The 56,013-nt window shown below is 62.7% G+C and carries 57 protein-coding genes (1 of these 57 cut by a window edge); 29 read left to right on the top strand and 28 right to left on the bottom strand.

The features are described 5' to 3' along the window. On the top strand, positions 1-831 hold the 3' portion of the coding sequence (locus J3456_RS14875; RefSeq protein WP_349580909.1) for a 2-hydroxyacid dehydrogenase. It extends 132 nt beyond the left edge of the window; only the last 831 of its 963 coding nucleotides appear in the window; the start codon falls outside the window, past its left edge; it ends in the stop codon at positions 829-831. 39 nt (positions 832-870) lie between these two features. Here J3456_RS14875 and J3456_RS14870 read toward each other — a convergent pair whose 3' ends face one another. Genes J3456_RS14870 through J3456_RS14850 form a run of 5 tightly spaced genes read right to left on the bottom strand, consistent with a single transcriptional unit; the run spans position 871 to position 4,158 of the window. Then, positions 871-1,185: an NIPSNAP family protein gene (locus J3456_RS14870; protein ID WP_349580908.1), complete on the bottom strand. Its 315-nt coding sequence runs from the start codon at positions 1,183-1,185 to the stop codon at positions 871-873. Positions 1,186-1,212: 27 nt separating this feature from the next. Next, a complete protein-coding gene (locus J3456_RS14865) occupies positions 1,213-1,929 on the bottom strand; it encodes a FadR/GntR family transcriptional regulator (protein WP_349580907.1) in 717 nt (238 codons plus the stop codon). Between the two features lie 3 nt (positions 1,930-1,932). Then, on the bottom strand, positions 1,933-2,634 hold the full coding sequence (larB, locus tag J3456_RS14860; RefSeq protein ID WP_349580906.1) for a nickel pincer cofactor biosynthesis protein LarB: 702 nt from the start codon (positions 2,632-2,634) through the stop codon (positions 1,933-1,935). After that, on the bottom strand, positions 2,621-3,406 hold the full coding sequence (gene larE, locus J3456_RS14855) for an ATP-dependent sacrificial sulfur transferase LarE (protein WP_349580905.1): 786 nt from the start codon (positions 3,404-3,406) through the stop codon (positions 2,621-2,623). Before larE ends, larB begins: the two co-directional genes overlap by 14 nt. After that, complete coding sequence (locus J3456_RS14850) at positions 3,403-4,158, bottom strand: FadR/GntR family transcriptional regulator (RefSeq protein ID WP_349580904.1); 756 nt, start codon at positions 4,156-4,158, stop codon at positions 3,403-3,405. Before J3456_RS14850 ends, larE begins: the two co-directional genes overlap by 4 nt. A 254-nt stretch (positions 4,159-4,412) precedes the next feature. Here J3456_RS14850 and J3456_RS14845 point away from each other — a divergent pair, with 254 nt between their 5' ends. The 4 genes from J3456_RS14845 (at position 4,413) to J3456_RS14830 (ending at position 10,578) form a co-directional block, all read left to right on the top strand. Continuing rightward, positions 4,413-5,372 carry a TAXI family TRAP transporter solute-binding subunit gene (locus J3456_RS14845; protein WP_349580903.1) on the top strand — a complete coding sequence of 320 codons (960 nt, stop codon included), beginning with the start codon at positions 4,413-4,415 and terminating at the stop codon, positions 5,370-5,372. 132 nt (positions 5,373-5,504) lie between these two features. Beyond that, a complete protein-coding gene (locus J3456_RS14840; protein WP_259950477.1) occupies positions 5,505-7,379 on the top strand; it encodes a TRAP transporter permease in 1,875 nt (624 codons plus the stop codon). Positions 7,380-7,410: 31 nt separating this feature from the next. Then, on the top strand, positions 7,411-9,117 hold the full coding sequence (locus J3456_RS14835; protein WP_349580902.1) for a thiamine pyrophosphate-binding protein: 1,707 nt from the start codon (positions 7,411-7,413) through the stop codon (positions 9,115-9,117). Positions 9,118-9,129: 12 nt separating this feature from the next. After that, positions 9,130-10,578, top strand: coding sequence for an FAD-binding oxidoreductase (locus tag J3456_RS14830; RefSeq protein ID WP_349580900.1), 1,449 nt, complete (start codon positions 9,130-9,132; stop codon positions 10,576-10,578). 4 nt (positions 10,579-10,582) lie between these two features. Here J3456_RS14830 and J3456_RS14825 read toward each other — a convergent pair whose 3' ends face one another. Further along, positions 10,583-11,329, bottom strand: a complete 747-nt coding sequence (locus J3456_RS14825; RefSeq protein WP_349580899.1) for an SDR family oxidoreductase — start codon at positions 11,327-11,329, stop codon at positions 10,583-10,585. Positions 11,330-11,498: 169 nt separating this feature from the next. Between J3456_RS14825 and J3456_RS14820 the strand changes: the two genes are divergently transcribed. From J3456_RS14820 to ureG, 10 genes are all read left to right on the top strand, one after another. After that, the gene (locus J3456_RS14820) at positions 11,499-12,110 is read left to right on the top strand and encodes a TetR/AcrR family transcriptional regulator (RefSeq protein ID WP_349580898.1); all 612 of its coding nucleotides are present in this window, start codon (positions 11,499-11,501) and stop codon (positions 12,108-12,110) included. 11 nt (positions 12,111-12,121) lie between these two features. Continuing rightward, a complete protein-coding gene (locus J3456_RS14815; RefSeq protein WP_349580897.1) occupies positions 12,122-13,102 on the top strand; it encodes a zinc-binding dehydrogenase in 981 nt (326 codons plus the stop codon). Positions 13,103-13,351: 249 nt separating this feature from the next. Beyond that, a complete protein-coding gene (locus tag J3456_RS14810; protein WP_349580896.1) occupies positions 13,352-14,149 on the top strand; it encodes an urease accessory protein UreD in 798 nt (265 codons plus the stop codon). Position 14,150: 1 nt separating this feature from the next. Next, positions 14,151-14,453 (top strand): urease subunit gamma, encoded by a 303-nt coding sequence (locus J3456_RS14805; RefSeq protein WP_067263701.1) that lies wholly within the window; start codon positions 14,151-14,153, stop codon positions 14,451-14,453. Positions 14,454-14,462: 9 nt separating this feature from the next. Further along, complete coding sequence (locus tag J3456_RS14800) at positions 14,463-14,660, top strand: hypothetical protein (RefSeq protein WP_349580895.1); 198 nt, start codon at positions 14,463-14,465, stop codon at positions 14,658-14,660. Beyond that, a complete protein-coding gene (locus tag J3456_RS14795; RefSeq protein WP_349580894.1) occupies positions 14,657-14,962 on the top strand; it encodes an urease subunit beta in 306 nt (101 codons plus the stop codon). The genes J3456_RS14800 and J3456_RS14795 overlap by 4 nt, the downstream gene beginning before the upstream one ends. Further along, on the top strand, positions 14,962-16,698 hold the full coding sequence (ureC, locus tag J3456_RS14790) for an urease subunit alpha (RefSeq protein WP_349580893.1): 1,737 nt from the start codon (positions 14,962-14,964) through the stop codon (positions 16,696-16,698). Before J3456_RS14795 ends, ureC begins: the two co-directional genes overlap by 1 nt. A gap of 10 nt (positions 16,699-16,708) precedes the next feature. Further along, the gene (gene ureE, locus J3456_RS14785) at positions 16,709-17,275 is read left to right on the top strand and encodes an urease accessory protein UreE (protein ID WP_349580891.1); all 567 of its coding nucleotides are present in this window, start codon (positions 16,709-16,711) and stop codon (positions 17,273-17,275) included. Then, on the top strand, positions 17,268-17,915 hold the full coding sequence (locus J3456_RS14780; protein ID WP_349580927.1) for an urease accessory protein UreF: 648 nt from the start codon (positions 17,268-17,270) through the stop codon (positions 17,913-17,915). Before ureE ends, J3456_RS14780 begins: the two co-directional genes overlap by 8 nt. Next, on the top strand, positions 17,912-18,556 hold the full coding sequence (gene ureG / locus J3456_RS14775; protein WP_349580890.1) for an urease accessory protein UreG: 645 nt from the start codon (positions 17,912-17,914) through the stop codon (positions 18,554-18,556). Before J3456_RS14780 ends, ureG begins: the two co-directional genes overlap by 4 nt. Before the next feature lie 107 nt (positions 18,557-18,663). On the opposite strand, the gene J3456_RS14770 is transcribed toward ureG, so the two are convergent. Next, complete coding sequence (locus J3456_RS14770) at positions 18,664-19,839, bottom strand: nucleotide sugar dehydrogenase (protein WP_349580889.1); 1,176 nt, start codon at positions 19,837-19,839, stop codon at positions 18,664-18,666. Positions 19,840-20,073: 234 nt separating this feature from the next. Here J3456_RS14770 and J3456_RS14765 point away from each other — a divergent pair, with 234 nt between their 5' ends. Then, positions 20,074-21,408 (top strand): DUF2793 domain-containing protein, encoded by a 1,335-nt coding sequence (locus J3456_RS14765; protein ID WP_349580887.1) that lies wholly within the window; start codon positions 20,074-20,076, stop codon positions 21,406-21,408. A 48-nt stretch (positions 21,409-21,456) separates the two neighbouring features. On the opposite strand, the gene J3456_RS14760 is transcribed toward J3456_RS14765, so the two are convergent. The 4 genes from J3456_RS14760 to J3456_RS14745 all read right to left on the bottom strand — a co-directional run bounded on the left by J3456_RS14760 (position 21,457) and on the right by J3456_RS14745 (position 25,310). Continuing rightward, complete coding sequence (locus J3456_RS14760) at positions 21,457-22,419, bottom strand: threonine ammonia-lyase (RefSeq protein ID WP_349580886.1); 963 nt, start codon at positions 22,417-22,419, stop codon at positions 21,457-21,459. Positions 22,420-22,507: 88 nt separating this feature from the next. Next, positions 22,508-23,653: an aminotransferase gene (locus J3456_RS14755; protein WP_349580885.1), complete on the bottom strand. Its 1,146-nt coding sequence runs from the start codon at positions 23,651-23,653 to the stop codon at positions 22,508-22,510. Positions 23,654-23,669: 16 nt separating this feature from the next. Further along, positions 23,670-24,743: a serine hydrolase domain-containing protein gene (locus J3456_RS14750; protein WP_349580884.1), complete on the bottom strand. Its 1,074-nt coding sequence runs from the start codon at positions 24,741-24,743 to the stop codon at positions 23,670-23,672. A gap of 87 nt (positions 24,744-24,830) precedes the next feature. After that, a complete protein-coding gene (locus tag J3456_RS14745; protein ID WP_349580883.1) occupies positions 24,831-25,310 on the bottom strand; it encodes an Lrp/AsnC family transcriptional regulator in 480 nt (159 codons plus the stop codon). A 95-nt stretch (positions 25,311-25,405) separates the two neighbouring features. On the opposite strand from J3456_RS14745, the gene J3456_RS14740 reads away from it, so the two are divergent. The 5 genes from J3456_RS14740 to J3456_RS14720 all read left to right on the top strand — a co-directional run bounded on the left by J3456_RS14740 (position 25,406) and on the right by J3456_RS14720 (position 32,137). After that, positions 25,406-26,608: a methionine gamma-lyase gene (locus J3456_RS14740; protein WP_349580882.1), complete on the top strand. Its 1,203-nt coding sequence runs from the start codon at positions 25,406-25,408 to the stop codon at positions 26,606-26,608. Positions 26,609-26,686: 78 nt separating this feature from the next. Next, positions 26,687-29,071, top strand: a complete 2,385-nt coding sequence (locus J3456_RS14735; RefSeq protein ID WP_349580881.1) for a thiamine pyrophosphate-binding protein — start codon at positions 26,687-26,689, stop codon at positions 29,069-29,071. Positions 29,072-29,103: 32 nt separating this feature from the next. Next, positions 29,104-30,024: an isoaspartyl peptidase/L-asparaginase family protein gene (locus J3456_RS14730; RefSeq protein ID WP_349580880.1), complete on the top strand. Its 921-nt coding sequence runs from the start codon at positions 29,104-29,106 to the stop codon at positions 30,022-30,024. Between the two features lie 143 nt (positions 30,025-30,167). Continuing rightward, entirely contained in the window at positions 30,168-30,746 is a 579-nt protein-coding gene (locus J3456_RS14725; RefSeq protein WP_067622577.1) for a TRAP transporter small permease subunit, read from the top strand. Further along, positions 30,746-32,137, top strand: coding sequence for a TRAP transporter large permease (locus tag J3456_RS14720; RefSeq protein WP_067622574.1), 1,392 nt, complete (start codon positions 30,746-30,748; stop codon positions 32,135-32,137). Before J3456_RS14725 ends, J3456_RS14720 begins: the two co-directional genes overlap by 1 nt. 286 nt (positions 32,138-32,423) lie before the next feature. Here J3456_RS14720 and J3456_RS14715 read toward each other — a convergent pair whose 3' ends face one another. After that, entirely contained in the window at positions 32,424-33,518 is a 1,095-nt protein-coding gene (locus J3456_RS14715) for a TRAP transporter substrate-binding protein (RefSeq protein ID WP_067622572.1), read from the bottom strand. Positions 33,519-33,760: 242 nt separating this feature from the next. On the opposite strand from J3456_RS14715, the gene J3456_RS14710 reads away from it, so the two are divergent. From J3456_RS14710 to dctP, 3 genes are read left to right on the top strand one after another with little or no spacing between them, the layout of a single operon-like run. Then, positions 33,761-34,261 (top strand): TRAP transporter small permease subunit, encoded by a 501-nt coding sequence (locus J3456_RS14710; RefSeq protein WP_067936149.1) that lies wholly within the window; start codon positions 33,761-33,763, stop codon positions 34,259-34,261. Positions 34,262-34,277: 16 nt separating this feature from the next. Then, the gene (locus J3456_RS14705) at positions 34,278-35,573 is read left to right on the top strand and encodes a TRAP transporter large permease (RefSeq protein ID WP_502989511.1); all 1,296 of its coding nucleotides are present in this window, start codon (positions 34,278-34,280) and stop codon (positions 35,571-35,573) included. Between the two features lie 21 nt (positions 35,574-35,594). Further along, a complete protein-coding gene (dctP, locus tag J3456_RS14700; protein WP_349580878.1) occupies positions 35,595-36,683 on the top strand; it encodes a TRAP transporter substrate-binding protein DctP in 1,089 nt (362 codons plus the stop codon). Between the two features lie 105 nt (positions 36,684-36,788). Here dctP and parA read toward each other — a convergent pair whose 3' ends face one another. From parA to J3456_RS14635, 13 genes are all read right to left on the bottom strand, one after another. Continuing rightward, complete coding sequence (gene parA / locus J3456_RS14695; RefSeq protein ID WP_132445442.1) at positions 36,789-37,427, bottom strand: ParA family partition ATPase; 639 nt, start codon at positions 37,425-37,427, stop codon at positions 36,789-36,791. Positions 37,428-37,520: 93 nt separating this feature from the next. Further along, positions 37,521-38,255 carry an amino acid ABC transporter ATP-binding protein gene (locus J3456_RS14690; protein WP_349580877.1) on the bottom strand — a complete coding sequence of 245 codons (735 nt, stop codon included), beginning with the start codon at positions 38,253-38,255 and terminating at the stop codon, positions 37,521-37,523. Continuing rightward, a complete protein-coding gene (locus J3456_RS14685; protein WP_349580876.1) occupies positions 38,252-38,926 on the bottom strand; it encodes an amino acid ABC transporter permease in 675 nt (224 codons plus the stop codon). The genes J3456_RS14690 and J3456_RS14685 overlap by 4 nt, the downstream gene beginning before the upstream one ends. Before the next feature lie 3 nt (positions 38,927-38,929). Beyond that, a complete protein-coding gene (locus J3456_RS14680) occupies positions 38,930-39,688 on the bottom strand; it encodes an amino acid ABC transporter substrate-binding protein (RefSeq protein WP_349580875.1) in 759 nt (252 codons plus the stop codon). Between the two features lie 244 nt (positions 39,689-39,932). Next, positions 39,933-41,288: a sigma-54-dependent transcriptional regulator gene (locus tag J3456_RS14675; protein WP_349580874.1), complete on the bottom strand. Its 1,356-nt coding sequence runs from the start codon at positions 41,286-41,288 to the stop codon at positions 39,933-39,935. Positions 41,289-41,305: 17 nt separating this feature from the next. Beyond that, the gene (locus tag J3456_RS14670; RefSeq protein WP_259950196.1) at positions 41,306-41,431 is read right to left on the bottom strand and encodes a hypothetical protein; all 126 of its coding nucleotides are present in this window, start codon (positions 41,429-41,431) and stop codon (positions 41,306-41,308) included. 31 nt (positions 41,432-41,462) lie between these two features. Then, complete coding sequence (locus tag J3456_RS14665; protein ID WP_349580873.1) at positions 41,463-42,662, bottom strand: formate dehydrogenase subunit gamma; 1,200 nt, start codon at positions 42,660-42,662, stop codon at positions 41,463-41,465. A 66-nt stretch (positions 42,663-42,728) separates the two neighbouring features. After that, the gene (fdh3B, locus tag J3456_RS14660; RefSeq protein WP_067266580.1) at positions 42,729-43,322 is read right to left on the bottom strand and encodes a formate dehydrogenase FDH3 subunit beta; all 594 of its coding nucleotides are present in this window, start codon (positions 43,320-43,322) and stop codon (positions 42,729-42,731) included. 12 nt (positions 43,323-43,334) lie between these two features. After that, positions 43,335-46,322 carry a formate dehydrogenase subunit alpha gene (locus J3456_RS14655; protein WP_349580872.1) on the bottom strand — a complete coding sequence of 996 codons (2,988 nt, stop codon included), beginning with the start codon at positions 46,320-46,322 and terminating at the stop codon, positions 43,335-43,337. Positions 46,323-46,424: 102 nt separating this feature from the next. Continuing rightward, positions 46,425-46,637 carry a twin-arginine translocation pathway signal protein gene (locus J3456_RS14650; protein ID WP_067935401.1) on the bottom strand — a complete coding sequence of 71 codons (213 nt, stop codon included), beginning with the start codon at positions 46,635-46,637 and terminating at the stop codon, positions 46,425-46,427. A gap of 65 nt (positions 46,638-46,702) precedes the next feature. Next, entirely contained in the window at positions 46,703-47,311 is a 609-nt protein-coding gene (locus J3456_RS14645) for a TorD/DmsD family molecular chaperone (protein WP_349580871.1), read from the bottom strand. Further along, complete coding sequence (locus J3456_RS14640) at positions 47,308-47,949, bottom strand: DUF3306 domain-containing protein (RefSeq protein WP_349580870.1); 642 nt, start codon at positions 47,947-47,949, stop codon at positions 47,308-47,310. Before J3456_RS14640 ends, J3456_RS14645 begins: the two co-directional genes overlap by 4 nt. Next, on the bottom strand, positions 47,946-48,485 hold the full coding sequence (locus J3456_RS14635; RefSeq protein WP_067941244.1) for a DUF3305 domain-containing protein: 540 nt from the start codon (positions 48,483-48,485) through the stop codon (positions 47,946-47,948). The genes J3456_RS14640 and J3456_RS14635 overlap by 4 nt, the downstream gene beginning before the upstream one ends. Positions 48,486-48,866: 381 nt before the next feature. Between J3456_RS14635 and J3456_RS14630 the strand changes: the two genes are divergently transcribed. From J3456_RS14630 to J3456_RS14610, 5 genes are read left to right on the top strand one after another with little or no spacing between them, the layout of a single operon-like run. Beyond that, positions 48,867-50,831, top strand: a complete 1,965-nt coding sequence (locus J3456_RS14630; RefSeq protein WP_349580869.1) for a 4Fe-4S binding protein — start codon at positions 48,867-48,869, stop codon at positions 50,829-50,831. A gap of 26 nt (positions 50,832-50,857) precedes the next feature. Beyond that, complete coding sequence (locus J3456_RS14625; protein ID WP_067628701.1) at positions 50,858-51,061, top strand: DUF6494 family protein; 204 nt, start codon at positions 50,858-50,860, stop codon at positions 51,059-51,061. 5 nt (positions 51,062-51,066) lie between these two features. Next, positions 51,067-52,137 carry an iron-sulfur cluster carrier protein ApbC gene (gene apbC, locus J3456_RS14620; RefSeq protein WP_349580868.1) on the top strand — a complete coding sequence of 357 codons (1,071 nt, stop codon included), beginning with the start codon at positions 51,067-51,069 and terminating at the stop codon, positions 52,135-52,137. Then, positions 52,134-52,850 (top strand): biotin/lipoate--protein ligase family protein, encoded by a 717-nt coding sequence (locus tag J3456_RS14615; RefSeq protein ID WP_349580867.1) that lies wholly within the window; start codon positions 52,134-52,136, stop codon positions 52,848-52,850. Before apbC ends, J3456_RS14615 begins: the two co-directional genes overlap by 4 nt. Further along, positions 52,847-53,332 carry a DUF6505 family protein gene (locus J3456_RS14610; protein WP_067628709.1) on the top strand — a complete coding sequence of 162 codons (486 nt, stop codon included), beginning with the start codon at positions 52,847-52,849 and terminating at the stop codon, positions 53,330-53,332. Before J3456_RS14615 ends, J3456_RS14610 begins: the two co-directional genes overlap by 4 nt. A 42-nt stretch (positions 53,333-53,374) precedes the next feature. Here J3456_RS14610 and J3456_RS14605 read toward each other — a convergent pair whose 3' ends face one another. Genes J3456_RS14605 through J3456_RS14595 form a run of 3 tightly spaced genes read right to left on the bottom strand, consistent with a single transcriptional unit; the run spans position 53,375 to position 55,598 of the window. Beyond that, a complete protein-coding gene (locus tag J3456_RS14605; protein WP_349580866.1) occupies positions 53,375-54,187 on the bottom strand; it encodes an ABC transporter substrate-binding protein in 813 nt (270 codons plus the stop codon). Then, the gene (locus J3456_RS14600; RefSeq protein WP_349580926.1) at positions 54,184-54,894 is read right to left on the bottom strand and encodes an ATP-binding cassette domain-containing protein; all 711 of its coding nucleotides are present in this window, start codon (positions 54,892-54,894) and stop codon (positions 54,184-54,186) included. Before J3456_RS14600 ends, J3456_RS14605 begins: the two co-directional genes overlap by 4 nt. Further along, positions 54,894-55,598 carry an ABC transporter permease gene (locus tag J3456_RS14595; protein ID WP_349580865.1) on the bottom strand — a complete coding sequence of 235 codons (705 nt, stop codon included), beginning with the start codon at positions 55,596-55,598 and terminating at the stop codon, positions 54,894-54,896. The genes J3456_RS14600 and J3456_RS14595 overlap by 1 nt, the downstream gene beginning before the upstream one ends. Positions 55,599-56,013 lie beyond the last annotated feature (415 nt).

Genomic DNA, 56,013 nt, shown 5'->3' with positions numbered 1-56,013 from the left:
AAGACGGTGAAGGGGGCGGCCTATATCGTTCCCCGCGGACGCGGCCTTCCGGCCTCGGTGCTGCGCGGAGCCGATAGTGTGCGTCTCGTGCATCAATGGGGCACCGGGTATGACAAGATCCCGGTGGATGTGGCCAAGGAAATGGGCGTGACCGTGGCGCGCAGCCCCGGCGTTAACGCCCCCACCATTGCGGATCTCACCATTGGCATGATGATCGCCGCCCTGCGCCGCATACCGCTGCACTATAACAACACCCGCGCGGGCAAGTGGATCGTGCCAGAGATCGTCCCCGGCGCGCGGGACCTCAGCAGCCAAAAGGTCGGGCTGATCGGCTTTGGCGCCATCGGTCAGCTTGTCGCGAAACGGTTGACGGGCTTTGACTGTGAGGTGCTCTACTACCGCCGCTCAGGGGAGGCCGAGGGCACCAGCGCGCGCTATGCCGAGCGGGACGAGATCCTTGAGACCTGCGATATCGTCAGCCTGCACATGCCGCTGACCGATGCGTCACACCACACCATCGGCGCGGCGGAACTGGCGCGGATGAAATCTGACGCCCTGCTGGTCAACACCGGGCGCGGCGGGCTGATCGATGAGGCAGCACTGATCGACACGCTCACCCACACACGCATCGCGGGAGCGGCCTTGGATGTCTTCACCGAAGAGCCTGTCGAGCCGGACAACCCACTTCTGCGCCTCGATAACGTCCTGCCCCTGCCCCATATCGGCGGCCACAGCGAGGATAACCTCAGACGCATGGTCGGCCATTGGGCCAGAAACATCCGCGCTTTTCACGAAGGGCGCGGGATCGATGAAAGCTGCCTTGTGACCTGAACAACGCCCCGGTCTGACCTGTCAGGCCGGGGCCGCCGCTTAACCTTCGAGCTGGACGGGCATCAGGATTTTATTGGTTTGGCGGACCAGATATCCCGCCTCGGCGCTTTTCTTGAGGTAAGTCTGCCACTCAGGGTCCGCCGCCATCTGCGCGCGGCGCGCCGCCCGGTCGGCGGCATCCTGATAGGCCCAGATATGCACGAAGGAGTTCACATCCCCCGTCTCGACCTGCGCATAGATCACTGGCGTGCCGAGGATGCGTTTCTGCGCGGGAAAGCCGAACTCCGCATAGAGGGCGAGGTGTTTCTTGATCGTGCCGGGGCGGCAGAAATAGGTGCGGTGGTCGTAGATCATAAAGGGGCCTTTCGGGGGGGGGTGGCTTCACGCGATACCGGCGTGGTCGGTGATCCGTGCCCGCGCCTGCAACAGGTGATAGGCCATCGACACGCCCGCGGCTTCGCTGTCGCCCGCGCGGATCGCTTCGAGGATTTGACGGTGCTCATTGATCACCACGTCGACCCGCGCTTGAGAGCCTTGGCGGGTCAATTTTTGCGCCACGTCGATCCCCTGTTCGATCGACTCGCGCGCGCAGTCGAGCATCTGGAGAAAGACTTCATTGCCCGAGGCCGCCGCGATGGCGCGGTGGAATTGGTAATCGGCATCGAAGGACGGGTCGCGCGCCTGCATCGACGCCTCGAGCGTCTGCAGCGCGGCCTCGATCCGGGCGACATCCTTGGGGCTGGCCCGTTGGGCGGCCATATGCGCGGTGGCTTTTTCAATCGTGATCCGCGCCTCCATCGCGCGCATCAGCCCGGCAACTGACCCCGCCGTGGCGTATTCGATCAGCTTTTCCGAAGGCCGCCGCCGCACGAAGGTGCCCACGCCGCGCCGCGCCTCGACGAGCCCATCCTCCTGCAACTTGCGCAGCGCCTCGCGCACCACGGGGCGGGACACACCGAATGCCGTGGCGATCTGGTTTTCCGAAGGCAGCTTTTCGCCCTGCACCAGTTTGTTTGACACGATCTGCTCCAGCACCTGCCCGTAAAGCTGGTCTGCCAGTGTCTGGCGTTTCTTGATCTTCAGTTTCGGTGCTGTCACCGGCTACCCTCCCGCCGCGGCGCGGCGCATCATATTGGCCAGCCGCAAGGCCGAAGTCGCAGCCCCATAGCCGTTGTCGATGTTCACCACCGTGACCCCCGGCGCACAGCTGGCAAGTATCGAATCGAGCGCGACCCTCCCGCCGCGGGCCACACCATAGCCCACGGAGGTCGGCACACCAATCACCACCCCCGGCACCAGTCCGGCCACGACCGACGGCAGGGCCGCGTCCATCCCGGCGAAAACAATTACCACATCCATTTCGCGCAACAGGTCTTCCCGCGCGAGTAGACGCCACAGCCCGGCCACGCCCACATCCGACACTTCGGTCGCGTCCATGCCGCCATAGGCCAGCGTGCGCCGCGCTTCGGCCATGGGCGCGTAATCAGAGGTGCCCGCGCTGACGAGGGCGATGCGCGGGGCGCTGGCCAAAGGCCCGATCTCTCCTAAAATGGCGGTGCGCGAGGCGGTGCAGTAATCGACCAATTGGGCCAATTCCGCAGGCAGGGCGACGAACTGCTCTGCCGTCAGCCGGGTCAGCAACAGCCTGCGGCCCTCCGCCGCCGCGTCGCCGATGATCACGGCGATCTGTGGCACCGACTTATGCTCGCAAAGCACGGCCTCTTCGATGCCGATGCGCCCGCCGCGGCCCCGGTCAAAGGTCACGTCTGGATGCCCGTCAGGGCCTTTCTCATTGATGGACAAATGCACTTCCTCTTGAATAGGCCCGCAGATCGACTGCGCGCCCGTCATCCGTGGCCCGCCGGATCTGCGTCAAAATCGCCGCGCGCTTTTGGGCGGAAAGACCTTCATAGAGAGGCGGATCAAGCTCCACCACCCAGCCCCCGCGCAAGCGCCGGCAGCGCAGGGTGATATTGCCCAACTCCGCGCGCAGTAACGTCTCGACCCGATCGATCACCGCCAAGTCCGCAGGCTCCACCCGCAGGCCGGTCTCGATCCGGCTGGCCAAACAGGGGGCCGCGGGCAGTTCGGCCAGTTCCCCCAGCCCAAGCGCCCGCGCCAAGGCGCGCACATCGGCCTTTGTCATCTGCGCATCGACGAACGGGTGCAGCACGCCATGCTCCGCCGCGGCCTGCAAACCGGGGCGGTAGTCTGACAGATCGTCGGTATTGGTGCCTGCCGCCACCAACGGCCCCATCCGCGCCAATGTGCCATAGAGATTCGATTTGCAAAAATAGCAGCGGTTCACCGGGTTGGCGCGGTAGGACGGATCGGCGAATTCGCCCGCATCCACCAGTTTCAGTGGCAGGCCCCAAGCGGCTGCAAAGTCTTTCACCCGCGCCGTCGCCGCCGAAGGGACCGCGGCCGAAACCGCGTGGCAAAGCGTAACCCCCTCCGCCCCCCGCACCTTGGCCGCAGCGGCAGAGAGGGTGAGGCTATCGATCCCCCCGCTAAGCGCGATGGTCAACGATGCGGGCCGCGCGAGGGCGGCGTGGAGCGCGGCAGGAACCGTCACTCGCCCAATCCATCCTCTGTCTTGAGCTGCGCCAAGAGACGCCCGCTCGACATTTGCAGGTGGTCGCGCATCCGCTGGCGGGCGCTTTCGGCGTCCCCTTGGGCGATGGAGGCCGCAATGTCATAGTGCTCCTGAATGGCGTCCCGGCTTTCGCCGCCGCGTTTCAATGCTTGCAAACGCCCGGCCAGCATCGTCTCGCGCAGGCTGGCGACGAGGTAGTTGAATAGGCTGAGATAATAGCTGTTGCCGGTCGCCTCACAAACCGCGCGGTGAAAGGCGAGGTCGGCGCTGACCCCACTCGCAACCGCGGGGCCGCCGATTTTGTTGCTTTGGTCATAGGCGGCGGCGGCGCGCTGGATCTCCGCGCAGGCTTCGGGCGTTGCACGGGCGGCGGCGATGGCGGCGGCTTCGATCTCAAGCCCCATGCGCAACTCTAGGATCTGCTCAAGCTTGCGCTGGCTTTCCATATCACGCTCAGGGATCGCGAAGCCCTGCCGGGGCCGATCACTGGCCACAAATGCCCCACGGCCTTGGCGGCTGGAAAGCATGCCTTCCGCCTTGAGCCGCGAGACAGCCTCCCGGATCACCGTGCGGCTGACATCGAAATCGCTAGCCAATGTGGTCTCCGACGGCAGCACATCGCCCACGCCCCAGATGCCGTTCACGACATTATGGCGCAGGACTTCCGTCACTTGATCGCTGAGCGTCGCACCATCGACGAGGGGCGCAGTCGCCTGAAGATTTCCAGTCATGATAACAACATCCTTTCGCCGATTGGAGCACCTGTATGACAAGCTGTCAATAATCAGTAACTAGGGCCATTCGCTGCATTACAACCAGAATACAACATTACAAGTAAGAGGGAATCCCCGTAAATTTGTATTTTTAATTGACAGGCTGACGATTCCCCCGCAGTCTGCGGACCTACGGCAAGAGGATGTCAGGGGGGAGCCCGGAACCCATCCAGTTACTGCCGATACACAGTTAAAACTCGGGAGGAGTTTCTATGTCACCAATGTTGAAATCACTGCGCCGCACAGCCGCGGCCACCATCCTTTTCACCGTCGCAGGCGTCGCCGCACATGCGCAGAGCTTTGTCATGGCCACCGGCCAGCAGGGCGGGTCGTGGTATCCCGTGGGCGGCGCGATCAAGGCGATTGTTGAGCGTGAGAACCCCGATATGGACATCACCGTCACGCCGGGCGCGGGCGTGTCCAACGTGGTCGGCGTGGACGCGGGCCGCTTTGGCATCGCATTCGCCAACTCGATCTCAACCGTGGACAGCCTGTCGGGCAAAGAGCCATTCCGCAAGGCGACCACCAATGTCTGCAACCTTGGCATTCTCTATCCGCAGTATTTCCAGATCGTCGCGCTTGAGGATTCCGGCATCAAGACCATCGCCGACATGAAGGGCAAACGCCTGACCACGCAACAGCTTGGCAACACTGGCGAATTCCTGACGCGCGAGCTTTTGTCGACCGCTGACATGACGTTCGATGATCTCGATAGCGTCGCCAACACCTCCTATTCCGACTCTGCCTCGCAGATGAAAGACGGTCAGGCTGATTTCTTCACCCTTGGCTCATCGCTGCCGACAGGTTCGGTCATGGATCTGGCGTCCTCGCGCAAAATCCGTCTGGTCGACGTGGACGAAGAGACCTTTGCCTATTTCAAAGACAAGAACGCCGCCTTCCAGCGTCGCGAAGTCAAAGCGGGCGCCTATCCCGGTTTCGATGAGACCGTGCATGCGATCAGCTACGACACCCATATGGTCGCGCCCTGCGACTATGACGGTGAGATCATCAAATCGGTGCTCGGCGCGATTGCCGACAACAACGACAGCTTTGCCGCGATCAGCAAATCCATGGCCAACCTGACGGTTGAGGAAATGGCCACCGACATCGGCGTGCCCTTCCACCCCGCCGCGAAAGAGTTCTACGCCGAGCGTGGCGTCTCGGGGATGTAATTCCCCTCTGACGAGAAACGGGTCGGCCGGGGCCATGCGCTCCGCCCGACCTACACCCCTAAAGGCCCTGCCCCGCGCATCCCGCGCGATGCCGCATAAGGGCCGCCTTCCACTCTAGACGCGAGAACCCCCATGCAACTGTCGATCTTTCTGGACAAGATGCCCCTGATTACCCGTATAGCAAGGCTGATCCTGATCGGCATGGCTGCTTGGCATCTCTATGTCGCCTTCGTCGGCCCGCCCAACCCCTATATCATGCGCGGCGTTCACGTCGCTTTGGCGCTTTTGCTGATCTTCCTGACCGTCAACCGCAAGGGGCTGCGCAATGATGTGCCGCGCTGGTATGACGTGGTGCTCGGGCTGATCGCCTCGGGCGCGGCGCTCTATCCCTCATTCAACCTTAATTACATCACGCAGCGGTTTCTCTACGTCGATCCGCTGATGCCGATGGATATCGTGGTGGGGATCACGCTTGTGGTTCTGCTGTTGGAAGCCACGCGCCGGATGCTCGGGCCGATGCTGCCGATTACCGCCCTGCTGTTTCTCGGCTACGGTCTGGCTTTCACCTCGACCCTGCCTTCGGTGATCCTTGAGCAGTTGTTCATGACACCCGAAGGCATCTTCGGCATCCCGATCGCGGTCTCGGCGACCTATATGGTGCTCTTCATCCTCTTTGGCTCGTTGGTTGAGCGGATGGGCGTCGGCCAGCTTTTTATGGATTTCGCGGTGGCGCTTACGGGGCGTCAGGTCGGCGGCCCGGCCAAGGTGGCCTGTGTGACCTCCGGCCTCTTCGGCTCGGTCTCTGGCTCTGCCGTGGCCAATGTGATGACGACCGGCACCTTCTCTATTCCGCTGATGAAACGCATGGGATTCAAACCCGCCTTCGCGGGCGCGGTTGAGGCCGTGGCGTCGACGGGCGGACAGATCATGCCCCCCGTGATGGGGGCTGCGGCCTTTGTCATGGCGGAATACCTTGGCGTAGGCTACCTGACGGTCGCGAAATATGCGCTCGCCCCCGCGGTTCTGTTCTATGTCGCGCTCTTCGCCGCGGTCCATTTTGAGGCCAAGCGCAAGGGCATCGGCTCGGTCCCGAAAGAGGATCAAGTGCCGCTGAAAATCGTGCTGCTTGAACGCGGCCACCTGTTCTTGCCGTTGGCGATTATCGTGGGCGTGCTGATGATGGGTTACTCGGCCCCCTATGCAGCACTTTGCGGTATCATCTCGGTCGTGCCGGTCGCGGCGCTGCGCAAGACGACACGGCATTACGTCACCATCGACAACATCCTCGAAGCGCTTGAAGGCGGCGCGCGCAACGTGCTGGCGATTGCCGCGGCCTGTGCCTGTGCGGGCATCGTCGTCGGCGTGATCGACATTACCGGCCTTGGCCTGACCTTCTCGAACTTCGTGATCGAAGCGGCCCAAGACACGCTGGTCATCGCGCTGTTCCTGTCGATGATCGCGGGCATCATCCTTGGTATGGGGATGCCGACAACACCTGCCTATATCGTGCAGGTCGCCTTGCTGGTTCCGGCGCTGGTGAAACTGGGCGTACAGGTCGAAGCGGCGCATCTCTTTGTGTTCTACTTCGCTATCCTGTCTGCCATCACCCCCCCCGTCGCCATGGCGGTCTATGCGGCCAACACCCTGTCGCACGCCAAGATCGTCGAGGCGAGTTGGGCTGCGGTGAAACTCGGTGCCACCGGCTTTATTGTGCCCTTCATGTTCGTTTATGAACCGGCGATCCTGATGCAGGGTTCGGTCACCCAGATCACGTTGGTCCTGTTGCAGGCCACCATTGGCGTCATCCTGCTGGCCGCCGCCTTGCAGCGCTACTACTTCGGCAGACTGTCCAATGTGCTGTCGGTGGTGCTGTTCGGGGCGTCGCTGCTGCTGATCTACCCCGATCTGCGGCTCACCGCCTCGGGGTTGGTCATCGCGGGCGTTATCCTGGCCTTCCAAAAGGCCAGGAACCCCAACCCGAAAAGCCAAGCGGCCACACATACTTAGATCTTAGAACGAACGAAACGGAGCCTTCTCCATGCTGCAAAAAACTTCCCTCAAGGCGCGGACCGGCGGACAGGTCCTTGTGGATCAACTGCTGATCCACGGTGCCGACACCGCCTATTGCGTGCCCGGCGAAAGCTATCTTGAGGTGCTGGATGCGCTGCATGACGTGCAGGACCGTTTCACCCTCATCAACGCGCGGCACGAAGCCGGGGCCGCCAATATGGCCGAAACCTATGGCAAGCTGACCGGCAAGCCCGGCATCTGCATGGTCACCCGCGGCCCCGGCGCCTGCCACGCGGCCATCGGCGTTCATATCGCGCAACAAGACAGCACGCCGATGATCCTGCTGGTGGGTCAAATCGCCCGCGACACCACCGACCGCGAGGCGTTTCAAGAAGTCGACTACCGCGCCATGTTCGGCCCCATTGCCAAATGGGCCACCCAGATCGACGACCCGGCGCGGGTGCCGGAATATATGGCCCGCGCCTTTCGCGTGGCGACCTCGGGCCGTCCCGGCCCGGTGGTGATCTCCCTGCCCGAGGACATGCTGACCGAGGTGGTTTCCGTCGCCGATGCCCGGCCCTATACGGCGACCCATGCTGGGCTGTCGCCTGACAATCTCGACATGCTCAAGACCGAGATCGCGCAGGCCGAACGGCCCCTGCTGCTGCTCGGCGGCTCTGGCTGGTCGGATGAGAGTGCGGCGGCCATCACCTGCTTTGCCGAGGCCAACAAGATCCCCGTCACCACCTCTTTCCGGCGGCAAGACATCGTCAACAACCTCTCGCCCGTCTATGCAGGCGATTTCGGCACCTCTACCGCGCCCAGCCTCTATACGCATCAACGCGATGCGGATCTGCTCGTGGTGATCGGCGCACGATTGGGAGAGATGACGACCAAGACCTACACCACCATGCAATCGCCCAACCCCGAGACGCGGCTGGTGCATCTCTACCCCGACGCGGATGAGATCGGGCGCGTCTATTCGCCAGATTTGGGCATCGCCGCAGCACCCGTTTCCGTCGCTGCCGCATTGGACGGTGTCGATCTGGGCCGCGCTGAGGCATGGGACGCATGGTGCGACAAGCTGCACGCCGATTACCTCACCGATACCGAAGCGCCCAATAGCGGCGACTGGGACCTCGACATGGGGGTCGCACTTGCGCAACTGCGCGATGAGCTGCCCGATGATGTGGTGGTCACGCTCGACGCGGGCAACCACACCGGCTGGGCGCAGCGCTTTTTGCGCTTTGGCCGTCCGGGGCGGATTGTCGGGTCGACCTGTGGTGCAATGGGCTATTCCGTGCCCGCCGCCGTCGCGGCCTCGATCGCCGAGCCGGAGCGGCTGACGCTCTCCTTCGTCGGCGATGGTGGCTTTATGATGAGCGGCAATGAGTTGGCCACCGCCGCACAATATGGCGGGCGGCCCATCGTGCTGCTGTTCAACAACGGCATCTACGGGACCATCCGCATGCACCAAGAACGCGACCACCCTGAGCGGATCTCGGGCACTACGCTGCAGAACCAAGATTTCGTCAAAATGGCCGAGGGGCTCGGCGCCCATGCCGAACGTGTCACCAAGACCGAGGATTTCGCCGCCGCCTTCACCCGCGCCCGCGAGAGTGGCCGCCCGGCCCTGATCGAACTTGTAACCGACCCCGAGCAAATCTCGACCCGCACCACGATCAGCAAGCTGCGCGCGGCGGCCCAGAAAAAAGTCGACGCCGACCAGCGCTAAAGGATGACCCAGATGACCACTCTGACCGCGCCGCGCCGCGCGCCCGAAACGGACGGGCAAGACCATGGCGCTCTGCTCGATGATCTGCGCCAAGCCATCGGTGCCGCCCATGTCGTGACAGACGCCAGGGATTTTGACGCGCGGCTGATCGAAGATCGCGGGCTTCGGCGCGGCACGGCGCTGGCCCTCATCCGCCCCGGCTCCACCGAGGAGGTCGCCGCCTGCATGCGTCTGTGCCATGCCGCACAGGTGCCGGTGACCCCGCAGGGCGGCAACACCGGTCTGGCTGGGGGCGGCGTGCCGGACGGCGGGATCATTCTCACGACAGATCGGCTGAACCGCATTCGCGGGGTCGATCCGACCAACGCCACCATGACGGTTGAGGCGGGCTGCATCCTCGCCAATATCCAAGCGGAGGCGGATGAGGTCGATGCGCTCTTCCCGCTGTCGCTCGCCTCAGAAGGGTCCTGCCAGATCGGCGGCAATCTTTCGACCAACGCGGGCGGCACGGCGGTGCTGCGCTATGGCAACACCCGCGATCTGGTGCTCGGGATCGAAGCGGTATTGCCCGATGGCCGTGTGCTGAACGATCTGGGCGGACTGCGCAAAAACAACACCGGCTTTGACCTCAAACACCTCTTTATCGGGGCCGAAGGAACGCTTGGCATCATCACGGCGGCGGTGATCAAGCTTTTCCCCAAGCCCACCGCCCGCGGCACCGCGCTGGTGGCCTGCACCGGCCCCGACCCGGCGCTGGCGCTCTATGCCCGGATGCGCGGCCAAACGGCGGACACGCTCTCGACTTTTGAGTATATCGACCGGCTTGGCCTGCAAATGGTGATCGACCACGCGCCCGGCTGTAGCGACCCGATGGCAGAGGCGCATCCGGCCTATTGCCTGATCGAACTCACCGGCAATGGCGCGCAGGCCGACCTCGATGCCCGGCTGGAAGCGGCGTTGGAAGCCGCCTTTGAAGCGGAAGAAGTCCTCGACGCCGTGATCGGTGCATCGGAGGCGCAGAAAGACGCGCTTTGGGCGCTGCGGGAAAACCTATCGGAGGCGCAAAAGCCCGAAGGTGCGTCGATCAAACATGACGTATCGGTCCCGGTGTCCCGCGTGGCGGATTTCATCCGCGAGGCGACCCAAGCCTGTATCTCCCACATGCCCGGCCTGCGCCCCTGCCCCTTTGGCCATTTCGGCGACGGCAACCTGCATTTCAACCTGTCGCGCCCCGTCGATATGGCCGATGCCGATTTTCTTGGCCAATACAGCACGTTCAACCGGATCGTGCATGATATCGTGCACCAGATGGGCGGATCATTCTCGGCGGAACATGGCATTGGCACGTTCAAACGGGCCGAACTGCGCCGCTATAAAGACCCGGTCGCGCTGGAGCTGATGGAGCAGATCAAAGCCACCCTCGACCCGGGCCAATTGATGAACCCGGGCAAGGTGCTTTGACGGCTTAGCCGCGCCCCACAAAGGGCATTTTGGTGGCCATCACGGTGACGAACATGGCGTTGGAGTCGAGCGAGAGCTTCGCCATGTATGACAGCGTTTCGGCCACGTCGTTCACATCCATACGCGGCTCGGACATGCGGGCGCCGTTGGGCTGCAGGATGCCGTCTGCCATCCGCTCCGTCATCTCGCTGGCCGCATTGCCGATGTCGATCTGCCCGCAGGCGATGTCATGCGCGCGCCCATCGAGCGACAGCGCGCGGGTGAGCCCGGTAATCGCGTGTTTCGTCGCCGTATAGGGCACCGACAGGGGGCGCGGCACATGGGCGCTGATCGAGCCGTTGTTGATGATCCGCCCGCCTTTCGGGCTTTGGCGTTTCATCAAGACGAAGGCCGCGCGGGCGCAGAGGAATGACCCGGTTAGATTGGTCGCGACGATGTCGTTCCACTCCGCCACGCTGAGCGCATCCACCTCAACCGCGGGGCCGTTGCGCCCGGCGTTGTTGAACAGCAGGTCCAGCCGCCCGAAGGTCGCCTCCACTCTGTCGAAAAGCGCGTCGACCTCCGCCTCGACGCCCACATCGGCGGCCACGGCGATATGCCCCTGTCCGTCAAGCGTAGCACAGGCGGCGTCGATCTTATCCTGCTGCCGCCCGGTGAGAACGAGAGTGAAACCGTCTTTCGCCAACCGCTGCGCGCAGGCGAGGCCGACGCCGCTCCCGGCCCCTGTGATCAGAGCAATCTTTTGGTTCATCCTACTATCCCATTCCTTAACGTTGCGCGTCGGGTCGTTACTGAGAATCTAATATATAAGATGTCACAGGGATAGGTTTTTTCACCGCTTTCCAGTCATCACGGGGTCCGCGCCTCACATTCACGCGAGCGCACTAGACGACCGGTCTATTATTTCATAGATGCCTCTCATGACAGAGGCAAAGAAATCAGATCAGACGCGGCAACGCATCTTGGACACCGGACGTAGCCTCGTGCTGCGGCACGGGTTCTCTGGCGTTGGCCTGTCGCGGATCCTGAGCGAAAGCGGCGTGCCCAAAGGGTCGTTCTACTACTACTTCGCGTCGAAAGAGGCTTTTGGCACCGCGATGCTGGCCGATTACATCGAGGCCTATCTCGACCGCGTCGATGCGCTGATTGCAGCCCCGGGAACGGCGGGCGACAAGCTCGACAGTTTTTGGGATGCATGGCTCAGCCAATCCAGTGCTCCGGGGATCGCCAGCGCTTGTTTGGTGGTGAAACTTGGCTCCGAAGTGGCTGACCTGTCGAATTCCATGCGCGAAACATTGGATCAGGGTGTCGATGCTTTGGTCGCCCGGATTGCCCAATTGCTGCGCCAAGGCGCGCAAGACGGAACCGTCCGGGCGCTCGAAGACCCCGAATCCACCGCCCGCATGCTCTATGCCAAATGGCTTGGCGCGGCGGTGCTGGCCAAACTGGCGCGCAGCGATGCGGCCCTGCGTATGGCCCGCGCTGAAACCTCTGCCCAACTCTCCCCCACCGGGGGCCAATTCCCAACCTGAAAGGAAACAGCATGTTCGCTGCCATCCACGACACTTTCGGCGAGCCCGCCAAGGTTCTGACCACCCGCGAAACCGACAAGCCCGCACCCGCCGCTGGCGAAGCGCTGGTCCGCATGGTGCTGTCGCCCATCCACAACCACGACCTGTGGACCGTGCGCGGCAACTATGGCTACAAGCCCGAACTGCCCGGTGCCATCGGCGGCTCCGAAGCGCTTGGTATTGTCGAGGCCGTGGGTGAAGGCGTTGACGAAGCGCTGATCGGCAAGCGGGTCACGGCGGCCGGGTTCCACGGCGCGTGGGCCGAGTATTTCACCGCCCCCGCCGCGGGCCTGCTCCCCCTGCCCGAGGCGATCTCGGACGAAGCCGGTGCCCAGTTGATCGCCATGCCCTTCAGCGCCCTGTCTCTGCTAGAGACCCTGAAGGTCGGCGAAGGCGAATGGTTGATCCAAACCGCCGCCAATGGTGCCGTGGGCAAGATCATGGTCGGTCTGGCCAAGGCACGCGGGATCAAGCTGCTGAACCTCGTTCGCCGCGAAGGCGCCGCCGAAGAGATGCGCGACACCGGCGCGGAGCACGTGCTTTCCACTGAAGATGCGGATTGGCAAAGCAAGGCGCGCGAATTGATCGGCAAAGAGGGCGCGGTCTCGGCCATCGACTCGGTCGGCGGCGAGTTGGGCGGCCAACTGGTCGAGCTTCTGGGCAAGGACGGTGAGTTGATCGTCTTCGGCACGGCGACGGAACAGCCGCTTTCCATGTCCTCGGGCGAATTGATCATGAAGCACATCACGGTCAAAGGTTTCTGGGGTTCGCGCGTCAGTGGTGACATGGCGGCTGAGACGCGGGGCCGCCTGATTGGCGAATTGGTGCAACTCGCCGCGAAGGGGCAGCTGCCCCTCGACACCGGCGGCATCTACCCGCTGGCCGAGGTGACCGAGGCGATGAAAGCCGCGCTGACCACGGGCCGTGGCGGCAAGGTCATGCTGCGCCCCTGATCGGGATTTAACGACAGCGGCGGCCCTCCCTTCCGGGGCCGCCGCCCAATACGCGGAATGCTCAAGTTTAGGACAGCCCCGCGATTTACTGCTCATTTTTCAGGCAAGGCCGCTGTGCTGGCGACCCTGCACCGCCTCGGCGATGACTCTCCCCCGTCTCTATGGTGATTAAAAAATCATCAGACCTTTCCGGGCGGAGCCATTCTCATTCTCGTCGACACCAGCATAAATAGCCCCCAAGCGACCCCCGTGCAGCCGCGCGCGATCGGTGCGGCGATGGTCTCGGCAAAGGCCGCGCGGGGCGGCTCAACGCTGGGAGATTTGCGGCAATCGGGCGCGATGAAGCTGCTGTTTCCGCGCCCCGACCCCGCAATGCTGCAAGCGATCGTTATTAATTCCGCAGGTGGCATCACGGGCGGCGATAGTTTTGCCCTGACCGCCCGGGCAGAGGCAAAGGCCGCGCTCAGCCTCACCACGCAGGCCGCCGAACGCGCCTATCGCGCGCAACCGGGGCAAGTGGCAAACCTGCGCAACACCCTCGCCGTAGACTCCGGCGCGACGCTGCATTGGCTGCCGCAAGAGACGATCCTTTATGACGGATGTGCGCTGCGGCGGCAGCTGTCGGTCGATCTGGCGCTAGATGCCTCCCTCCTGCTGGTTGAGCCGCTGGTCTTTGGCCGCGCCGCCATGGGTGAAACCCTTCGACAGGCCCAGTTCCGCGACCGGGTCGAGGTCACCCGCGCGGGGCGCCCGCTGTTCCACGACGCGATGACGCTTAGCGGCGATGTCACCGCCCATCTGGCGGCCCCTCATATCGCGGCGGGCGCGGGCGCCCTTGCCACGATTATCTATGTCGCGCCCGATGCCGAAGCGCAGCTGGCCCGGCTGCGCAGCCAATTGCCCGCCAGCGCCGGGGCCACTCTGATCGGCCCTGACCTGCTGGTTGCGCGGATCCTCGCGGCAGATAGTTTCGACCTTCGCCAATCGCTCGTCCCGATCTTGGGCGAACTGAGTGGTGACACCCTCCCCCGATCATGGATGACCTGACGTGCAACTAACCCCGCGAGAAAAAGACAAATTGCTGATCTCCATGGCCGCCGAGGTCGCCCGCAAGCGCCTTGCGCGGGGGGTCAAGCTGAACCATCCCGAAGCCATCGCGCTGATCACCGACACCGTGGTCGAAGGCGCGCGGGACGGGCGCAGCGTGGCCGATATGATGCAGGCCGGTGCCCATGTCATCACCCGCGACGACTGTATGGAGGGGGTGGCCGAGATGATCCCCGAGGTGCAGGTCGAAGCCACTTTCCCCGACGGGACCAAATTGGTCACCGTGCACAACCCCATCAGATAAGGACATTTCATGCCGCGTTTTGCCCCCCTTCTTGCCCTGCCGCTCATGTCGCTTGCCATGGCGGCCTTTGCCCATACGGCGCCTCTCCCCCATGGCCATGGCGCAAAGAGTGACGGATCGCTGGCGGTCTATATCGTCGCCGGGCTGGCCTTTGTGCTGTCGGGGCTGATCCTTGCCATGCGCCACCTGAAAACAGCCAAAGCATGATCCCCGGAGAGATTTTTCCGGCGGCGGGCCTGCTGACCCTGAATGCCGACAGCGAGGCGATCACGCTCATGGTGGCCAATACCGGTGACCGCCCGGTGCAGGTCGGCAGCCACTACCATTTCGCCGAGAGCAACCCCGCGCTTGCGTTTGACCGCGCGGCGGCACGGGGGCACCGGCTTGATATCGCGGCGGGGACTGCTGTGCGGTTCGAGCCCGGCCAACGCCGTGAGGTATCGCTGATCCCGATCCGCGGGGCGCGGCGGATCTTTGGCTTTAACAGCGCGGTGATGGGAGACCTCTGATGCCTGCACAGATCAAACGCGGTGACTATGCCGCCATGTTCGGCCCCACGGTGGGCGACCGGGTGCGGCTGGCCGACACGGACCTCATCATCGAAGTTGAGCGCGACCTGACCACCGAACGCAGCGGTCAAAACGCCCCCGCCTATGGCGAAGAGGTCAAATTCGGCGGCGGCAAGGTGATCCGCGACGGCATGGGCCAATCGCAGGTGACCCGCGCAGGCGGGGCCGTGGATACGGTCATCACCAATGCGCTCATCGTCGACCATACCGGCATCTACAAAGCCGATGTGGGGCTGAAAGACGGGCGCATCGCCAAGATCGGCAAGGCGGGCAACCCCGATACGCAACCGGGGGTCGATGTCATCATCGGACCGGGCACCGAGGTGATCGCGGGCGAGGGGCGCATCCTGACCGCAGGCGGGTTTGACAGCCACATCCACTTTATCTGCCCGCAACAGATCGAAGACGCGCTGCATTCGGGGCTGACCACCATGCTTGGCGGCGGCACCGGCCCCGCACATGGCACATTGGCCACCACCTGCACACCGGGCGGCTGGCATATCGGGCGCATGATGCAGGCCGCCGATGCTTTTCCGATGAACCTCGCCTTCGCGGGCAAGGGCAATGCCAGCCAGCCCGCCGCCCTTGAGGAACAGATCAACGCGGGCGCTTGTGCGCTGAAACTGCATGAGGATTGGGGCACCACCCCCGCCGCGATTGACTGCTGCCTGAGCGTCGCCGACGCCATGGATGTGCAGGTGATGATCCACACCGATACGCTGAATGAAAGCGGCTTTGTCGAACATACCGTAAAGGCCATGAAAGGCCGCACGATCCACGCTTTCCACACCGAAGGCGCAGGCGGCGGCCATGCGCCGGATATCATCAAGATCTGTGGCGAAGAGCATGTGCTGCCCTCCTCAACCAACCCCACGCGGCCCTTCACGGTCAACACGCTGGAAGAGCATCTCGACATGCTCATGGTCTGTCACCACCTTGATAAATCCATCCCCGAGGACGTGGCCTTTGCCGAAAGCCGCATCCGCAGAGAGACCATCGCCGCCGAAGACATCCTGCATGACATGGGGGCCTTTTCCATCATCGCCAGCGACAGTCAGGCCATGGGCCGGGTCGGAGAAGTCTTGATCCGCACATGGCAGACCGCCGACAAGATGAAAAAGCAGCGCGGGCGGCTGGCCGAAGAGACGGGCGAGAACGACAACTTCCGCGTCCGCCGCTACATCGCGAAATACACCATCAACCCCGCCATCGCGCATGGCATCTCGACCCATATCGGCAGCATCGAAGAGGGCAAGCGCGCCGATCTGGTGCTGTGGAACCCCGCCTTTTTCGGGGTGAAACCGGAGATGGTGCTTTTGGGGGGCAGCATCGTCTGCGCGCAGATGGGCGACCCGAACGCCTCTATCCCGACACCGCAGCCGGTCTATTCGCGGCCCATGTTCGGAGCCTATGGCCGCGCGGTGGAAAACTCTGCCGTGGTCTTTGTCAGCGAAGCGGCAGAGGCGGCGGGCGTGGGCGGCAAGCTTGGCCTTGCCAAACAAACCCTCGCCGTGCGCAACACCCGCGAGATCGGCAAGCGCGATCTCAAGCTGAACGATGCGCTGCCCAAGGTTGAGGTGAACCCCGAAACCTATGAAGTCCGCGCCGACGGTGAGTTGCTGACCTGTGAACCTGCCTCTGTGCTGCCCATGGCGCAGCGCTATTTCCTGTTTTGAAGAGAGCCAAATGACCCCCATCCTTTGCCAAGACATGCGCCGCGCCGAAGCGTGGTCCGATGCCAGTGACCGGGTAGAACTGACCTATGACGGGCGTTTTCTGCGCCGCAAGGTGCTGACCACGGCGGGCGGGCTGCCGTTTCTGGTCGATCTGGCGCAGACCACCTCGCTTGACCACGGCGACGCTTTTGTTCTGGCCGACGGGCGCGTGGTTGAGGTGGTGGCCGCCGAGGAAAACCTGCTGGAAGTGACCGGCCCCGACCTGCCGCGCATCGCATGGCACATCGGGAACCGCCATACCCCCTGCCAGATCGATACCGACCGGCTTGTGATCCAGCGCGACCATGTGATCGCCAAGATGCTTGGCCAGATCGGTGCCGCCACGCGAGAGATCACCGCACCCTTCCGCCCCGAAGGCGGCGCCTATGGCCATGGGCGCACCCATGGCCATGACCACGGCCATGTTCACCACGCCGTTCATGATCACCACCACGCGCATGATCACGACCACGCGCATGATCACGACCCCGTCCATGATCACGACCCCGCCCAGCACCACGACCACGCGCATGGCTGAAACCCTGAAGGCCGACGCGCTTCTGACGCTGGTGCAGATGCTCTCCCCCTCCTACCCGGTGGGGGCATTTGCCTATAGCCACGGGCTGGAATGGGCGGTGCAGGACGGGACGGTGACGGATCAAGATGCTTTGGCCGACTGGCTGTGCAGCGTGCTGCGGGACGGTGGGGGACAGGCCGATGCGCTGTTTCTTGCGGCGGCCTATCGCGCGGATGACCCGGCAGAGATCGACGCGCAGGCCCGCGCCTTTGCAGCCTCTGCCGAACGGTTGAAAGAGACCGTGCTGCAAGGCGAAGCCTTTGCCCGCGCAAGTGCCGCGATCTGGCAGGTCGACCTGCCGCCGCTTTGCTATCCGGTTGCCGTAGGACACGCGGCGCGTCTGCAAGGGCTGCCCCTGCGCCAAACGCTAGAGCTGTTCTTGCACGCCTTTGCCGCCAATCTTGCCACTGCAGGCATGCGCCTTATCCCCTTGGGGCAGACCGAGGGGCAGATCGTCATCCGCGCGCTCGCGCCGGTCTGTCTCGAAGTTGCCGGGGCAGCGGCGGCAGGCACGCTCGACGATCTCTCCTCCACCGCCTTTCTAGGTGACATCGCCGCCATGAAACACGAAACACAGTATTCGAGGATTTTCCGCACATGAAACGCAACAATGGCCCTTTGCGTGTCGGCATCGGCGGCCCCGTGGGCGCGGGCAAAACCACCTTGACGGCAGCGCTTTGCCGCGCCCTGCATGACCGGCTGTCAATCGGCGTGATCACCAATGACATCTACACCCAAGAGGATGCCGAAGCGCTGATGCGGATGCAGGTGTTGCCCCAAGACCGGATCATCGGGGTCGAGACCGGCGGCTGCCCGCATACGGCAATCCGCGAAGATGCCTCGATCAACCTAGCCGCCGTGGCAGAGATGGTCGCGCGCCACCCGGAGGTGGATGTGGTCTTGATCGAAAGCGGCGGCGACAATCTGTCAGCCACTTTCAGCCCTGAGCTGGCGGATGTGACGCTTTATGTGATCGACGTGGCAGCGGGTGAGGAAATCCCCCGCAAAGGCGGACCGGCGATTACCAAGTCCGACATTCTGGTGATCAACAAGACCGATCTCGCGCCCCATGTCGGGGCCTCGCTTGAGGTCATGCAGCGTGATAGCGCGCGGATGCGGCCAGACTTGCCGACGGTCTTTTGCGCATTGAAGTCCGGCAAAGGGGTCGACGCTCTGCTGGAGCATCTGGCGCAGGTGGGCGGATTGGACCTCGCGCCCATGGCCCCGGCAACCGCGGATTAGGCGGTGGTGAAACCCGCCTTCTGGTCGCGGGAGGCGGACAACGGCTGCTACCCTCGCCCCGCTGCGGCCCGCCATTCCAAAGCGCGTTGAGGCGTGCCGCCCATCCGTTAATCCGCGCCAAAAAGGTCGCGGGTAAAGACCTTGTCCGGGACATCCGCCAAATCGGGGTGATTGCGGTTTGCCACGATCACATCCGCGCGCGCCTTAAACGCCTCCAGATCGCGCGTGACCTCCGAGCCAAAGAACCGGTCCTCCTGCAACACAGGTTCGTAGACGATCACTTCGATGCCCTTGGCCTTGAGCCGTTTCATGATCCCTTGGACCGAGCTTTGGCGGAAATTGTCCGATCCGGTCTTCATCACCAGCCGGTAGATGCCCACCCGCTGAGGGCCAAGTGCCATGATCTGCTCTGACACAAAATCCTTGCGGGTGCGGTTCGCCTCGACCACGGCGTTGATCAGATTTTGCGGCACATCCGAATAGTTCGCCAGCAACTGCTTGGAATCCTTGGGCAAACAATAGCCGCCATAGCCGAAAGAGGGGTTGTTGTAATGCCCGCCCACGCGCGGGTCGAGGCAGACACCGTCGATGATCTGACGCGTGTCCAACCCATTGGTCAGCGCATAGCTGTCCAACTCGTTAAAATACGCCACCCGCATGGCGAGGAAGGTATTGGCAAAGAGTTTGACCGCCTCTGCCTCGGACGCGCCGGTAAAGAGCATGGGGATATCATCGTCGATTGCCCCCTCGGCCAGCAGTCGTGCAAAGCGCCGCGCACGGGGGCTGTCTTCGCCGACGACGATCCGCGAGGGGTGCAGGTTGTCATAAAGCGCGCGGCCTTCGCGCAGGAATTCCGGGCTGAAGATCACTTGATCGGTGTCCAACGCGGCAGACAGCCCTGCGGTATAGCCCACCGGCACCGTGGATTTAATAACGATGGTGGCCGTTTTCGTGACCGCCAGAACATCCCGCACCACGGCCTCGACACTGGAGGTGTCGAAAACATTGGTACGCGGGTCGTAGTTCGTCGGCGTGGCGATCAGCACATAGTCGGCCTCCCGGTATGCCGCCCCCGGCTCGGTGCTGGCCTTGAGGGTGAGCGGCTTTTGGGCGAGGTATTGCTCGATCTCGGGGTCGACGATCGGCGCGTGGCGCGCGTTCACCTGCGCCACCCGGTCCGCGTTCAGATCCACCGCCGTCACGTCATTGTGCTGCGCCAGAAGCACCGCGTTCGACAGGCCGACATAGCCGATGCCAACAACGGCGATCTTGGTCATAGACATAAATGTGGGCCTTTCCTGCGTGCCGATGGCGAGATGTTAGACTGCGGCTTTCGAATTGAAAAGGTGCCGCCTGACAGGGAGTTAGGGCGGATTGGCAATTGTGAAAGCGGCCCGGTTCAGCATTCGGCGGTGGGGCAGGCCCCGCGCCGTTGCGCGCCGCCCGAGCGGTGGGTTGTCAGGCTGGAAAGACTTCTTTCACACAGTCTCAGGCGACCCATAACCCGGAGAGCCCCGATGCCCGACACCTCAGAGCGCTTGTCCCTTCCCTATCTGATGCCGGCACAGGCGCAGAAACATGTGACCCACAACGAAGCGCTGCAACGGCTGGACCTTCTGGTGCAGCTTGCGGTCGAAGGTTTCGACGCCAACACCCCGCCCGCCCTGCCGCAGGCGGGGGAGGTTCATGCCCTCGGCACCGCCCCCACGGCGGCTTGGGCGGGTCATGTCGGCGAACTGGCCGTCTGGATTGGAGAGACCTGGCAGTTCAGCGCGCCACAGGACGGCTGGCTTGCCTTGGATAAATCCACCGGGATCCTGCGCCGTTGGGTGGCGGGCGAATGGGCCGAGGTGTCGCCCCCCGACCTGGCGAACCTCTCTGGGGTGGGGATCAACACGGCTCACGACAGCGGCAATCGCTTGTCGGTTTCTTCCCCGGCGAGTCTGTTCACCCACGAAGGCGCGGGGCATCAGGTGAAGCTCAACAAGGCCAGCGCCGCCGATACCGCGAGCCTGCTGTTCCAGACCGATTTCTCCGGACGGGCCGAGATGGGCACAGCAGGGCAGGATGATTTCGCGATCAAGGTCAGCGCCGATGGCAGCGGGTGGACCACCGCGCTGGCCTTTGACGCCGCCAGCGGCATGGCCACGGGCGCGGCGCTGACGCAGAGCGTGGATGACGCGACGGTGGGACGGCTGCTGCGCGTGGGGGATTTCGGCATCGGTGCGGATGCGGGGCCGCTTGTGGCGGACCTTGACGCGCATGATCTTTCGGGCAGTTTCTCAGCCTATGGCGGCGCCCATGCACAGGCACCCGCCGGGGCCAATCCCTTTTCGGCGCTGGATGGGGTCTTTGGCCTGCTTTGCGGCAACAGCACTTTGGGCGGGCAGAGCGCGAACTTGTGGCAGATCGCAGTGGGGATCGACACGCCGGGTCTGGCCTTTCGCGTGCGGGCAACCGGGGCATGGGGCGCGTGGCAAGCCCTGTGGTCCGGGACGAACACGACCGTGGATGCCAATGGGTTCATTAAAGAAGCGAGCCCGATTGTCCGGCTGTTCCACGACAGCAGCGAAGAGCCAGCGGTGCCCCTAGCGGCGCGGTTCGAACGGATTGGGCTTGGCCACTACAGATTGACGGATGTCCCGCCGCTTGCGTCCAAAGGGTGGCAGATCGAAGTGCCGCAGGATGCGAATGGCAACCGGTTGGTCTATGTCGATTGCAGCTATGACGCGGGGATGGCGGCGCTTGATGTTCGTACCCGCGAGGTAATCTGGCAGGATGGCTGGGCCGGGGGTGCGCCCTGTGACATCCCCGTGGGCCGTTGGGTTGATCTGCGGTTCGACATGCCCTGAGGCAAAGACGGCCCCGGCCCGCTGACGCCACAGCGGGCCGGGCTGCAATCAGAGAATGCCGCGCAACTGCGCGACCTCATAGTTGCCCCCGCAAAGCAAAGCGGCAGAGGTTTGGCCTGCGTATTTCTGCGGTTCCGCCAGATAGGCCGCCAGCGCCAAAGCGGCGGCCCCTTCGACCAACATATTCTCTTCCCACGCCAGCACTTTTAGCGCGGTGGCGATTTGTGCTTCGTCGCAATATACGATCTCGTCGATCACCATGCTTGCCATCGGCAGGGTGAGCGAGCCCTCATCGACCCCACCCGCCACGCCATCGGCCAGCGTGTCGAGATGTTCCGTCTCGACGATCTTGCCCGCCTTGATCGACGCCGCCAGAGCGCAGCTGTTGGCGGCACTCACGCCGATCACGCGGGTTTGCGGCGAGAACTCTTTGATCACCGCCCCCATGCCCGAGATCAACCCGCCCCCGCCCATCGAGATAAAGACAGTGTCGATCCCTTCGATCTGGTCGAGCAGTTCCAGCGCGGCGGTGCCTTGGCCCGCGATCACCTCGGCGTCGTTGTAGGGTGAGATATAGGTGTAGCCTTCGGCCTCGGCCAAGGCCTGCGCATGCCGTTCCGAAAGCGACGCATCCGACCCATGGATCACGACCTTGGTGCCGAAACCTTCGATGGTTTTGCGTTTCTTGGCGACGACCGTCTCGGGCAGCACGACGATCAATTCATGCCCCGTGGTCTGGGCGGCACGTGAACAGGCGATGCCGTGGTTGCCGGAGGATGCGGTGATGACCGGTCGGTCTAACGGCACCGTGGTCAGTTTGGCATTGGCCCCGCGGAGCTTGAACGACCCGGTATGTTGAAAGTTCTCGGTCTTGTAGAAAAGCCGCGTGCCTTCTGCCATCGGCAGGCGCGAGGCGATCACCGGGGTGCGTGAAATCGCGCCTGCGATCTTGCGGTGAACCACGCAGGAACGCGCGGCGGATTGGGCGATCAGATCAGAGACTGGCGGCATGATAGGCTCCATCAGGTTGGCTGAGATGCGGCACTGCGGCATGTGGGCGCGTCAGAGCCCGATGACCGCAGCGGAGGGCGGTCATCGGTTAAGGCTGCGTGGCGGTCCGGTCCACGCTCTGTCGCGCGAGGAAGGTCGAGACACGTGCCAGCCCGGCCTGCAAGTCTGCGGTCGAATTGGCGAAACCGATGCGCAGCCAACCCTCCATATCCATGGCGCTGCCGGGGGTGAAAAGCACGCCCTCCTCCTCCAGCAACTGGGTGCAGAAATCGCGGCTGTGCAGCGGTAGGTCGTATTTCACCAACGCCGTGGTGCCCGACTGGGGTTTCACCCATGAGATCAGCGGCTCCGCCTCGACCCAATCTGCCAAGATTTCGAGGTTCCCCCGGGTGATCCGATGCGCGCGGTCAAGGATCTGCGCGCGGCTCTCAAGCGCGAGGGCCGAGAAATACTCGTCGATCCCCCCGACGGAAATCGTGTTGTAGTCACGGTGGATCATGATCTTCTCAAGCAGCGCCTGCGGCCCCGCCACCCAGCCCACGCGCAGCCCGGCCAGCGAATAGGCCTTGGACATGCCCGCCGTGCTGATGCCGCGGTCGTAGAGATCGCAGATCGAGGCGGTATAGCCATCACCCGTCTGATCAGTGCCGCGATAGACCTCATCGCAGAGCACCCAAGCCTCGCTGCCGCACGCGATCTCGGCGATCTCTGCCAGCATCGCGCGGTCCATCAGTGCGCCGGTCGGGTTGTTGGGATTGTTGGTGGCGATCATCCGCGTATCGGGGCGCATCATGGCGCGCAATTCGTTCAGATCGGGCAGAAATCCGTTCTCGGGGCGCAGTTGCAGGAGTTCGACCTCTGCGCCGATGCTCTCGGGGATGGAGTAGTGCTGCTGGTAGGTCGGCACGATGGCGATGACATGGTCGCCGCGCGAAATCAGCGTTTGGTGTACCAAGGCATTGGCCCCGATGGTGCCATGGGTGGTCAGGATGTTCTCGCGGCTCTGGGTCTCATAAAGCCCCGCCACCGCGTCGCGCAGACGGGCCGAGCCTTCGATCGCGCCGTAGCCCATGCGCATCCCGCGCAGTTCGCCCAGCACCGAATTGTCGACGCCCGCCATGTCGATCAACTCACCCAGGGTGATCGAGTCGACGCAGGTCTCGGCGAGGTTGTAGCGGCAGTGGTTCTCAAATTCGTTCATCCACATTTCGACGCCAAAGGTCTTGATATGCATGGGGTTTCCTTTCGTTTCAGCTATCGACCAGCGCGGCGAAGAGCCGGCGGAGGAAGGGCGGCGTGGCGGTCGGCGCGAGCCAGCGCATCACCGCGACGATTCCCTGCTCGGGCGCGATCCAGATCGTATGGCCGCCCGCGCCCTGCGCACTGAAGGCGCTCTCGGGCAGTTTCGGATCGGCCTCGGCCCCGCGGTTCAGCCACCACAGGAAGCCGTATTTGTCGAGCGTGGGCGTGGGCGTCAGGGAGCGCTGCATCCAATCCTCGGGCAGGATTTGCACGCCGTTCCACGCGCCGTTCTGGCAGATGAACTGGCCGAACTTGGCGTGGTCCTCGGCGCTGATGAAGAGGCCCCCGCCCCAATGCCCGCCGCCGGTGACCGATTGCATCCGGGTGCCGTCCAGTTCGACCCATGAGGTCGAATAGCCCTCCCACCGCCAGTCGTCCGAGGCGCCGATCGGGTCCATGATCCGCGCGCGCAGCACCTCCGGGAGGGGGCGGCCGAAGCGCATCATCAGAGCATAGGCCAGTGCGTTCACGCGCACGTCGTTGTACTCATAATTGCTGCCCGGCGCGCCGACCTGCCGCAATTGCCCCTTGCGGCTGTTGTCCGCCTTCGGACCGATCTGGCGAAAGTGGTCGACCTGATCGTCCTTGCCGAAAATCTCGCCGCGCCATTCGCTGTTCATCTGCAACAGGTGCCGCCAGGTGATGCGCCCGTTGTGATCCCCCGCGAAAAGCGGCCCCGGCACGCTGTCGCCCACCGGCGCATCAAGGTCCGCGATCAGCCCGTCTTTCACCGCAAGCCCCGCCAGCACCGAAAGGTAGCTCTTGGCGATGGAGAATGTCATGTCGGGCCGCGTCGTATCGCCCCAATCGGCCACGCGCTCGCCGCGCTGCAGGATCACCCCCGCCGGTCCGCCGCGCGGTTTGACGGGCCCCACGATTTCCGTCCAAGGGCCGCTCTCGTTCCACTCGCGGTTTCCGACGTAAGCCCCATCGGGGTGGTACATCGAGCGCGGCCAGTCGGTCTCATCGCCAAGCACATGGTCGACGACGGCTTGCAGGGCGGGGGTGGCGGCGAAGGTCATGTGGTCTCCTCGGGGGTCGGGCGAACCTTTCCCAAGGGCACGGGGATTGTAAACCGGTTAAATGTCTATGCCCGTTCAATCCCCCACCTAGTCAATAGTATCGGGATAGACCTGAGTGCTTTTGACCACGCCATAGACAAAGCTGGTGTCGATCGAGCCGATGCCGCCGATCGGATGCAACCGCGCGCGCACGAAGCGCTCGTAATCCTCCAGATCGCCCACCACGACGCGCAGCAGATAGTCCGACAGCCCGCTCATCACGAAACATTCCAGCACCTCCGGGATCGCCTTGATCTGGTTTTCAAAGCGTTTCACCGTAGCCTCGTCATGTCCGTCCAGCGTCACCCGCACCATGACCGTGACCGGCAGCCCGTAGGCCTTGGCGTCGACCTCCACGCTGTAGCCCCGGATCGCGCCGTTTTTCTCCAGCGCGCGCAGGCGGCGTAGGCAGGGCGAGGGCGACAGGCCAACTTCCTCCGCCAGATCGAGGTTGGTCATCCGGCCGTTGCGTTGCAGCGCGCGGATGATGCGGCGGTCGGTGGCGTCCAATCGGGGCGTTTGGGGCATGATATGCCAAATCTCCTGCAATTTGCGCATATATTAGCAACCAAATGCCCTGCGTACCATCGGATCATGCCCCCAAAATCAGACAGGGGCCAGCCATGACCGAGAACCAGAAATCCTTTGCCACCCGCGCCATCCACCACGGCTATGACGCGCAGGATGAACAGGGCGCGCTGAACCCGCCCATCTACATGAGCTCGACCTTCACCTTCGAGACCGCCGAGGCGGGCGGCGACATGTTCGCGGGCGAGCGCGCGGGGCATTTCTACACCCGCATCAGCAACCCGACGCTGGACCATCTGGAAAAGCGCATCGCCAACCTCGAGGGCGCCGAAGCCGGGCTCGCCACCGCCTCGGGCATGGGGGCGATCACCTCGACGCTCTGGACCTTCTTGCAGGCCGGCGACGAGATCATCATCGACAAGACGCTCTATGGCTGCACCTTCGCCTTCATGACCCACGGTCTGCCGCGCTTTGGCGTCAAGGTGACGCTGGTCGACATGACCGAGCCCCAGAACCTCGCCGAGGTGATCAGCGACCAGACCAAGGTGGTCTATTTCGAAACCCCCGCAAACCCGAACAACCGTCTGGTGGACATCGCCGCGATCTCTGAGATCGCGCATCGCGCGGGCGCGAAGGTGGTGGTCGACAACACCTATGCCACGCCGGTCATCACCCGCCCCATCGAATATGGCGCCGACATCGTGCTGCATTCGGCGACGAAATACCTTTCCGGTCACGGTGATGTGGTCGCGGGTCTTGTCGTTGGCAGTGCCGAGGACATGACCCAGGTGCGGCTTGTCGGTCTCAAAGACATGACCGGTGCCGTGATGTCGCCCCTGACCGCCATGCTGCTCTTGCGCGGGATCAAGACGCTGGAACTGCGGATGGAGCGGCACTGCGCCACGGCCGCCAAGGTGGCCGAGGCGCTGGAGCAGCATCCAGCGGTGCTGCATGTCGCCTATCCGGGGCTGGAGAGTTTCCCGCAGGCCGAACTGGCGCGGCGGCAGATGGGCAATTTCGGCGGCATGATCCCCTTTGAGGTCAAGGGCGGCAAACCGGGCGGCATCGCCTTTATGAACCGTCTGCACCTCATTCAGCGCGCGGTGAGCCTTGGCGATGCGGAAAGCCTGATCCAGCACCCCGCCAGCATGACCCATTCGACCTATTCCCCCGAGGAACGCGCCGAGCATGGCATCGCCGAAGGGCTCGTGCGGCTCTCGGTTGGGCTGGAATCTGCGGAAGACATCATTGATGACCTTTACGCCGCGCTTGGCGCGCATAACATGCAAGTGGCCTGATCCGGCAAAGACCGGACAAGTCGCGGGCGGTGTCGAGGAGGGCACCGCCCGAGGGATCCTCAAGATGAAAGACCTGCCATGACCGCTCTCGCCCCTGCCCAGCTCAAGACCATCGAACAACGTCTGCTGTGGCTGTCGCACTGGATGATCCATAACGCCAACCACATCCGGCCCAAGGTGGACGGGATCAAAGTGGGCGGGCATCAGGCGTCTTCGGCCTCCATGGTGTCGATCATGACCGCGCTTTATTTCAGCGCTCTGCGGCCTGAGGATCGGGTGGCGGTCAAGCCCCATGCCTCGCCGATCTTCCACGCGATGCAGTATCTGATGGGCAATCAGACCCGCGAAAAGATGAAAAACTTCCGCGGGTTTCAGGGCGTGCAGAGCTACCCCAGCCGGACCAAGGACATCGACGATGTGGATTTCTCCACCGGCTCGGTGGGTCTTGGCGTGGCGGTGACTTCCTTCGCCTCATTGGTGCAGGACTACATCACCGCGAAGGCTTGGGGCGCGGATGTCGATTTGGGCCGCATGGTGGCGCTGGTGGGCGATGCGGAACTCGACGAGGGCAATATCTATGAGGCCCTGCAAGAGGGCTGGAAGAACGATCTGCGCAACACATGGTGGATCATCGACTACAACCGCCAATCGCTCGACGGGGTGGTGCGCGAAGGGCTGTTCAAGCGCATCGAGCAGATTTTCGACGCCTTCGGCTGGGACGTGGTTAAGGTGAAATACGGCGCCCTGCAACGCGCAGCCTTTGGCGAGCCGGGCGGCGACAAGCTGCGCGACTGGATCGACAATTGCCCGAACCAACTTTACTCGGCGCTGACCTATCAGGGCGGCGCGGTCTGGCGCGAGCGGCTGATGGAGGCGCTTGGCGATCAGGGCGATGTCACAGCACTGATCGACGCGCGCAGCGATGACGAACTGGCCGAGCTGATGGAGAACCTCGGCGGCAATTGCGTGGAAACCATGGCCGAGACCTTTGCCGCCATCGACCACGACCGCCCGGTCTGTTTTCTGGCCTACACGATCAAGGGCTGGGGCACGCCGATCGCGGGCCACAAGGACAACCACGGCGGGTTGATGACTAAGACCCAGATGGCCGACTGGCAAAAGCACATGGGCGTGGATGAGGGCGCGGAATGGGAGAAATTCGCCACCGTCGACGACCCCGATTCCCTGCAAGCCGCGCTCGACCGCGTGCCGTTTTTCGCCAAAGGCCGCCGCCGCTACAGTGACGCCAGCCTGCCGGTGCCGCAGATCGAACTTTCCAGCGACCGCGAGATTTCCACGCAGATGGCCTTTGGCAAGATCCTCGACGATCTGTCGAAAGGCGACAGCGATCTGGCCGCGCGTATCGTCACCATGTCCCCCGACGTGACCGGCACCACGAACCTCGGCCCGTGGGTGAACCGGCGCAAGCTGTTTGCGCGCAGCGAACAGGCAGACACTTTCATCAACGAAAAAATCCCCTCCACCGCGAAATGGGAGTTCACCCCCGAAGGCCAGCATATCGAACTGGGCATCGCCGAGATGAACCTCTTTCTGCTCTTGGGTGCGGCGGGCCTGTCGCATTCGCTCTTTGGCAAGCGGGTCATTCCCATCGGCACGGTCTACGACCCCTTCGTCGCGCGGGGCTTGGACGCGCTGAACTACGCCTGCTACCAAGACGCGCGCTTCATGATCGTCGGCACGCCATCGGGCGTGACGCTCGCCCCCGAGGGCGGCGCGCATCAGTCCATCGGCACGCCGCTGATTGGGATGAGCCAAGACGGGCTGGCGAGCTTCGAGCCCGCCTTTGCCGATGAGTTGGCCGTCATCATGCAGTGGGCCTTCGATTATCTGCAAAAGGACGGCGAAGGCGACCCGGACGAGCGCACGTGGCTGCGCGATGAGACCGGCGGCTCGGTCTATCTGCGGCTCACCACCAATCCCATCGAACAGCCCGGCAAACGGGTCGACGAGGACTTCCGCCAAGGCGCCATCGACGGGGCCTATTGGCTGCGCAAGCCGGGGCCGAACTGCGACGTGGTAATCGCCTATCAAGGCGCGGTGGCGCCCGAAGCGATCAAAGCGGCAGGCAGCATCGCCGAAGGCCGCCGCGACGTGGGCGTACTGGCGGTGACCTCTGCCGACCGTCTGAACGCGGGCTGGACCGCCGCGCAACGCGCCCGCGCGCGGGGCAACCACGCGGCGCAAAGCCATATCGAAACGCTGCTGGGGCAGCTCCCGCGCGACTGCAAGCTGGTCACGGTGATCGACGGGCATCCGGCGACACTTTCGTGGTTGGGCTCGGTCGTTGGGCACCAGACGGTGCCGCTTGGGGTGGAACACTTCGGACAGACCGGCACCATTGCCGACCTTTATCGCCACTTCGGGATCGACGCGCGGTCGATCGTGGAAAAGGTGCAGGGGCTGACCTCGGGCCGCCAGATGCTGCACCGGGTTGCGGGCTAGACGCCCCCCCCCCCCGGATCGAAAGGACCGACATGACCTATTCCCTTGCCATCCACGGCGGTGCCGGAACCATCCTGAAGGAAAACATCACCCCCGAGCAGGAGGCCGCCTATCACAACGCCCTCTCCCGCGCGCTGGAAGCGGGCGAGGCCATCCTGCGCGAAGGCGGCAGCGCGATGGACGCGGTCGAAGCGGCGGTCTGTGCGTTGGAGGATGAGCCCCTGTTCAACGCAGGGCGCGGCGCGGTCTATACGTCCGAAGGCGCGCAGGAGATGGACGCCGCCGTGATGGACGGGCGCGACCGCAGGGCGGCGTCGGTCGCCGGTGTCTTTGGCCCGAAGAACCCGGTGAAACTGGCCCGCGCGGTGATGGAGCGGACCGAGCATGTCACGCTCATTGGCCCCAACGCGCTAGAGATCGCGCGGCAGGCCGGGCTTGAATTCGGCGACCGTGACTATTTCTTCACCCAGTCTCGCTGGGACGCGTTGCAAGAGACGCTTGCGATGCGCGCCCGCGGCGAAGTCTCGGACGATCCAGCGCGGCGGCATGGCACCGTGGGGGCCGTGGCGCGCGATGTTGCGGGCAACATCGCCGCCGCCACCTCAACGGGGGGCATGACCGCCAAGGCCCCGGGCCGCGTCGGCGACACGCCGATGATCGGGGCAGGCACATTCGCCGATAATGCGACCTGCGCGGTCTCGGCCACCGGACATGGAGAGGTCTTTATCCGCTGGAACGCGGCGGGAGAGATCGCCGCACGCATGCGCCACGCGGGCGAAGACCTTGCCACCGCCGCCGATCATGTGGTGATGCAGGATCTGGCCCCCAACGACGGGTCGGGCGGGATCATCGCCGTGGACGGTGCGGGCAATATCGCCATGCCGTTCAACTCGCAGGGCATGTACCGCGGCACGGTGCGACAGGGCAGCGCCCCCGAAACCAGCATCTACTGAGCGGCCCCGCCCTTCGGTTGCCCTCCTGCCACTGCCGGCGGGACAAATGCGGCCCGTTGAGGGCCACCTGCCATCTAAATCTTGACATTTAGCCCCCTCCCTTTGATTGACGGTCAAACGAACTTGACGGGAGAGGGGACAAGGTGCGTTTTTTAGCAGCAATTGCCAGAGTTATATGCGCGGTGAACTTATTCATCGGCAATCTCTTCTCATGGCTCGCACTCGGCATCGTGTTGGTCTGTTTCACCGTGGTCGTGCAGCGCTATCTTTTCGCGATCAGCTTCGTTTGGATGCAAGACCTTTATATTTGGCTAAACGGCGCGATGTTCACCGCCGTGGCCGGTTTTGCCCTGCTGCGCGACGACCACGTGCGCGTCGATATCTTTTACCGCCCCGCCACGATGGCGCGCCGCGCGCTGATCGACCTGATCGGCGTAGTCGTTTTTCTGCTGCCCTTCTGCTGGATCGTTTACACCTATTCGATGCCCTTCGTGACACGCGCTTGGGGCTATCAGGAAGGGTCCGCCAATGTGGGCGGCATGCCGGGGCTTTATATTCTCAAAGCCTTTATCATCGGCTTTGCATTTCTACTCGCAATTCAAGGGATTGCATGGATCATCCGCTCCATCCTCGTGCTCAGCGGCAATGCTGAGCTGGTGCCCAAATCCATGCAATACAGCCGGGACCAAATCCCCGCAGACCATCCGCAGGGAGCCGTTTGATGGATCCGATTTTGATTGGCGAGATGCTCGCCGCGCTTATGTTCTTTGGCGTGATCGGCTTTTTGCTATTGGGCTTTCCGGTTGCCTTTACCCTCGCTGGCGTGTCCCTGCTTTTCGGGGCCGTTGGCATTGGCTTCGGCGTTTTTGACCCATCGAACTTCGGCTCGCTGCCGAACCGCTACATCGGCTTTATGACCAACGAAGTGTTGGTCGCGGTGCCACTTTTCATTTTCATGGGGGTGATGCTGGAACGCAGCCAGATCGCCGAGCAACTTCTGCTCACCATGGGCAAACTCTTTGGCAATATGCGCGGCGGTCTTGGGATTTCCGTGGTGCTGGTGGGCGCGATGCTTGCGGCCTCTACCGGGGTTGTGGGGGCCACGGTGGTCACCATGGGGCTGATCTCTCTGCCCGCGATGCTGCGGGCGGGCTATGATCCCAAACTTGCGACCGGGGTGATCTGTGCCAGCGGGACATTGGGCCAGATCATTCCGCCGTCCACCGTGCTGATCTTCATGGGCGACATGCTGTCGGGCATCAACTCTCAGGTGCAGATGGCCAAGGGCAACTTTGCCCCGACGCCGGTCTCGGTGGGGGACCTTTTTGCCGGGGCCCTGCTGCCGGGCATTTTGCTGGTCTCGCTTTACCTGAGTTATGTCTTGTTCAAAGCCGCGACCGCGCCGGCCTCTTGCCCCGCGACGCCGGTTCCTGCGGATGAGAAAAGCCAGTTGGTCCGGGATTTCTTTGTGGCCCTCGTGCCGCCGCTGTTGCTGATCCTCGCCGTGCTGGGCTCGATCCTCGGGGGCATTGCCACCCCGACCGAGGCGGCCTCTGTCGGGGCGGTGGGCGCAATGGTGCTGGCGGCGCTGCGTTGGCGCCTGTCCTTCCGCATTCTGCGGGAGACGATGATCGCCACGGCCACAATCACCAGCATGGTCTTCATTATTCTGCTGGGCGCCTCGGTCTTTTCCATCGTGTTCCGCATGATGGGCGGCGACAATCTGGTGCATGAGTTCCTGAGCAACCTGCCCGGCGGCCCCTTGGCGGCGGTGGCGGTGGTGATGATCATCATGTTCTTCCTCGGGTTCATCCTTGATACTTTTGAGATCATCTTCATCGTGATCCCGATCACCGCGCCCGTGCTGTTGATGCTGGACATTGATCCGATCTGGCTGGGCGTGCTGGTGGGGGTGAACTTGCAGACCTCCTTCCTCACGCCGCCCTTCGGCTTTGCGCTATTCTATCTGCGCGGGGTGGCTCCGGCGGATCTGCCGACCAGTGCGATCTACAAAGGCATCCTGCCGTTTGTGATGTTGCAGGTGGTGGCGATTGCGATCCTCTTCGCCTTCCCGCAGATCGTGACCTGGCTGCCGAAGCTGATCGCCGGGTAAGACGGCGTTTTTTTCAGAGCAAAGGCCCGGTGGAAACGCCGGGCCTTTTGCGTTTGAGCGTTCAGGGCATCGCCCTCCCTGGGGGGCGAACGGAAACGTCAAAAGATGCTGATACAGGGCAACAACCGCCACCAAGATGGCTGTCGAGAGGTTGCAAAATCGCCCTCCGGGGGGAGGGAGGGCGATGCCCGGTGTGCCACCGGGCGGGACAGAGCTGAGAGCGCCGCCCGCAAATAAAAAGGCCCGGCGTTTCCACCGGGCCTTTCCACATTTCTGAACGCGAAGCTTAGTACTTCAAGAACTTCTGACGCGCCTGAACGTAGGGGCTGTCGATGTTCTCGGTCCGGGTGCGGACGAGGTTCAGCGCTTCGACGAAGCTGTCGGCGGTCTTCTTGACCAGTGGGTCGTCGCTGTTGCGCAGTTCTTCGACCACTTCGACCGAAGCTTTGGCACCGGCTTCCATGATGTCGTCGGGGAAGTTGCGCACGGTCACGCCATGCTCTTCCTGCAGCGTTTTCAACGCACGGGGGTCGTTGGCGTAGAAGTCGGCGGCGACTTGGTCGTATTCCGCTTGGCTCACATCGCGGATGATCGCCTGCAGGTTCTCGGGCAGTTCCTGATACTTCTTCTTGTCGACGACAAGCTCGGTCGCCAGACCCGATTCCACGAAGGACGGCATGTAGTAGTTCTTGGCCACCTGATGGAAGCCGAGCGCCAGATCGTTGTAGGGGCCGACGAATTCCGCAGCGTCGAGCGTGCCCGATTGCAGCGCTTGGAAGATCTCGCCCGCGGCCATGTTGGTCACGGTTGCGCCGAGCTTCTCCCATACGCGGCCACCAAGGCCGGGCGTCCGGAAGCGCACGCCTTTGACATCATCAAGGCTTTTCAGCTCATCTCGGAACCAACCACCAGTTTGCGTGCCGGTGTTGCCCGACAGGAAGCCCTGAACGCCGAACTGGTCATAGATCTCGTCCCAGATTTCCTGACCGCCCATGTAACGCATCCAGGCGGTGAGCTCGGGCGTGGTCATGCCGTAAGGAACGCCGGTAAAGAAGGACAGCGCGGGGGATTTGTTCTGCCAGTAGTAGGCGGCACCGTGGCTCATCTCGGCGGTGCCGTCGATCACGGCGTCGAGCGATTGCAGCGGCGGCACCATCTCACCGGCCGAGAAGACCTGAATGGTCAGTTCGCCACCCGAAGCGGCGGTGATCCGGTCGGCCAGACGCTGCGCGCCGACACCCAGACCGGGGAAGTTCTTGGGCCAAGTGGTGACCATGCGCCACGTGATGTTGCCCTGTGCAATAGCGGGCGCCGCAAGTGTCGTGGCGGCGGCACCTGCCCCCATCACACCAGCTTTGCGGATAAATGAACGACGATCCATGTTTTTCCTCCCAAACGGATATTTGCTAAGCCTCCCCCGACGTCGATGCGGAGGGCTCTGCGCAGCAGATAATCGTCGCTTTTCGAAAATGTCCATGGCTTAGGCAAATTGAAACCTCTCCTTCTGGACAAACTCTCCCCACGCCGCATACGTAGTGCTACTTAAAGCAGCATTATTATTGGTCTTTTGCCTTGTTTTTGGCAGAAAGGCCAATAATGTGCGAGCTGCCAGGGAGGGCTCAGATCTTGATAAAATTCATCGACCAGATGAACGAATTCGTCGGGCGCATCGTGTCGGTCGTCGCCGTCATTTTCGCCGCAATCATCATCTATGACGTTTTCATGCGCTATGCGCTGAATGACCCGACCCGCTGGGCTTTTGACGTTACGAAACAGTTATATGGCTTCTATTTCGTGATGCTGGGCGGCTATGCGCTGCGCCATCAAGCCCATGTGCGGGTCGATCTGATCACCGAAACCCTTGCCCCCACCCTACGACGCTGGGTCGAAGCGGCGGGCTATGTGATCTTTTTCTTCCCCTTCGCGTGGATCTTCACCACCCGCTCTTATGAATTCGCCATGCGCTCCTATGCCCAAGGTGAGACGACATATGGCTCCGTGCAGCTGCCGGTCTATCCGCTGAAAATGGCCATGGCGCTCGCCGCCGGTCTTTTGTTGCTACAAGGCGTGGCTGAATTTTTGAAACTCGTACTTAACCGTCAGGAACTGCCCCGTGACGCCTGAACTCATTGCACTCACCATGTTTGGCCTGCTTTTGCTGGGCCTTTTCATGGGCCACCCGCTGGCCTTCGTTCTGGGCGGCACCGCCGTCTTGGGCGCTGTCATCGCTGGCAAGCCCATGGTGCTGGGCATCGTCATCAACCGGATTTTCGGCGATGTTCTCGACAACTTCACGCTGATCGCGATTCCGCTGTTCATCTTGATGGCGCGGTTCCTGTCCGATTCGGGCGTGACGGATAAGATGTTCGAATCGCTTCGGCTTTTGATGTCGAACATCCGCGGCGGTCTGGCGCTGGCGGTGGTCTTCATCTCGATCCTGCTGGCCGCCACCACCGGCATCATCGGCGCGTCGATCACTGTGATGGGCGTGATGGCCCTGCGCCCGATGCTGCAATATGGCTACAGCCCGACACTGACCACCGGCGTCATCGCGGCCTCCGGCTGTCTGGGCATTCTGATCCCGCCGTCGATCATGTTGATCCTCATGGCCTCCTATTCGCCCCTGTCGGTGGGCGAGCTTTTCGCCGGTGCGATGGTGCCGGGCGTCGTGCTGGGGCTGCTCTATGCGGTATGGGTCTTTATCGTGGCCGTGGTGCGGCCCGACATGGCCCCCGCGGTTGAGCCGGATGAGAAGATCTCCAAACCCGCGCTTGTGCGTATGCTGCTGATCGAAGCCGTGCCACCGCTGGTGCTGATCCTTGGCATCCTTGGCTCGCTTCTGGCGGGCATCGCCACGGCGACCGAAGCCTCGGCCATTGGCGCGGCGCTGGCTCTGCTTATCGTGATCATGCGCCGCAAGTTCACATGGGCGAGCTTCTATGGCGCGATGTTGGAGACGGGCCGTACCTCGGCAATGATCCTCTTTATCGTCATCGGTGCGACGGCCTTTACCGGTGTGTTCAACATCACCGGCGGTCTGCGCGCCACGCAGGAGATCATCCGCAACCTCGACATGGCGCCTTGGCTTTTGATCGCTATGATGATGTTCATCGTCTTCATCCTCGGTGCCTTCCTCGACTGGACCGGCATCGTGCTGCTGTCCTTCCCGATCTTCCTGCCCATCGTGCAGGAGATGGACGTGAGCCTGTTGTGGTTCGTCGTCCTGATGTCGGTGGTCTTGCAGACGTCCTTCCTCACCCCGCCCTTTGGATATGCGCTGTTCTACCTGCGCGCCATTGCGCCGCGCGAGGTCAAGACGTCGCATATCATCGTCGGTGTGCTGCCGTTCATCGGGTTGATCCTGATGATGTGTGTGGCCATCGCACTGTTCCCGCAGCTTGTCACGTGGCTGCCGGAAACGCTCTATACAAAATAAATCAACGGAGGAGAGAATATTATGAAACTGAAATCAACACTTGCCGGTCTGGCGCTCTGCGCAGGCTTTGGCACGCAGGCCGCGGCCCAAGACAACTGGACCATGACCACCACATGGCCCACCTCGCTGGAACTGATCGAGATCGACAAACACTTTGTTGATCTGGCCAACAAGCTGACCGGCGACGACCTGACCATCGAATTCTTCGAAGGCGGCTCGCTCGTGCCCGCAGGCGAAGTCTTTGGCGCCGTGGAATCCAACACCGTGCAGGCTGGCGCCGACTGGCCCGGCTACTGGGCCGGCCGCAACTCCGCCTTCTCGCCGCTGGCGACCACGGCGAGCCTGTTCAACGCGGTTGATTACGTCAACTGGATCGAACAATGGGGCGGCAAAGAGCTCTATAACGAGATCTACGGCAAGTTCGGCATGGTCTATCTGCCCTACGGCGTGACCAACAACGAATCCGGTTTCCGCACCAATGAGCAGATCGTCACGCTGGAAGACCTTAAGGGCAAACGTCTGCGTCTGTCGGGTCTTGAGCAGGGTCGTCTGTTGGAGAAACTGGGTGGCTCTCAGGTTTCCATGGCCGGTGGCGAAATCTACCAGTCGCTTGAGCGCGGCGTGATTGATGGAGCCGAATTCTCGACCCCCAACGTCGACTTCTCGGGCGGTTTCCAGCAGGTCACCAAATACTGGGCGACACCGGGCTGGCACCAGTCTGCGTCGATCTTCGGTGTGATGATCAACAAAGGCGCGTGGGACGCGCTGTCGGACGAAACCCGCGAAGCGCTTGAAATCGCGGCACAAGCCAACCTCGTCTGGTCGCTCTCCTTCACCGAGAAGCGCGCGACTGAAGCCTATCAGCAGTTCCTCGATGCGGGCATCGAGATCAACCGCTACGACGATGAGACGCTGACAACCGTTCAGGAAATGGCCAACGAGACCATCGAAGAAACCGCCTGTGAGAACCCCGATTCCGCAAAGGTTTACCTGAGCCAGTTGGAGTATCTGAACGACTACGCCAAATGGCGTGACGCTTCGGCGCCGTTCAACTTGGGCCGCACGCCCAACGGCCCGGACATCGAAAAAATCCGCGCCTGCGCGGAGTGATCTGAGCCTATCGGTTCTAACGGAAAGGCCCGCCAAATGGCGGGCCTTTCTACGTTCGCAGGGGCTTGATTTGTACCCCGGCAGAGTTAACCCCGCCAGCCGGGATTACAGTTCAAGAATACCTGCGACCTCTTGCGCCAACGCGCGGACTTCATCCGCGGCGGGGCCGGACTTTTTCGCCTCGACCACACCCAGACCCCGGCCAAGGGCATCGGCGTAGATCACTCTGTTGGCCAGCGACGCGTCAAGCCGCCCGGCCCCAAGCTCGGCCACCGACTTGGCCACGTCATCGCCGACCCGCGTGCCGGCGCGGGTACGGTTCATCACGATATGGGTCGGTTTCTGCGCCCGCTCGGCCAAATCCAATACGTCATGGGTTGCCCAGACATCGGCCTGACTGGCCGATACCGGCACCAGCACCAAATCCGAGTCGCGCAGGACCCAACGCACATCGCTATCCGCCTTCGGGGGCGTATCGATGAGAATGACATCAGCCTCGTTGCCGACCGTCCGGATGGCGCGGGATATCCCATAGGGGGTCGCCGTGGCGAACTTCAGCTTTGGATCAAGCCCAAGCATCTCCTCGCGAATGTCGAGCCACTTGCCAAGGCTGCCTTGAGGGTCCGTATCCAACAGGCCCACGCTTTTGCCCGCTGCCAAATAGGCAATCGCCAAGTTCGAAACGAGGGTGGTCTTGCCTGCCCCACCCTTTTGTTGGGCTACACAGATAATCCGGGCGCTCATTTGCCAAGCCTTCAATAGGTTCTCTGCACCGCAGCATAGCGGGCCATCCCGGTAAAAGCGACAAATACCTCGCGACAGGCGCGCGGTGCCCGCCTAGCCCTCAACGCGCTTGAGAAACTTTTGCAATCGCGCATCCTTCGGCGCGCTGAAAATCTCAGATGGCGGGCCGCTCTCTACGATTTTGCCGCCGTCCATAAAGATCACCCGATCCGCGATCTCGCGGGCGAACTGCATCTCATGGGTCACGATCAGCATGGTTTGCTTGCGCTCTGCCACCGCGCGCATCAGGTCCAGCACCTCACCGACCCATTCAGGATCAAGCGCCGAGGTCGGCTCATCGAATAGCATCAACTCGGCCCCAAGCGCCATCGCGCGGCCGATGCCGACACGTTGCTGTTGCCCGCCGGACAGTGCTGCGGGGAAACTGTCGGCCTTGTCGGCCAATCCAGTCTCGGCCAAGACCGAAAGCGCGCGCTGCTCGGCCTCATCCTTGGAGCGTTTTTGCACGGTGACAAGCGCCTCCATGATGTTCTCTTTCGCCGTCTTGTTGGCGAACAAGGCGTAGTTCTGAAACACCATCGCGGTCCGACGGCGCAGCGCCAGAATGTCGGCCTTGCGCGCCTTTGCGGCGTCAACCGTCACATCGCCGATGCGAATGGTCCCCGCCTGCGGCACGTCAAGGAAGTTGAGACAGCGCAGCAGGGTCGATTTGCCCGTGCCGGAGGGGCCGATGATGACCACGCGCTCGCCTTCGGCAATCTGCAAATCAATGCCATTGAGGACCGGCGCGCCGCCGAAATGTTTGGTCAGGCCAGTGATATCGATCATCGGACGAACGCCTTGTTTAGATAGGTTTCAAGCCGCTTTTGCATCTGGCTAAGTGCTTCGACAATGACCCAATAGATCATCGCAACAACGAGATAGGCCTCGAAATAGAGAAAGCTGCCCGCCGCCTCTTTCTGGGCCGCCCCCATCATCTCGGTCACGCCGAGGGTAAAGGCCAGCGAAGTGCCTTTGATCATGTCGATGAAATAGTTGACCAATGTGGGCGCGGCGATCCGGGCGGCTTGAGGCAGGATGATGCGCCACATCATCTGGCCTTGGGTCATGCCGATGGATTGCGCGGCCTCCCATTGGCTGCGGTCGACCCCCATGATCGCGGCGCGGATGCTCTCGGCCATATAGGCCGAGAAATGCAAGGTCAGCCCCATGATGGCGGCGGTCACACCGTTGATATCCGACAGGAATGACAGCACCTGCGGCAGGCCAAAGTAGAACAGAAACAACTGCACCAGCAGCGGCGTGCCGCGGAAAAAGCTGATGAAGATGATCACAAACCAGTCGAGGACGGGCACTTTGGCGACCCGTTCGACAGCCAAAAGCGAGGCGAGGATGAGTGCACAGACCATCCCCGCCACCGCCATGAACAAGGTTAACGGTACATAGCCCAATATGACGGGCACCAGCCCCAGCATGTAGTCAAGGTCTAGCGCCCGCATGGGTTACTCCGCTTTGGTGATGTCAGTGCCGAACCATTTGTCCGAGATTTCGGTCAGTGTACCGTCTTCGCGCAGGGACTCCAGTGCGGTGTCGACACGGTCCCGGAGGGCGCGGCCTTCGTCATTGTCTTGGAACGGCAGCGCGTTGCGGATTTCGGAGAAAGGCTTGCCAGCTAGTTGGAGCGGCAGGGGGCTTTCCTGAATCAGCTGGGCAGAGGAAACCCGGTCCATCACGAATGCATCCACCCGGCCAAGCGCGGTGTCTTGGGCGATGTTGGATTCATAGGTTTTGATCTCGATCTCATCTGCAAAGTCGAGCTCGTTCAAAAGCTGCTCAAAGTTGGAGCCGAGGTTGACCGCCACGGTTTTGCCGCGCAGGTCTTCGACGCCGCCGATCTCTTCGTTGCCCTCTTTGGTCACCACCTGCGCGCCATCAAATACGTAAGGCGCGGTAAAGGCGAACTTTTCCTCACGCTCTGGCGTGATGGTGATCTGGTTGGCGATCGTGTCGATGCGGCCTGCGTCCAGCGCGCCGATCAGACCGGAAAAGGCCATGGTTTCGAATTCAACATCAAAGCCTGCCTCTTCGCCGACAGCATTCATCACGTCGACTTCGAAACCCTGAAGCACGTCCTGCTTAACGAAGGTAAAGGGGAAATAGCCGCCCGACATGCCCACGCGGAGCGTTTCATTGTCTTGGGCGAAGGCTGCGGTGCCAGAGACCGCGGCGAGCGCGGCGGCGGTAACGATCTGTTTCAGCATTGAATTTACTCCTGTAACGCTTGAGCATCAGATGTCACCGGGCGCCGCCCGCTTCAACACCGTTGCTGAAACAGGAACGTTTGACGGGCGGGATCGGTTCAGATGGAATGGGAGCATTGACCACGGGGCTTGCGCGGATCGAATTTCCTATTGAGGCCCCAGCGGCGGAACGTAATTCCCGCCAGCCATAATGAAATCCGCAACCGCGGAACAGATATGCGCAATTCACATAGCTTTGCGCCCCTCAAAGCGCGTCGATATCCAGCCCTTCAGCGGCCCAAGCGGCAAGCTTGCGGTCGACGGTTTTGCGAGAGACACCCAATCGCCGCGCGGCTTCGGCCCGGTTGCCGCCCGAAAGATCAAGAATGTGCAGCATGTGGCGCTGTGTGACCAGTTCGAGATCCTCGATTGCCCTTGGCCCATCGACAGTGCCGTGCCCCGCAAAGGCTTCGGGCAGGCTGCCGAGGATGACCGAGCGCTCGATCAGATTTCGCAATTCTCGCACGTTGCCCGGCCAATCGTAGCGCCGCAGCTTGAGCAATGTCTCGGCATCCAACCGCAGCGCAGGCATGCCAAGCGCGGTCGAGAATTGCTGCATGAACATCGCCGCCAGTTCGACGATATCATCCGAGCGGTCCTTGAGCGGCGGCATTGCGACTTCGACAACATTCATGCGGTGATAAAGGTCTGCGCGGAAACGCCCCTCCTCCACCGCTTTGGGCAAATCGGCATTTGTGGCGAAAAGGAACCGAAGGTTCAGCGGAATTTCCCGCTCGGCCCCATCGGGCCGGATGCGTTGGTCTTCCAATACCCGCAACAGGGCCGCCTGCAACTGCTCCGGCATCTGCGCCACTTCATCAAGGAACAGCGTGCCGCCATCGGCCAAGAGGAACAGCCCCGGCTGCAGGGTTTCGTTCCCCTCCACCGCGCCGAAGAGTTCCGGCACGATCCGATCCGGCGTGATGGCGGCACAGTTGACCGCAACGAAAGGATGGTCGGCGCGGTCAGACATCTGGTGCAATTGCCGCGCGGCCAACTCCTTGCCGGTGCCGCTGGCCCCGGTGAAAAGCACCGGCGTCGGGACCGGGGCAAGGCGGTTCAGCATCCCGCGCACCTTCGACAGGGCCTCGGACTTGCCAAGCATCTGCACCGCTGCCCCGCCCTGCAATTCACGCCGCAACAGCGTGTTGTCGCGGCGCAAGTTCTTGCGGTCGAGCGTGCGGGAAACGGCGCCGAGGATTTGGTTCGCCCGGAAGGGTTTCAGCACGAAATCACTGACGCCCGCGCGCAGCGCGGCGATGGCGGTTTCCAGATCGGCATAGGCGGTGATCAGAACCGTGTCGGCGTAAAACCCTTTGCGGCGCTGCTCGACCACCCATTCCAGCCCAGTTTTGCCGGGCATGACATTGTCCAGAACAACCACATCGAAATGCGCCTCGTCCAAGAGTTTGGTGGCCTCTGCAGGTGACGCGGCCTGTGCCACGCGCTTGACGCGCGGCTCCAAAATCTTGGTCAGGAAATGGCGCATTCCCGGTTCGTCGTCGATCACAAGGATCGACGCGCCTTCGAGCGTGCCGCCGTATTCATCGCCTGCCGCCATGATATGCCTCTTCGGTGTCAGTCCAACCGGACGTTTTCACCTGAATAGACCTCAGCCGAGGAAAAGCCTATCTCATGCAGTCCGAAATAGGCCACAACGCCGATCACCGCGACGCCCAGAAACCCTGCCAGCATGGCTTTCATTGCGCGTATCCTTTTATCTGAACGCCGCCCATCATTCTGCGGGGGTCCGCTTGTCATCTTTGACCTCATCGAGCCAGAGCGAATGGTGCTGCTCGGCCCAACGTTCATCAACCTCGCCGTTGCCCATGGCGTCAAAGGCGCCCTCCATACCGAGTGTCCCGATATAGATGTGCCCCAAGATCACCGCCATCATCAGAAAGCCGATGATCGCGTGCCAAAGCTGGGCATATTGCATTTCCGCATGCGGGGTCAGATCGCCCTGAAGCGGACCAAAGCCTGCGGCTTCGGCCATGCCGATGTCATTAATAAGATTGAACGTATGGCCGAAAAGCTGGATCTCAAAGGGAAACAGCAGCGACAGCCCCGAGAGCGAGACCGAGAAGCCCAGCAGGATCACGGCCCAAAAGACGATCTTCTGCCCGAAGTTGAACTTTTTCGCGGGCGGGTGTTTGTCGCCGATGAAACCGCCGCCTTGCTTGATCCAAACCCAATCGGTCTTGTTCGGGATATTGTGCCAAATCCACATCACAAAGACCATGACGAGCGCAATCATAAAGGCCCATGACACGTTGTTGTGGATGAACTTGGACCCGGTCAGCAGTACCGAGTTGAATTCATGCCCCAAGAGCGGAATGACCACCTTGCGGCCAAAGAGCGTGGCCAACCCTGTCAGCGCGAGCAGGATGAAGGACCCGGCCAGCATCCAATGGGCAAACCGTTCAATCGCTTTGAAACGGGTGATGGTACGCCCGACCTTGCCGCCTTCGATGCGGATTCGCCCCCGCAAGAGATAGAACAGCAAGAGCACGGCCAGCGTCCCGGCAAGAAGCCAAGCGCCGTAGGTGGCCAGCGGCCCCTCGCGGAACTGCTGCCACCACATGCCGTTGTCTTGCACCAAGACGCGGCCCGTCTTGTTCATCGTGCTGACGCGCACGGGCAATTCGTTATAGCGGATGCCGCGCCACAGGTCCGGGTCCGAGCGCCCGCCGAGCGGGCCAAGGCCCGGCACCGTAGCGGCGTCACCCCCCAGATTGTTGCGCCGGAATCCGTCGTCGATCTCGGCGCCGTTTTGGCGGCGTTCGATGTCGGCCAAGTTCTGCGCCCCGCCGGTGCTGGTGCGGTCAATGGCCGAGGGGGTCGCGTTCTCGGGCAGGCGCACGTCCTGCGCCGTGGCGCTGACCGGCAGCGCGGCCAAGGCGAGAATGAAAAGAGCCATCAGGTGGCGCAGCATGGGAAATCCCCCGGCTAGACAAATATGGAGAAAAGGGGCGGCCCGGTCAGGCCGCCCCGAAAGCCGTTACTGGCCTTTTTGCTCGTAAGCCGTGCCCCAGCCCCAAGCGCCGGAGCCAAAGCCGCGTGCGACGACGCGCTCGCGGTAGATGTCGGAGACCATGTCCCCGTCACCGGCCAGCAGCGCCTTGGTCGAACACATCTCAGCGCAGATTGGCAGTTTGCCTTCCGCGATCCGGTTGCGGCCGTACTTCTGGAACTCCGCCTGAGAGTGGTTTTCCTCGGGGCCACCGGCGCAGAAGGTACATTTGTCCATCTTGCCGCGGCTGCCGAAGTTGCCGGCCTGCGGATACTGCGGCGCGCCGAAGGGGCAGGCGTAGAAGCAGTAACCGCAGCCGATGCAGAGGTCCTTGGAGTGCAGCACGATGCCATCGTCGGTCTGGTAGAAACAATCCACCGGGCAGACCGCCATACAGGGCGCATCCGAGCAGTGCATACAGGCGACCGAGATCGAGCGTTCGCCCGGTTGGCCGTCCTGAATGGTCACCACGCGGCGGCGGTTGATGCCCCAAGGGACTTCGTGTTCGTTCTTACAAGCCGTTACACATGCGTTGCATTCAATGCAGCGCTCGGCATCGCAGAGAAACTTTGCTCTTGCCATTCTCTTGTCTCCTTACGCTGGCATAATCTTGCAGAGAGTCGCTTTGGTCTCCTGCATTTGCGTCACTGAATCGTAGCCGTAGGTCTGAACCGTGTTGGTGCTTTCGCCCAGAACAATCGGATCGGCCCCATCGGGGTATTTGTCCCGCAGGCTGACGCCGCCCATGTGCCCGCCGAAGTGGAAGGGCATGAAGGCCACGCCTTCGCCCACCCGCTCGGTGACCATGGCCATCACCTTGATCTTGCCGCCCTCGGGCCCTTCGACCCAAACGTCGGACCCGTCGCGCACGCCGAGGTTATTGGCGTCACGGGTGTTGATCTCGATGAACATGTTCTGCTGAAGCTCGGCCAACCATGGGTTCGACCGGGTCTCGTCCCCGCCGCCCTCATATTCAACCAAGCGGCCAGAAGTGAGGATGATCGGGAATTCCTGCGAGAAGTCGTTCTTTTGGATCGACGCATAAAGCGTCGGCACCCGCCAGAAGGTCTTGTCTTCGTAGGTCGGATAATCCGCCACCAGATCCCGCCGGTTGGAATAGAGGGGCTCGCGGTGCTTTGGCACCGGGTCCGGGAAGGTCCAGACCACGCAGCGGGCCTTGGCGTTGCCGAAGGGCGCGCAGCCATGCTCGATCGCCACCCGCTGGATACCGCCCGACAGGTCGGTCTTCCAGTTGATGCCGCCAACTTGGGCCACATAATCGGAATCGATCTCACCCTGTTGCGAGGTTTCGCCGACTTCCGCCTGACCGTCATCCGCGTTCTCAGGCGCTTCGTAGCCTGCGACTGCTTCGATGATGCGCCGCTCATCGGCTGTCAGATCACCGTCCCAGCCCAGATCCATCAGCATCTGCATGGTGAATTCTGGATAGCCGTCCTTGATTTCGGAGCCTTTAGAGTAGACGCCCTCAGCCAGCAGGTTCTCACCGTCACGTTCCACACCGAAACGGGCGCGGAAGGTCAGACCGCCTTCGGCCACCGGCAGCGACATATCGTAGAGGTTCGCCGTGCCGGGGTGGTTCATCTCGGGCGTGCCCCAGCAGGGCCATGGCATGCCGTAGTAATCGCCATCCGCCGGGCCGCCATTGGCACGCAGAGTGGTTTTGTCGAAGGTGTGCTGGTTCTGCATGTGCATCTTCATCCGCTCGGGGCTCTGCCCGGTATAGCCGATGGTCCACATGCCTTTGTTGAACTCGCGCGTCAGATCTTCGACGAGCGGCTCTTCACCGTTCACTTCGATGTTGCGGAACATGCGATCCTCAAAGCCGAACTTCTTGGCGAACTTATAGAGGATCGTGTGGTCGGGCAGGCTCTCAAACAGCGGCTCGACAACTTTTTCGCGCCACTGGAGCGAGCGGTTCGATGCGGTCACGGAACCGGAGGTTTCGAACTGCGTACAGGCCGGGAGCAGATAGGTGTTGTCGGTCCGATCGTGCAGAACGGCGGAGACGGTTGGGTATGGGTCGACCACGACCAGCAGGTCGAGCTTTTCCATCGCCGTTTTCATCTCACCCTGACGGGTCTGCGAGTTCGGCGCGTGGCCCCAGAGCACCATCGCTTTGGTGTTGTCGGGCTGCTCAAGGTTCTCGCGTGCTTCAAGCACACCGTCGATCCAACGCGACACCGGGATGCCGGTGAGGTTGATCATCTTCTGCTCTTCGCCTGCGCCATCGGTCCAAGCGGCGAAGCGGCTCTGGATCCATTCCAGATCCTCACCCCAAACCCGCGCCCAATGCGCCCAAGAGCCATCGGAGAGACCGTAGTAGCCCGGCAGCGTATCGGCCAGAACGCCAAGGTCGGTCGCGCCCTGCACGTTGTCGTGGCCGCGGAAGATGTTGGTGCCGCCGCCGGCGGTGCCCATGTTGCCCAAGGCCAGCTGCAAGATGCAGTAAGCGCGGGTGTTGTTGTTGCCGTTGGTGTGCTGCGTGCCACCCATGCACCAGATCACGGTGCCGGGGCGGTGGTTGGCCAGCGTCCGCGCGACGCGCTGAAGCTGTTCGCCGGGCACGCCGGTGACGCGCTCAACCTCATCGGGGGTCCAGTTGGCGACTTCCTGACGGATTTCATCCATGCCCCAAACGCGGGTGCGGATGAACTCCTCATCCTCCCAACCGTTCTCGAAGATATGGTAGAGGATACCCCAGACCAGCGCCACGTCCGAGCCGGGACGCATCCGCACATATTCGTCGGCATGGGCCGCGGTGCGGGTGAAACGCGGATCGCAGACGATCAGCGGTGCGTTGTTCTCTTCCTTGGCTTTCAGCACGTGCTGCAGCGACACCGGGTGCGCCTCGGCGGGGTTGCCGCCGATGATGAAGATCGCGCGCGACTTGTGGATGTCGTTGTAGCTGTTGGTCATGGCGCCGTAGCCCCATGTGTTCGCCACGCCCGCCACGGTGGTGGAGTGACAAATCCGCGCTTGGTGGTCGACGTTGTTGGTGCCCCAATAGGCGGCGAACTTGCGGAACAGATAGGCTTGTTCGTTGGAGTGTTTCGCCGAGCCGAGCCAATAGACCGAATCCGGGCCGGAGGTGTCACGGATCGACAGCATCTGGTCGCCGATCTCGTTGATCGCCTGCTCCCAAGAAATCCGCTGCCATTCGCCGCCGACTTTCTTCATCGGGTATTTCAGACGGCGCTCACCATGGGCGTGCTCACGGACCGAAGCACCCTTGGCGCAATGCGCGCCGAGGTTGAAGGGGCTGTCCCAACCGGGTTCTTGACCGAGCCAGACACCGTCCGACACTTCGGCGATGACGGTACAGCCGACCGAGCAATGGGTGCAGACGGATTTCTTGATTTCCATCTTTCCGCTGACGGCTGCGGTGGCGGCTGATGCCTGTTGCACGCTGCCCGCGGTGCCTGCGATTGCCGCAAGCCCGCCGATGGCAAGGCCCGAACCGCGCAGGAACGCGCGCCGGTCAATACCGCTGCGCGCCACATCGGACATGATGCCTGTCCGCTGCGCAGACCGCGCGACCCCATTGGTCTTTTTCCTCAACATATCTTCACTCCCTATGCGCGGGCTGGTCCCCGCCTGAGGTGGCTATTGAACGGCGGGCGGTTTCGCCCTGCCAAGTTTCGGGGCCGGGCCCCTGTTATCTGGTCAGAACCGCGCGGCGGCGTAGTAGGCGCGCGTGTGCTCGGTGTCTTGGATACGGTCCGACGACAGGTCGGGGGCTTGGGCCGCTTCGGCCTCGGTCCCTGTGGTGGCCACGGCAACGGCGGCCAAGGGCGCGGCGGAGCCCGCGAATTTCAGGAAGTCGCGCCGGTCCTTGCGAACGGGTGCGTCGGTGGTACCCTCTGGCTTGCGTGTCATCTTCTCTCTCCTGTTACGTCTCTTGTTCGGGGGCGCGCGGCCCCGCCTGTCTCATCGCGGTGGGTCTAGTCGTCTTTGCTGAGCCGGAAGGCTTCGGCTTCAATCTGCATGAAGGCACGGCCAATTTTGCCCACGGGGGCATAGAAGACCGAGTTTTTCGCGCCTTCGAGGTCGGCAAAGAAGTGCCCGGCCCAAGGGGCGATATGCCGATTGAAAAAGGTCTTTTGCTGCGCCAGCGTCGCGGGGGACGCGAAACGGCCCGCGATCATCGCGCCCATCATTTCCATCAGCGACGCGATGTTGTCTTCGGGCTCAAACACATTTGCCGCCCGCTCAAGCCCGCGTGCAACCATATCTTGGCGCAGGGTGGCCAGCGGTTTTTCATTGAGAAATCCGGTGAGGTAAAAGCTCGCATAGGGCAAAAGCTCGCCCCGGCCCAGCCCGATGAATAGACGGTTGAACTCACTCTCGGCACCCGAGGGTTTGGTCTTGGCGGCGAGTTTCGACAGCGTCTTGAAGCCCTGCCCCAACTCGCTGTCATCCCCCGACAGACCCGCACATTGATCCAGCAGCATCTGATCCGGCGGTCCGGCAAGGATCAAGCCCATGAAGTTGTAAAGGTCCGCGCGCAGGCGGTCTTCTTCGGGCAGGGGCGTCGCGGCCAATTGGGTCATGCGCTGCTACCTTCCATGTCCTGTGCCAGATCGCTGGCGAAGTGAAACCGCATGCGGCGGTGGGTCGGCGCGGGCTGCGCCTCGGCGTCTTCTTCCGGGGCTGCATGATGCACCGCAAGAGGGGCATCTGGGGCCAGCGCCGTTTCGGTCCGGCGGGGGCCGGGCACGACGACATCATGGGTCGACGCCAGAACGGGCGCGTCATTGACGGCGCTCTCAACCGTCTCATCCGGTGCGTCGGCCTCAGCGGTCAGCACCTCTTCGACCTTCGAGACCATGCCGCGGCCCACTTGATAGATCGTGTTAACCGGTTTCCCAGCCGTCGCCGCCGCTGTGTAATCGTCGTCGTAATCGTTCAGCCCGTCAAGACAGGCGAGCACCGGGTTGGTTTTCCAAAAGCTGCGCAGCGCGCGGGTCTTGAGCCGTTGCGGCAGCTGCGCCTTGAGAAAGGCGCGCAACTGTTCGCCGCTCACCAGATCCTCGGGCGCGGGCAGATCGAACTCGGCCAGCAGGTCATCATCGCTGCGCTCGGCCAGCGCGGCTTCTTCAGCCTCTGCCACCTGCGCTGCGTGAACGCGCACTTCGGCTTCCGCCTCAGCCGCGACGGCGGCGCGGCGTTTCTGCCAAAAACCGCTCATGCCAGACGCTTTCGTTTCAGCGCGGGCGAGGCGTAGATGTCCGCAGGCTTTTCAATGCGCGGATCGCCGATCCCGTCTTGTTTAAGATCAGTGCGCAGACGATCCCGGCGGCGTTTGACGAAGGCTTCCTCTTGGTGGAACTCTTCGACGAACTCTTGCACCCATGCCAACAGACCCGGCGTCATCGCGACCTTTTCCACCACCTCTTCGGCGCTGTCGCAATAATCCTGCGCCTCATAGGGCGATGCCGTGACCAGCGCGAGTTTGAAGGGGCGGTCGGTCGCACCGGGAATGGGGCGCATCACAACATAGACACAAGGCACATCCGCGCCGAGCCCGTGGACATAGGCTTCGGTCTCGGCTCCGTGGAGGTCCAGCTTGAGCGTGGCGGCGTGGTACTCGACGATCTCGCCGTCGCGGCGCAGCTCGCGCCAATCGGCCTCCCCGGCACCGGGCAGCACGGCGGTCGCTTTCCAGCTCCACTTGGCCCAACGGGTCACCCCCGGCGCGCGCCGCAGTACAATGCCCAAGGGCATCGTCCGATACATTGTCGGGTTGTGAATCAAATTGCTCCTCCGTTTCAACGACCTTCGCCGCAAAGGCCGGTCCGGGGGAAGCGCTAATCCGCGCCAAAGCCCGAAAAACCCGGCTTTCGAGACAAGATGGCCCACCAGCTTGGCCCGTCAATGGCGCCTCGGCCTAATTGTCTAACTTGAGTATTTCGCTCAGAGAATGAGCGAATCGCAAATTTCGAATCACTGCCCCCGCAGACCGCCGTTTCTGCCTGCTTCACCACCTAGGAGCCGCACCGCCGCGCCGCGAATTTCGGTTGTAGGGGGTGGCAAATCCCGTCTAGCTTGGGGCCTCTGCCCTGCCCAGATGGGCTGCAGATTGACGTGCGAGATAAGGGAAAATTCATGGCCAAGACATTGATAACATGCGATTGTGCAGGGTCGCAGCGTATCGATTCCGATGCATTGGCCGAGCGCAGCGGTTTGGCGGTCGCGCCCCCCTGTTCGGCCCTCTGCACCACTCAGATCGACCGGGCGGCCAAGGCCCTGACCACCGGGGACGCAATTTTATGCTGCACCCAAGAAGAGCGGGTCTTTACCGAATTGGCCGAGGAATTGGGCCTGCCCCCTGCCCCCCTCTTGGACCTGCGCGACCGGGCCGGATGGTCGGATGACCCCCGCGACAAACTACCCAAAATGTCCGCCCTCGCAGCCGAGGCGCTTTTGGACGCCCCGGCAGAGAAAACCATCGATGTCGGCTCCGAAGGGCTTTGCCTGGTCGTGGGGCGCGGCCCGGCGGCGCTGGAGGCGGCGGCGCAGCTCAAGGATCACCTGAGTGTCACGCTGCTGATGGACGACGCGGTGACACAGGCCGCGGATAATCTACCCGAGGTGCGCGATTTTGACCTCATTTCCGGCAAGCTGCGCCGTGCCAAGGGCGCGCTTGGACAGTTCGAAGTGGTGATCGACGCGCTGCGGCAGGTCGACCCGCGTGGCCGGGGCCCGCTCAACTGGACCGCGCCGCGCGACGGCGCGCGCAGCCAATGTGATATCATCATCGACCTGCGCGGCGAGACCCCGCTGTTCCCGGCGCATGAAAAGCGCGAAGGCTACCTGCGCGCCGATCCCGGCCACCCGCCTGCCGTGGCCGCCGCCGTGCTCGCGGCCTCGCATCTCACCGGCACATTTGAGCAACCGCTCTATGTGCGGACCGAGCCGCTGCTCTGCGCCCATTCCCGCGCGGGGCAAACCGGCTGCACCAATTGTCTGGACCTTTGCCCCACTGGCGCGATCACACCCGACGGTGATCATGTTGCGATCGACCCGATGATCTGCGCGGGCTGCGGTGCCTGTTCCTCGGCCTGCCCCTCGGGTGCGATCAGCTATGACGCGCCGCCCGTCGATTTCACCATGCGCCGGGTGCAGACACTGGCGCGCGCCTATCTCGAAGCGGGCGGCGAAGCGCCGCGTCTGATGGTGCATGACGCCCATGGCGCCGAGATGATCCGCCTTGCCGCACGTCACGGGCGCGGGCTGCCTGCCGATGTGGTGCCGATGGAACTCGATGCGCTCGCCGCCTTTGGCCATGCTGAGGCGCTGGCCGCGCTCGCCGCCGGGTTCGCCCATGTCTCGCTTCTGCTTGGCCCCAAGGCCGACCGCGACGCGATTGAAACGCAGACCGCGCTGGCCCGCGCCATTGCGGGGGACGCGCGGATGTCCCTGATCGACACCCCCGACCCCGAGGCGCTGACCGACATTCTTTACGACGGCGAGGCCCCTGCCCCCGTTGCCCAGCCGGTGCGCCCCATGGGCAGCCGCCGCCAGATCGCGCGGCAGGCGGCGCGGGCGCTCAACCCCGAGGCCGAGGTGTTGGACCTGCCCGAGGGTGCGCCCTACGGTGCCGTTCTGGTCGACAAGGATGCCTGCACGCTGTGTCTGTCCTGCATGTCGCTCTGCCCTTCGGGCGCGCTTGGCGACAACCCGGACCTGCCGCAACTGCGCTTTCAGGAAGACGCCTGCCTGCAATGCGGGCTCTGCGCCAATGTCTGCCCCGAGGATGCGATCACCCTCGAGCCGCGCCTCGACCTGACTGAAGCCGCGCTGAGCCAGCGCGTGCTGAACGAGGAAGAGCCCTTTGCCTGCGTCGAATGCGGGAGCCTCTTTGGCGTGAAATCCACCGTGGAGAAAATCACCGATAAGCTGCGCAGCCATTCGATGTTTGCCGATGAGGCAAAACTGCGGATGATCCAGATGTGCGATGACTGCCGGATCAATGCGCAGTATCACAGCACCAACAACCCGATGACCGGCAATGAACGCCCGCGTCCTCGGACCACCGACGATTACCTCTCCAAACGGCGCGACCACTAGGCCGCCCCCAAGCACAGGAGCCACCCATGAGCGAAGACTTCAACATGTCGATGCGCAAGTTTCTCAAACAGGTCGGCGTGACCTCGCAGCAGGCCATCGAAAAGGCCATGCGCGACCATGACACCAGCGGCAAAGAGTTTGCGGTCAAGGCCGTGATCACCATCCCCGAACTGGGCCTTGAGCATGAGATCGACGGCACCATCGCCGGCGCGGACAAGGGCGAGGCATAAGCGACGTGACAGCCAGCAGGGAAGCGGTCCTGACCGCCTTGAAGACCGTGACCGATCCGGCCACGGGGACAGACATCGTGGCCAGCGGCGTGATGCGCGCGCTGAATGTGGATGACGCGGGCGCGGTGCGTTTCGTGATGGAGATCCCTCCCGCCCAGGCTAAAGCCTATGAGGAGGCCAAGGCGCAGGCAGAAGCGGCGCTGGCGCAGGTCGAGGGGGTGTCGAAAGTCTCCATCGTTCTGACCGGCCACAGCGAAAAAGCCCCGCCGCCCGACCTCAAGCCACAGCGCAAAGCGGAGCCAACCGGCCCGCAGAGGATCCCCGGCGTGGACCGCATCATCGCTATCGCCTCGGGCAAGGGCGGCGTGGGCAAATCCACCGTTTCCGCGAACCTCGCCTGTGCGCTGGCCGCCCAAGGCCGCCGGGTCGGGCTGCTGGATGCCGATGTCTACGGCCCCAGCCAGCCGCGCATGCTCGGCGTCTCTGGCCGCCCCGCCTCGCCCGATGGGAAAACCATCTTGCCGATGCGCAACCACGGCGTCACCATGATGTCGATTGGCCTGATGACCAACGAAGACCAAGCCGTGGTCTGGCGCGGGCCGATGCTGATGGGCGCGCTGCAGCAGATGATGACGCAGGTGCAATGGGGCGCGCTCGACGTGCTGATCGTGGACCTGCCGCCGGGCACCGGTGACGTGCAGATGACGCTGGCGCAAAAGGCCCATGTGGATGGGGCGGTCATCGTCTCTACACCGCAGGATGTGGCTCTGATCGACGCGCGTAAGGGCATTGATATGTTCAACCAGCTGAAGGTCCCGATCCTCGGCATGATCGAAAACATGTCGACGCATATCTGCACCAATTGTGGCCACGAAGAGCATGTCTTTGGCCACGGCGGTGTCGCCTCCGAGGCCGAGAAATGGGGCGTGCCCCTGCTCGCGGAAGTGCCACTTGATCTGCAGATCCGTCTCGCCTCAGACGGCGGTGCGCCGATCACCGTCAGCCAGCCCGACAGCAAACAGGCCGCGGCCTTTCACGCCATCGCCAAGCAACTCGTGGACGCTGGCGCCGCATGAGCGACCCGCTGTCCTTCCCCCCGCTGATGTCGGGCGAGGCGGTCGCGGGCGATGCGCTTGCCGCCGCCTGCGCCCGCGCGGCCGAGGGCTGCGACGCGGGTCTGATCACCTATCGGCTCGACGGGGCCGAGATGCAGGCGGCCCTGGTCTTTGCCCCCGAGGTGCCGCTGGCCCGCGCGGTGGCGATGTTGCCGCTTTGCGGGGTGGGCTTTCAAAACGCCCTCGGCGCGCTCTCGCCGCCTGAAATCGCGGTGCAACTGGAATGGAACGGCGGCATCCGCGTGAACGGCGCGACCTGCGGCTCGCTGCGGATGATGGCCTCGACAAGCGATCCGGCGGCGGTGCCCGATTGGCTCGTTGTCGGTTTCACCCTGCCGCTCTACCCCGCAAACGACCCTGACATGGCGCAAACGGGTCTAAACCCGGATCAAACCGCGCTCTATGCCGAAGGCTGCGCCGAGGTGCAGCCCCCTGCCCTTGTCGAATCCTGGGCGCGGCACACGCTGCACTGGATCAACCGCTGGGAAGACCTCGGCCCTGCGAGCCTACATGGCGAATGGCGCGGCTTGGCCTATGGGATCGACGAAGAGGTGACCGCGCAGGCCGCAACCGGTACATTCATCGGTGTCGACGAGGACTTCGGCATGTTACTGCGCGCGGGAGAGACGACCCGCCTGATCCCGCTCACCACCCTATTGGAGCCCGCACCATGACCCTCAAACTCGCCCGCGCGATCCATTTCGATGAGAGCGACCGCAACGTCTTCGCCTCGCCCGCCCGCACCGGCGAATGGTGCATCTCTGGCGGGTTCGAGTTTTCCGATTGGACCGAGGGCGATCTGACCGGCAAAGCCCGCCAAGCCTTCGCCAACGGCTGGCTCGGGCTCGAAACCTTCGGCCGCGTGACCTTTGTTGCCGTGACCCAGATCGAAGAAGCCGAGGTCGAGACCCTCGCCGCGCTGCTGGCGCAGCATTTCGTCACCTACTACGGTGCACCTTCGGTCGATGCCGCGCGGCCCGTGGCAAAAGAGGAGTTGGCCCAGATGATCGACCTCTGCGCCGATCACGCGCCCAACTGCCTGCTGACCGTGGCGCGAGAGTTGACCGACGCGGGCGTCCGTGAAAGCTTTCGAATGATCCAGCCGCAGGATGCAGGACTGGAGCAATTCGCGATCCACGGTGACCTGCCCGAGTGAACCACCCGCGCCGATCCGGGCGCGGATAGTCTCCGACAAAGGTTATTCGGCGCCTTCCGCGTTGAACACGAATAGCGTCTCACCATTGATCTTGTAGTCGTTGATCAGCGCTTTCGCCCGGTCCGATGTCAGCCAATCTTCGAGCTTCAGAGCCAGATCGTTTTTGACATGGCCGTGACGCTCGGGGTTCACTGGCAGATATGCATATTGGTTAAACAGAACCGGATCGCCCGCATAGAGCAACGCCAGCTCGCCTTTGTTGCCGAAGTTCAGCCAGCTTGCCCGGTCCGACATCACATAGGCGGGCATCCCCGAGGCGGTATTAAGGGCCGCGCCCATGCCTGCCCCGACAGCATTGTACCAATCGCCGAACTCTGCCGGATCAACCCCAGCTTCGGCCCAGAGCGCCAGTTCTTTCTTATGCGTGCCGCTGTCGTCCCCTCGGCTCACGAAATCGGACTCTGCGTTGGCAATGGCCCCCAGAGCCGCAGTGGCCGCATCCGAGGATGCGATCCCCGCCGGATCGCTTTCTGGGCCGATAAAGACGAAATCGTTGTACATGATTTCCGTTCGGTGGCTGCCAAACCCGGCGTCGACGAAAGCCTCCTCAGCTTTGCGCGAATGAACGAGAATCGCGTCCACGTCGCCGGATTCGCCTAGTTTGATCGCTTGGCCGGTCCCGACGACCAGCAATTGCACCTCCAGATCAAGGTCTGCTGCGATCTGGGGCAAGAGCACATCCGCGAGACCGGAGTTGTTGAACGATGTCGTCACCGCTATTTTCATCACGTCGGCGGCCTGCGCCGCACCGCTCATCGCCAGAGCGGAAATTGCGCCTACAATCCAAAGTTTCATTCTACGATATCTCCTCTTAAAAATGCCTGCGCCTCAGGGGTCTCAGGTCGGTTGAAAAACATAGTCGCGGGGCCGGCCTCATGAAGATGGCCCCCGAGTAGGAACAAGACATCGTCGGCCAAACGGCGGGCTTGACCGAGGTCATGTGTCGAGAGGATCAGCCGCGTGCCCGCAGATTTCGCCGATTGCAGGATCGCTTCGATCTCTCGGGTCGCACGGCCATCCAATGCGGCACAGGGCTCATCCAGAAACAGCAGCTTGGGCTTGCAGATCAGGGCGCGGGCGAGGGCCAGCTTCTGCTGCTCGCCGCCCGATAGCACAGGGGCTGCGCGGCCCAAAAGCGGCTCTAACCCGACGCGTGCGGCCCATTCCTCCGCCGCCTGCCGGGCCTCTGCCTTTGCGACACCACGCAGACGCAGTGGATAGACAAGGTTTTCCAAAACCGTGCGCCGGAGCATGACGGGCCGCTGGAAAACGAAGGCCTGATGATGCCGCGCCTCTTCGGTCGTGCAGGCCCAGTCGATCCGCCCCGCAGAGAGCCGCGCGGTGCCATGGAGCAATTGCAACAGCGTGGTTTTGCCCGCGCCGTTCGGGCCGATAACGACCGTGGCGCCCTGCCCTTCCAGCGTCAGATCAATCGGTCCCACCAGCCGTTGCCCGCGTCTGCGGCTTTCGATCGCACTGGCTTGCATCGGGAAAAGCTGCATCACCACCGGCCCTCCCGTTCGGTGCGGCCCAGCCAATGGATCGCGAGGTTTACCGCCACGGCCAGCCCGATCAATACGAAACCGAGGGCGAGCGCCAAGCCAAACTCTCCCTTCCCCGTCTCAAGCGCGATCGCGGTGGTCAGCACCCGCGTCGCGTGGTCGATATTGCCTCCGACGATCATGATCGCCCCCACCTCTCCAATCGCGCGGCCAAAACCTGCGAGAGCGGCGGTGAGGAGCGCGCGGCGCGAGTCCCAAAGCAGGGTCCGTATCTTCTGGCCTTGCGTGACATTCATTGAAATCAGCAGATCATGATATTCCTGCCAAAGTTCGCGGATCGACTGATGCGCGATCGAGGCAATGAGCGGCACAATGATGATCACCTGCGCTATGATCATCGCCGTGGGGGTAAAAAGCAGCCCCAACACGCCAAGGGGCCCGGAGCGGGAAAGAACCACATAGACGATGAGCCCTACCACGACCGGCGGCAGGCCCATGAGCGCATTCAAAACAGCGATCACCAGCCGCCGTGCGCGAAACCGTTTTACGGCGACCAATGCTGCGAGGGGGAGGGCAATCAGGCAGGCGACGATTAACGCGGAGACGGTAACCTGCAACGACCGGCCAGCGATCTCCACCAGCTCGGGATCAAGCGTGAAGACAAGCCAAAAGGCCTGCGTCAGTCCGCTCCAAATATCGACCATCCCGCAGTGGCCTCCCCCGACTTGGGGCCCAAAGCCCCCTTTTTCCCGCACATTGTCAGGACTGGCCTGCGGACGCCAGAGCCACCGGGCCCGAAATTGCCGGAAGAGACAGACTGGCTCGGCACTAACCGTTATTTCGGCCGCGCGTGGTCAGGATGACCCGCCCCATGATTCTTGCAAATCCGGTATGTGGCTCTAACTAGGCCAAAACAGGAAAATGCCGCGATCCAGCCCGTGATGGGCTCATTTACATTTCCAAGGATAGTTTTAATTAACAATTGCAGTCACTTAGGCGTCAGACTACGAACTATCTTTGATCCTAGCTGCGACTATTGATGCCGCCTTTCCCTCTTCTCGCGCAAGAATCTATTGCACGCATCGCTGCAATGGCATTAAGTAACGGAAACAAAAGCGC

Origin of the sequence: Sulfitobacter sp. NFXS29, assembly GCF_040148765.1 — a bacterium.
Taxonomy (GTDB): Bacteria; Pseudomonadota; Alphaproteobacteria; order Rhodobacterales; family Rhodobacteraceae; genus Sulfitobacter.
Note: the sequence above shows the minus strand (reverse complement) of the source record. Positions and strands in the feature narration are given on the sequence as shown.

What these genes read in the sequence shown, in the direction of transcription:
- ureE (WP_349580891.1), top strand. Translation starts at nt 16,709, where the DNA reads ATGACCCCCATCCTTTGCCAAGACATGCGCCGCGCCGAAGCGTGGTCC.
- J3456_RS14800 (WP_349580895.1), top strand. Translation starts at nt 14,463, where the DNA reads ATGCCGCGTTTTGCCCCCCTTCTTGCCCTGCCGCTCATGTCGCTTGCC.
- J3456_RS14720 (WP_067622574.1), top strand. Translation starts at nt 30,746, where the DNA reads ATGGATCCGATTTTGATTGGCGAGATGCTCGCCGCGCTTATGTTCTTT.
- J3456_RS14615 (WP_349580867.1), top strand. Translation starts at nt 52,134, where the DNA reads ATGAGCGACCCGCTGTCCTTCCCCCCGCTGATGTCGGGCGAGGCGGTC.
- J3456_RS14815 (WP_349580897.1), top strand. Translation starts at nt 12,122, where the DNA reads ATGTTCGCTGCCATCCACGACACTTTCGGCGAGCCCGCCAAGGTTCTG.
- J3456_RS14765 (WP_349580887.1), top strand. Translation starts at nt 20,074, where the DNA reads ATGCCCGACACCTCAGAGCGCTTGTCCCTTCCCTATCTGATGCCGGCA.
- J3456_RS14740 (WP_349580882.1), top strand. Translation starts at nt 25,406, where the DNA reads ATGACCGAGAACCAGAAATCCTTTGCCACCCGCGCCATCCACCACGGC.
- J3456_RS14600 (WP_349580926.1), bottom strand. Translation starts at nt 54,894, where the DNA reads ATGCAGCTTTTCCCGATGCAAGCCAGTGCGATCGAAAGCCGCAGACGC.
- J3456_RS14595 (WP_349580865.1), bottom strand. Translation starts at nt 55,598, where the DNA reads ATGGTCGATATTTGGAGCGGACTGACGCAGGCCTTTTGGCTTGTCTTC.
- J3456_RS14825 (WP_349580899.1), bottom strand. Translation starts at nt 11,329, where the DNA reads ATGAACCAAAAGATTGCTCTGATCACAGGGGCCGGGAGCGGCGTCGGC.
- J3456_RS14735 (WP_349580881.1), top strand. Translation starts at nt 26,687, where the DNA reads ATGACCGCTCTCGCCCCTGCCCAGCTCAAGACCATCGAACAACGTCTG.
- J3456_RS14715 (WP_067622572.1), bottom strand. Translation starts at nt 33,518, where the DNA reads ATGGATCGTCGTTCATTTATCCGCAAAGCTGGTGTGATGGGGGCAGGT.
- J3456_RS14605 (WP_349580866.1), bottom strand. Translation starts at nt 54,187, where the DNA reads ATGAAACTTTGGATTGTAGGCGCAATTTCCGCTCTGGCGATGAGCGGT.
- J3456_RS14755 (WP_349580885.1), bottom strand. Translation starts at nt 23,653, where the DNA reads ATGCATATCAAGACCTTTGGCGTCGAAATGTGGATGAACGAATTTGAG.
- J3456_RS14770 (WP_349580889.1), bottom strand. Translation starts at nt 19,839, where the DNA reads ATGTCTATGACCAAGATCGCCGTTGTTGGCATCGGCTATGTCGGCCTG.
- J3456_RS14630 (WP_349580869.1), top strand. Translation starts at nt 48,867, where the DNA reads ATGGCCAAGACATTGATAACATGCGATTGTGCAGGGTCGCAGCGTATC.
- parA (WP_132445442.1), bottom strand. Translation starts at nt 37,427, where the DNA reads ATGAGCGCCCGGATTATCTGTGTAGCCCAACAAAAGGGTGGGGCAGGC.
- J3456_RS14675 (WP_349580874.1), bottom strand. Translation starts at nt 41,288, where the DNA reads ATGGCGGCAGGCGATGAATACGGCGGCACGCTCGAAGGCGCGTCGATC.
- ureG (WP_349580890.1), top strand. Translation starts at nt 17,912, where the DNA reads ATGAAACGCAACAATGGCCCTTTGCGTGTCGGCATCGGCGGCCCCGTG.
- J3456_RS14845 (WP_349580903.1), top strand. Translation starts at nt 4,413, where the DNA reads ATGTCACCAATGTTGAAATCACTGCGCCGCACAGCCGCGGCCACCATC.
- J3456_RS14820 (WP_349580898.1), top strand. Translation starts at nt 11,499, where the DNA reads ATGACAGAGGCAAAGAAATCAGATCAGACGCGGCAACGCATCTTGGAC.
- J3456_RS14730 (WP_349580880.1), top strand. Translation starts at nt 29,104, where the DNA reads ATGACCTATTCCCTTGCCATCCACGGCGGTGCCGGAACCATCCTGAAG.
- J3456_RS14680 (WP_349580875.1), bottom strand. Translation starts at nt 39,688, where the DNA reads ATGCTGAAACAGATCGTTACCGCCGCCGCGCTCGCCGCGGTCTCTGGC.
- J3456_RS14840 (WP_259950477.1), top strand. Translation starts at nt 5,505, where the DNA reads ATGCAACTGTCGATCTTTCTGGACAAGATGCCCCTGATTACCCGTATA.
- J3456_RS14830 (WP_349580900.1), top strand. Translation starts at nt 9,130, where the DNA reads ATGACCACTCTGACCGCGCCGCGCCGCGCGCCCGAAACGGACGGGCAA.
- J3456_RS14610 (WP_067628709.1), top strand. Translation starts at nt 52,847, where the DNA reads ATGACCCTCAAACTCGCCCGCGCGATCCATTTCGATGAGAGCGACCGC.
- J3456_RS14870 (WP_349580908.1), bottom strand. Translation starts at nt 1,185, where the DNA reads ATGATCTACGACCACCGCACCTATTTCTGCCGCCCCGGCACGATCAAG.
- J3456_RS14685 (WP_349580876.1), bottom strand. Translation starts at nt 38,926, where the DNA reads ATGCGGGCGCTAGACCTTGACTACATGCTGGGGCTGGTGCCCGTCATA.
- dctP (WP_349580878.1), top strand. Translation starts at nt 35,595, where the DNA reads ATGAAACTGAAATCAACACTTGCCGGTCTGGCGCTCTGCGCAGGCTTT.
- J3456_RS14625 (WP_067628701.1), top strand. Translation starts at nt 50,858, where the DNA reads ATGAGCGAAGACTTCAACATGTCGATGCGCAAGTTTCTCAAACAGGTC.
- J3456_RS14835 (WP_349580902.1), top strand. Translation starts at nt 7,411, where the DNA reads ATGCTGCAAAAAACTTCCCTCAAGGCGCGGACCGGCGGACAGGTCCTT.
- J3456_RS14705 (WP_502989511.1), top strand. Translation starts at nt 34,278, where the DNA reads ATGTTTGGCCTGCTTTTGCTGGGCCTTTTCATGGGCCACCCGCTGGCC.
- J3456_RS14760 (WP_349580886.1), bottom strand. Translation starts at nt 22,419, where the DNA reads ATGCCGCCAGTCTCTGATCTGATCGCCCAATCCGCCGCGCGTTCCTGC.
- J3456_RS14745 (WP_349580883.1), bottom strand. Translation starts at nt 25,310, where the DNA reads ATGCCCCAAACGCCCCGATTGGACGCCACCGACCGCCGCATCATCCGC.
- J3456_RS14690 (WP_349580877.1), bottom strand. Translation starts at nt 38,255, where the DNA reads ATGATCGATATCACTGGCCTGACCAAACATTTCGGCGGCGCGCCGGTC.
- J3456_RS14655 (WP_349580872.1), bottom strand. Translation starts at nt 46,322, where the DNA reads ATGTTGAGGAAAAAGACCAATGGGGTCGCGCGGTCTGCGCAGCGGACA.
- J3456_RS14780 (WP_349580927.1), top strand. Translation starts at nt 17,268, where the DNA reads ATGGCTGAAACCCTGAAGGCCGACGCGCTTCTGACGCTGGTGCAGATG.
- J3456_RS14850 (WP_349580904.1), bottom strand. Translation starts at nt 4,158, where the DNA reads ATGACTGGAAATCTTCAGGCGACTGCGCCCCTCGTCGATGGTGCGACG.
- J3456_RS14650 (WP_067935401.1), bottom strand. Translation starts at nt 46,637, where the DNA reads ATGACACGCAAGCCAGAGGGTACCACCGACGCACCCGTTCGCAAGGAC.
- J3456_RS14750 (WP_349580884.1), bottom strand. Translation starts at nt 24,743, where the DNA reads ATGACCTTCGCCGCCACCCCCGCCCTGCAAGCCGTCGTCGACCATGTG.
- J3456_RS14795 (WP_349580894.1), top strand. Translation starts at nt 14,657, where the DNA reads ATGATCCCCGGAGAGATTTTTCCGGCGGCGGGCCTGCTGACCCTGAAT.
- fdh3B (WP_067266580.1), bottom strand. Translation starts at nt 43,322, where the DNA reads ATGGCAAGAGCAAAGTTTCTCTGCGATGCCGAGCGCTGCATTGAATGC.
- J3456_RS14665 (WP_349580873.1), bottom strand. Translation starts at nt 42,662, where the DNA reads ATGCTGCGCCACCTGATGGCTCTTTTCATTCTCGCCTTGGCCGCGCTG.
- J3456_RS14670 (WP_259950196.1), bottom strand. Translation starts at nt 41,431, where the DNA reads ATGAAAGCCATGCTGGCAGGGTTTCTGGGCGTCGCGGTGATCGGCGTT.
- ureC (WP_349580893.1), top strand. Translation starts at nt 14,962, where the DNA reads ATGCCTGCACAGATCAAACGCGGTGACTATGCCGCCATGTTCGGCCCC.
- J3456_RS14640 (WP_349580870.1), bottom strand. Translation starts at nt 47,949, where the DNA reads ATGAGCGGTTTTTGGCAGAAACGCCGCGCCGCCGTCGCGGCTGAGGCG.
- J3456_RS14635 (WP_067941244.1), bottom strand. Translation starts at nt 48,485, where the DNA reads ATGCCCTTGGGCATTGTACTGCGGCGCGCGCCGGGGGTGACCCGTTGG.
- J3456_RS14645 (WP_349580871.1), bottom strand. Translation starts at nt 47,311, where the DNA reads ATGACCCAATTGGCCGCGACGCCCCTGCCCGAAGAAGACCGCCTGCGC.